The 48,288-nt window shown below is 30.1% G+C and carries 50 protein-coding genes, 1 tRNA gene and 1 pseudogene; 13 read left to right on the forward strand and 39 right to left on the reverse strand.

Translation table 11 applies throughout. The annotated features are described in order from the left end of the window. Positions 1–135: 135 nt before the first annotated feature. The 3 genes from ACJDU8_RS18825 to ACJDU8_RS18835 all read right to left on the reverse strand — a co-directional run bounded on the left by ACJDU8_RS18825 (position 136) and on the right by ACJDU8_RS18835 (position 1,417). Positions 136–348, reverse strand: a complete 213-nt coding sequence (locus ACJDU8_RS18825) for a DNA-binding protein (RefSeq protein WP_406793709.1) — start codon at positions 346–348, stop codon at positions 136–138. Between the two features lie 387 nt (positions 349–735). After that, positions 736–975 carry a hypothetical protein gene (locus tag ACJDU8_RS18830; protein ID WP_406793710.1) on the reverse strand — a complete coding sequence of 80 codons (240 nt, stop codon included), beginning with the start codon at positions 973–975 and terminating at the stop codon, positions 736–738. A 250-nt stretch (positions 976–1,225) separates the two neighbouring features. Then, positions 1,226–1,417 (reverse strand): helix-turn-helix transcriptional regulator, encoded by a 192-nt coding sequence (locus tag ACJDU8_RS18835; protein WP_406793711.1) that lies wholly within the window; start codon positions 1,415–1,417, stop codon positions 1,226–1,228. A 147-nt stretch (positions 1,418–1,564) separates the two neighbouring features. Here ACJDU8_RS18835 and ACJDU8_RS18840 point away from each other — a divergent pair, with 147 nt between their 5' ends. The 3 genes and pseudogenes from ACJDU8_RS18840 (at position 1,565) to ACJDU8_RS26035 (ending at position 4,333) form a co-directional block, all read left to right on the forward strand. Further along, positions 1,565–2,149, forward strand: coding sequence for a helix-turn-helix domain-containing protein (locus ACJDU8_RS18840; protein WP_406793712.1), 585 nt, complete (start codon positions 1,565–1,567; stop codon positions 2,147–2,149). Between the two features lie 343 nt (positions 2,150–2,492). Beyond that, positions 2,493–3,068 carry a Uma2 family endonuclease gene (locus tag ACJDU8_RS18845; RefSeq protein ID WP_406793713.1) on the forward strand — a complete coding sequence of 192 codons (576 nt, stop codon included), beginning with the start codon at positions 2,493–2,495 and terminating at the stop codon, positions 3,066–3,068. A gap of 93 nt (positions 3,069–3,161) precedes the next feature. After that, positions 3,162–4,333: pseudogene (locus tag ACJDU8_RS26035) on the forward strand (tyrosine-type recombinase/integrase). A 565-nt stretch (positions 4,334–4,898) separates the two neighbouring features. Here the strand turns inward: ACJDU8_RS26035 and ACJDU8_RS18860 are convergent. From ACJDU8_RS18860 to ACJDU8_RS18875, 4 genes are all read right to left on the reverse strand, one after another. Then, positions 4,899–5,249, reverse strand: a complete 351-nt coding sequence (locus ACJDU8_RS18860) for a hypothetical protein (RefSeq protein ID WP_406793715.1) — start codon at positions 5,247–5,249, stop codon at positions 4,899–4,901. 2 nt (positions 5,250–5,251) lie between these two features. Beyond that, positions 5,252–6,652 (reverse strand): hypothetical protein, encoded by a 1,401-nt coding sequence (locus ACJDU8_RS18865; protein ID WP_406793716.1) that lies wholly within the window; start codon positions 6,650–6,652, stop codon positions 5,252–5,254. A 399-nt stretch (positions 6,653–7,051) separates the two neighbouring features. Then, positions 7,052–7,348, reverse strand: coding sequence for a sigma factor-like helix-turn-helix DNA-binding protein (locus tag ACJDU8_RS18870; RefSeq protein ID WP_406793760.1), 297 nt, complete (start codon positions 7,346–7,348; stop codon positions 7,052–7,054). A 57-nt stretch (positions 7,349–7,405) separates the two neighbouring features. Continuing rightward, entirely contained in the window at positions 7,406–7,591 is a 186-nt protein-coding gene (locus ACJDU8_RS18875) for a hypothetical protein (RefSeq protein ID WP_406793717.1), read from the reverse strand. Between the two features lie 320 nt (positions 7,592–7,911). On the opposite strand from ACJDU8_RS18875, the gene ACJDU8_RS18880 reads away from it, so the two are divergent. Next, positions 7,912–9,486: a potassium channel family protein gene (locus ACJDU8_RS18880; RefSeq protein WP_406793718.1), complete on the forward strand. Its 1,575-nt coding sequence runs from the start codon at positions 7,912–7,914 to the stop codon at positions 9,484–9,486. A 155-nt stretch (positions 9,487–9,641) separates the two neighbouring features. On the opposite strand, the gene ACJDU8_RS18885 is transcribed toward ACJDU8_RS18880, so the two are convergent. After that, positions 9,642–10,853 (reverse strand): competence protein CoiA family protein, encoded by a 1,212-nt coding sequence (locus ACJDU8_RS18885; RefSeq protein WP_406793719.1) that lies wholly within the window; start codon positions 10,851–10,853, stop codon positions 9,642–9,644. Between the two features lie 207 nt (positions 10,854–11,060). Further along, positions 11,061–11,294 (reverse strand): hypothetical protein, encoded by a 234-nt coding sequence (locus tag ACJDU8_RS18890; protein ID WP_406793720.1) that lies wholly within the window; start codon positions 11,292–11,294, stop codon positions 11,061–11,063. Between the two features lie 878 nt (positions 11,295–12,172). Between ACJDU8_RS18890 and ACJDU8_RS18895 the strand changes: the two genes are divergently transcribed. Then, entirely contained in the window at positions 12,173–16,735 is a 4,563-nt protein-coding gene (locus tag ACJDU8_RS18895; RefSeq protein ID WP_406793721.1) for an ATP-binding protein, read from the forward strand. A gap of 334 nt (positions 16,736–17,069) precedes the next feature. Here the strand turns inward: ACJDU8_RS18895 and ACJDU8_RS18900 are convergent, their stop codons facing one another. From ACJDU8_RS18900 to ACJDU8_RS18965, 14 genes are all read right to left on the reverse strand, one after another. Next, a complete protein-coding gene (locus tag ACJDU8_RS18900; RefSeq protein ID WP_406793722.1) occupies positions 17,070–17,855 on the reverse strand; it encodes a sigma-70 family RNA polymerase sigma factor in 786 nt (261 codons plus the stop codon). A 125-nt stretch (positions 17,856–17,980) separates the two neighbouring features. After that, on the reverse strand, positions 17,981–18,454 hold the full coding sequence (locus tag ACJDU8_RS18905; protein WP_406793723.1) for a transposase: 474 nt from the start codon (positions 18,452–18,454) through the stop codon (positions 17,981–17,983). Between the two features lie 272 nt (positions 18,455–18,726). Further along, positions 18,727–19,065, reverse strand: a complete 339-nt coding sequence (locus tag ACJDU8_RS18910; protein ID WP_406793724.1) for a hypothetical protein — start codon at positions 19,063–19,065, stop codon at positions 18,727–18,729. A gap of 12 nt (positions 19,066–19,077) precedes the next feature. Beyond that, positions 19,078–19,287, reverse strand: coding sequence for a hypothetical protein (locus tag ACJDU8_RS18915; protein ID WP_406793725.1), 210 nt, complete (start codon positions 19,285–19,287; stop codon positions 19,078–19,080). Between the two features lie 109 nt (positions 19,288–19,396). Further along, positions 19,397–19,528, reverse strand: a complete 132-nt coding sequence (locus ACJDU8_RS18920; protein ID WP_406793726.1) for a hypothetical protein — start codon at positions 19,526–19,528, stop codon at positions 19,397–19,399. Between the two features lie 3 nt (positions 19,529–19,531). Further along, positions 19,532–19,774, reverse strand: a complete 243-nt coding sequence (locus tag ACJDU8_RS18925; RefSeq protein WP_406793727.1) for a hypothetical protein — start codon at positions 19,772–19,774, stop codon at positions 19,532–19,534. 17 nt (positions 19,775–19,791) lie between these two features. Beyond that, complete coding sequence (locus ACJDU8_RS18930) at positions 19,792–20,064, reverse strand: hypothetical protein (RefSeq protein WP_406793728.1); 273 nt, start codon at positions 20,062–20,064, stop codon at positions 19,792–19,794. Between the two features lie 12 nt (positions 20,065–20,076). Beyond that, complete coding sequence (locus tag ACJDU8_RS18935) at positions 20,077–20,367, reverse strand: hypothetical protein (RefSeq protein WP_406793729.1); 291 nt, start codon at positions 20,365–20,367, stop codon at positions 20,077–20,079. Positions 20,368–20,541: 174 nt separating this feature from the next. After that, a complete protein-coding gene (locus tag ACJDU8_RS18940; protein WP_406793730.1) occupies positions 20,542–20,991 on the reverse strand; it encodes a hypothetical protein in 450 nt (149 codons plus the stop codon). Positions 20,992–21,399: 408 nt separating this feature from the next. Next, on the reverse strand, positions 21,400–23,577 hold the full coding sequence (locus ACJDU8_RS18945; protein ID WP_406793731.1) for a phage/plasmid primase, P4 family: 2,178 nt from the start codon (positions 23,575–23,577) through the stop codon (positions 21,400–21,402). Positions 23,578–23,602: 25 nt separating this feature from the next. Then, positions 23,603–23,818, reverse strand: a complete 216-nt coding sequence (locus tag ACJDU8_RS18950; protein WP_406793732.1) for a DNA-binding protein — start codon at positions 23,816–23,818, stop codon at positions 23,603–23,605. Beyond that, the gene (locus ACJDU8_RS18955; RefSeq protein WP_406793733.1) at positions 23,818–23,991 is read right to left on the reverse strand and encodes a hypothetical protein; all 174 of its coding nucleotides are present in this window, start codon (positions 23,989–23,991) and stop codon (positions 23,818–23,820) included. Before ACJDU8_RS18955 ends, ACJDU8_RS18950 begins: the two co-directional genes overlap by 1 nt. A 95-nt stretch (positions 23,992–24,086) precedes the next feature. Beyond that, positions 24,087–24,776, reverse strand: a complete 690-nt coding sequence (locus ACJDU8_RS18960; RefSeq protein WP_406793734.1) for a BRO family protein — start codon at positions 24,774–24,776, stop codon at positions 24,087–24,089. Positions 24,777–24,810: 34 nt separating this feature from the next. Then, the gene (locus tag ACJDU8_RS18965) at positions 24,811–25,014 is read right to left on the reverse strand and encodes a helix-turn-helix domain-containing protein (RefSeq protein ID WP_406793735.1); all 204 of its coding nucleotides are present in this window, start codon (positions 25,012–25,014) and stop codon (positions 24,811–24,813) included. A gap of 142 nt (positions 25,015–25,156) precedes the next feature. Between ACJDU8_RS18965 and ACJDU8_RS18970 the strand changes: the two genes are divergently transcribed. The 5 genes from ACJDU8_RS18970 (at position 25,157) to ACJDU8_RS18990 (ending at position 30,961) form a co-directional block, all read left to right on the forward strand. Then, positions 25,157–26,074, forward strand: coding sequence for a helix-turn-helix domain-containing protein (locus ACJDU8_RS18970; protein ID WP_406793736.1), 918 nt, complete (start codon positions 25,157–25,159; stop codon positions 26,072–26,074). A gap of 116 nt (positions 26,075–26,190) precedes the next feature. Next, positions 26,191–26,643, forward strand: a complete 453-nt coding sequence (locus ACJDU8_RS18975) for a Uma2 family endonuclease (RefSeq protein WP_406793737.1) — start codon at positions 26,191–26,193, stop codon at positions 26,641–26,643. A gap of 126 nt (positions 26,644–26,769) precedes the next feature. Further along, positions 26,770–27,345 (forward strand): Uma2 family endonuclease, encoded by a 576-nt coding sequence (locus tag ACJDU8_RS18980; RefSeq protein ID WP_406793738.1) that lies wholly within the window; start codon positions 26,770–26,772, stop codon positions 27,343–27,345. 47 nt (positions 27,346–27,392) lie between these two features. Beyond that, on the forward strand, positions 27,393–28,583 hold the full coding sequence (locus ACJDU8_RS18985; RefSeq protein WP_406793739.1) for a tyrosine-type recombinase/integrase: 1,191 nt from the start codon (positions 27,393–27,395) through the stop codon (positions 28,581–28,583). Between the two features lie 884 nt (positions 28,584–29,467). After that, positions 29,468–30,961 (forward strand): PIN-like domain-containing protein, encoded by a 1,494-nt coding sequence (locus ACJDU8_RS18990; protein ID WP_406793740.1) that lies wholly within the window; start codon positions 29,468–29,470, stop codon positions 30,959–30,961. Between the two features lie 348 nt (positions 30,962–31,309). On the opposite strand, the gene ACJDU8_RS18995 is transcribed toward ACJDU8_RS18990, so the two are convergent. From ACJDU8_RS18995 to ACJDU8_RS19030, 8 genes are all read right to left on the reverse strand, one after another. Next, positions 31,310–31,386, reverse strand: a tRNA-Arg gene (locus tag ACJDU8_RS18995). A 186-nt stretch (positions 31,387–31,572) separates the two neighbouring features. Next, entirely contained in the window at positions 31,573–33,213 is a 1,641-nt protein-coding gene (locus ACJDU8_RS19000; protein ID WP_406793741.1) for a peptide ABC transporter substrate-binding protein, read from the reverse strand. A 112-nt stretch (positions 33,214–33,325) separates the two neighbouring features. Then, a complete protein-coding gene (locus ACJDU8_RS19005) occupies positions 33,326–34,309 on the reverse strand; it encodes an ABC transporter ATP-binding protein (protein ID WP_406793742.1) in 984 nt (327 codons plus the stop codon). Beyond that, complete coding sequence (locus ACJDU8_RS19010) at positions 34,299–35,315, reverse strand: ABC transporter ATP-binding protein (protein WP_406793743.1); 1,017 nt, start codon at positions 35,313–35,315, stop codon at positions 34,299–34,301. Before ACJDU8_RS19010 ends, ACJDU8_RS19005 begins: the two co-directional genes overlap by 11 nt. A gap of 18 nt (positions 35,316–35,333) precedes the next feature. Then, positions 35,334–36,248, reverse strand: a complete 915-nt coding sequence (locus tag ACJDU8_RS19015; RefSeq protein ID WP_406793744.1) for an ABC transporter permease — start codon at positions 36,246–36,248, stop codon at positions 35,334–35,336. Between the two features lie 11 nt (positions 36,249–36,259). Continuing rightward, positions 36,260–37,183: an ABC transporter permease gene (locus ACJDU8_RS19020; RefSeq protein WP_406793745.1), complete on the reverse strand. Its 924-nt coding sequence runs from the start codon at positions 37,181–37,183 to the stop codon at positions 36,260–36,262. A gap of 283 nt (positions 37,184–37,466) precedes the next feature. After that, entirely contained in the window at positions 37,467–39,212 is a 1,746-nt protein-coding gene (locus ACJDU8_RS19025; RefSeq protein ID WP_406793746.1) for a PocR ligand-binding domain-containing protein, read from the reverse strand. Positions 39,213–39,584: 372 nt separating this feature from the next. After that, entirely contained in the window at positions 39,585–39,746 is a 162-nt protein-coding gene (locus ACJDU8_RS19030; protein WP_406793747.1) for a Spo0E family sporulation regulatory protein-aspartic acid phosphatase, read from the reverse strand. 472 nt (positions 39,747–40,218) lie between these two features. Between ACJDU8_RS19030 and ACJDU8_RS19035 the strand changes: the two genes are divergently transcribed. The 3 genes from ACJDU8_RS19035 (at position 40,219) to ACJDU8_RS19045 (ending at position 43,167) form a co-directional block, all read left to right on the forward strand. After that, complete coding sequence (locus ACJDU8_RS19035) at positions 40,219–41,430, forward strand: EAL and HDOD domain-containing protein (RefSeq protein ID WP_406793748.1); 1,212 nt, start codon at positions 40,219–40,221, stop codon at positions 41,428–41,430. Positions 41,431–41,762: 332 nt separating this feature from the next. Next, positions 41,763–42,311, forward strand: a complete 549-nt coding sequence (locus tag ACJDU8_RS19040; protein WP_406793749.1) for an NADH peroxidase — start codon at positions 41,763–41,765, stop codon at positions 42,309–42,311. A gap of 166 nt (positions 42,312–42,477) precedes the next feature. After that, positions 42,478–43,167, forward strand: coding sequence for a flavin reductase (locus tag ACJDU8_RS19045; RefSeq protein WP_406793750.1), 690 nt, complete (start codon positions 42,478–42,480; stop codon positions 43,165–43,167). A gap of 126 nt (positions 43,168–43,293) precedes the next feature. Here the strand turns inward: ACJDU8_RS19045 and ACJDU8_RS19050 are convergent, their stop codons facing one another. From ACJDU8_RS19050 to ACJDU8_RS19085, 8 genes are all read right to left on the reverse strand, one after another. After that, complete coding sequence (locus ACJDU8_RS19050; RefSeq protein ID WP_406793751.1) at positions 43,294–44,172, reverse strand: MBL fold metallo-hydrolase; 879 nt, start codon at positions 44,170–44,172, stop codon at positions 43,294–43,296. A gap of 46 nt (positions 44,173–44,218) precedes the next feature. Beyond that, positions 44,219–44,791, reverse strand: coding sequence for a class I SAM-dependent methyltransferase (locus tag ACJDU8_RS19055; protein WP_406793752.1), 573 nt, complete (start codon positions 44,789–44,791; stop codon positions 44,219–44,221). Next, a complete protein-coding gene (locus ACJDU8_RS19060; RefSeq protein ID WP_406793753.1) occupies positions 44,788–45,180 on the reverse strand; it encodes an iron-sulfur cluster assembly scaffold protein in 393 nt (130 codons plus the stop codon). Before ACJDU8_RS19060 ends, ACJDU8_RS19055 begins: the two co-directional genes overlap by 4 nt. 22 nt (positions 45,181–45,202) lie before the next feature. Then, positions 45,203–45,661: a DUF134 domain-containing protein gene (locus ACJDU8_RS19065; RefSeq protein WP_406793754.1), complete on the reverse strand. Its 459-nt coding sequence runs from the start codon at positions 45,659–45,661 to the stop codon at positions 45,203–45,205. Next, positions 45,631–46,104, reverse strand: a complete 474-nt coding sequence (locus ACJDU8_RS19070; RefSeq protein ID WP_406793755.1) for a Fur family transcriptional regulator — start codon at positions 46,102–46,104, stop codon at positions 45,631–45,633. Before ACJDU8_RS19070 ends, ACJDU8_RS19065 begins: the two co-directional genes overlap by 31 nt. Before the next feature lie 16 nt (positions 46,105–46,120). After that, positions 46,121–46,477: a NifB/NifX family molybdenum-iron cluster-binding protein gene (locus tag ACJDU8_RS19075; RefSeq protein WP_406793756.1), complete on the reverse strand. Its 357-nt coding sequence runs from the start codon at positions 46,475–46,477 to the stop codon at positions 46,121–46,123. 112 nt (positions 46,478–46,589) lie between these two features. Further along, entirely contained in the window at positions 46,590–47,438 is an 849-nt protein-coding gene (locus ACJDU8_RS19080; RefSeq protein WP_406793757.1) for an ATP-binding protein, read from the reverse strand. Continuing rightward, positions 47,429–48,259: an ATP-binding protein gene (locus tag ACJDU8_RS19085; protein WP_406793758.1), complete on the reverse strand. Its 831-nt coding sequence runs from the start codon at positions 48,257–48,259 to the stop codon at positions 47,429–47,431. Before ACJDU8_RS19085 ends, ACJDU8_RS19080 begins: the two co-directional genes overlap by 10 nt. Between the last annotated feature and the right edge of the window lie 29 nt (positions 48,260–48,288).

The following is a 48,288-nucleotide window of genomic DNA, read 5'->3' on the forward strand; positions in this document are numbered from 1 at the left end:
TTCTCGCAATAACAATTCTAATTTCTGAATTTAATCAGCTAATTAGGCTAATCTTTTCAATTAGCAACAAGTCGCACATCTATTGCAGTAAATCCCATACCTAGCACCTACTTTTTGGTTTTCCGTATATTTGCATTAAATTTGTTTCCCCTTTAAACTCTCGATCCACGAATCTACTTGACTACGTATAAGTAGTATTTTTCGCCCATTAAACAAAACTGGTGCATCAAACCGATGACAGAGGTTGTATGCTTTATTTCTACCAAGTGAATATTCCTGACAAAACTCTGATATAGTCATAATTTTCTTAACATTAGGTTTGCTATTTAATATTTTATAATTCTCCACAAGATCACCCCTTTTTATTTGCTTTTATAATTTATTATTTTTTACAATCACCATTATACAGCCATTTGAGGAATATTTTTTTCAAAGTTTTTTCAAAATAATTCATAAATTTTTTGTCTGAAACTTGTTGAAAATTTAAATATACTCATAAATAACTTATCTTTGTGACTGTTGAAATCATACTTACCAACTTTTATACGTGATACTTGGTTGTCTTCGAACTGAAAATGATTTATAATAACATTACCATCATAGGGTATATCAAATATAATAGAATCCTTAACATCTATATCCTGTAATTTTAGATTATGCTTTTTGTTCAACTTTATAAAACATATACTTAATTAACATCTTTATTAGCATAAAACTCTTTGTTTTATGTAAGAATTATATAGCTTGTATCTTCAACTGTTGAATTTGAGTATTAGCTCTGTGTTTCCTGTAGGTTTTTAATTCTTTGTACCATCTAAACAATCTTAGATTTTTTCTGCTTGCTGGATTTATGTTTTTTCCGGTAATTCTTGCTTTAAAAATTTTAGCTATTATATCAATATCTTTTTCTAAAAAATAGAATTCCATATCATCAGCTGTACTGCAATCTTTTATAATTGAAATACCCTTGCTCATTAAACTCTTTATTATTTTATTTGATTGATTTTTACCTTCTCTGTAGTAGACTAAGGTATTGTTATTATAACGATAACTCCAAAATCTTTTGAATCACCTTTATATGCTAAAATTAGTTGCTGTACTGCATGATGTGTTTGTTTTCTGTATTTAACAATTGTTTCAGATGTAGTAAAGGTTTTTTATATACACTGTTTAATTCTAAAAATACTAACTTTTTTATAATACATAATCCCATTTCGTCTTTATACTAATTAAAGAATAGCTCTTCCACTGGTGTGTCAAGTTCTTTACTTATTGCCTTCATTACTGCAATACTTAGATTTTTAGCTTTTCCTCTTTCTAAGGCTGATAGAGAATATCTTGAAATTCCAACCTTTTCGGCTAGCTCATATTGCTTAATTCCTTTTTTTATCCTTACTATTTTCACATTTAATGACATTTTATTCACCTCTTATCATCACATTTGTGAATGTAATTGTATGATACCACACATTTGTGATTTATACAATATTTTTTATGAATAAATTCACTTTTGTGATGATTCTATGTTTTTTCTATGGTAATATAAGAATAAAGGAGGTTTATTATGAATTCGAAAAATACTAAATCAATAGGTGAACAAATTAAAATGCTTCGTAAATCCGCAGGATTTACACAAGAACAACTCGCTGCAAAAACAAATATTTCACTAAGTGCAATTGGTAAATATGAAGTTGGTGAAAGAATCCCTAAATATGAAACATTAGGGAAATTAGCTACAGCTCTTGGTGTAACTATTAACGAATTAGTTGAATCCCAACAAACAACATCTGAACTAAACTGCATGGATAAGGCATATAAGGCTTTGGCAAACAATTTAGATTTTAACTATGAACTGTATAGAGAAAAAATAGGTGTATCTTTAGACAAAATGTCTAATGTACTTAATATTCCTAAAGAATCCCTTGAAAATGTTGAAAAGAAAAAAAGCTCTGATGAAAAATTAATTGTTGAATATAGAATATATTTACTAGAGATTTATGATTTAAAAGAATTCATGAATCGTGAAATTAACGAATTGATCTTTAGTGATTATTCAAATATCGACATATTGAAGCTAACAAACCTTACAATTTTTCAAAGAATGGATCTTATAAAAAATATAGCTTCTACCATAAGGGATTTCTTGTAGAAACATTCTAAATTCGCAAACACTTGAGAATTTCATTATACAAGAAAGTATTTTGAACCGTCATCTTTTCGGTCTTGCTTAAGCTTTTTCTTTTAAATAGATTACAAATGGTGGGTAACGAAATGTGAGGTACCTCATCCACAAAACTAATAAATAATCAGATAATTAATAGTAACCAAATTATTAATGCCAATGATTTACTTGAAATAAAAAACTAAGCTTAAATTTAAAATCCGTTCTAAATATAATTAAGAGTAGTTACTATAGATTATTCAAAGTAACTACACTAATAAAACCAAATGAGCGGTTATTATAAATTATTTCAGAAGGAAGGTAAAATTCAATGGATAACACAGCTAAAAACAAAATCTATACTTATGCTGACTACATAAATTACCCTGAAGGTGCAAGAATAGAGCTTATAGATGGTACAATATACGATATGTCCCCAGCACCATCAAGAATACATCAGAAGCTAATTGTCGAACTGTCAACTATATTTAATAACCATATAAAATCTAATAGTGGACCATGTGAAGTATATGTATCACCATTTGATGTGTTTCTAACGGAGGATAAAAGTCTTGATAACTGTAAGAATATTGTCCAGCCTGATATATCAGTAATCTGTGATAAAAATAAATTAAATGATAAGGGTTGTATTGGTGCTCCTGATTTAATATTAGAGATAGTATCACCCTTTAACCCATCTAATGACTATGTAAGGAAATTAGGGCTGTATGAACACTTTGGAGTAAGAGAATATTGGATTGTAAATCCAATGGAGAAAACAATTGTTGTTTATAGGCTTGATGATACCATGCATTATTCCGCTCCTAAATTTTACGCATTTACAGATACAATAAAAGTTGGGATATATTACAATTTAGAAATTAATTTTAATAAATTTGATGTGTAGGTACTTTGCAATATTATATAGTAACCACTAATTTAAGCTTCTAGTGTACGAATTTCGCACATTACAATCTAAAATAAAAAGAAAGGTGATATTATGGCAACAAAAACCAATGTAATTAAAAATGGTAAAAAGTATTATAGAGTATATCTTGACCTCGGAAGAGATTCAAACGGGAAAAGAATACGAAAAGAATTCTATGGCAAATCTAAAAAAGATGCTGAGGATAAATTAGAAAAATATAAGAATGGTTTGAATAGTGGTTTAACCGCTGACCACGACAAACTCACATTGGGTAATGTATGTAAGCTATGGTTATTTGAAAAAGTTAAAAATACAGTTAAACCTTCTACATTTGAAAGATACGAGGGTGTTTTTAGATTATATGTAAAATCCTCACCGCTATATCCTATAAAATTAAAAGACCTTAAAGGACTTGATATACAGCGTTATTATAATACTCTTATGGATAGCGGTAAAAGTACAAATATAATTAAAAACTTAGATAAGTTGCTCAAATCATTCTTGAATTACTGTGTTGATGAGGGATATATAGTAAGAAATTATTGTATGGGAAAATCAATAACTATTCCTGAAAAAAATTCAGTAAATGAAAATAAAAAAGATGATGTAACAGTATTTACAATAGACCAACAAAACCAATTTATAAATGCAGTAGAAAATCATAGATTAAGAGCTCTATTTCTTTTAGGCTTAGGCATGGACTTCGTGAAGGGGAGATAATAGGCTTAAAATGGAGTGATATAAGCTATAACGAATGCACTGTATCAGTTAAAAGAGCTATAAAAGGTGTCACCCTTATTGAAGGTAATAAAAGAAAATATCAACTTATAGAGCAAACCCCTAAAACTAAAAACAGCATAAGAACTATTCCTTTTCCTGAAAATCTAGTACCTATATTAAAAAAACATGAATTTCAACAAAAAAAGGAACAAATTAAAGCTGGTTCACTGTATACAAAAAACAATTATGTATTTTGTACTGAACTAGGTTTACCTATAGACCCACGCAATCTAAGAAGGACCTACGAAAGAGTATTAAAAAATAACAATATATCATACAAAAAATTTCATAGCTTAAGACATACTTTTGCTACACGTCTATTTGAAAACAATGTACGTTTAAAAACAGTTCAAATTTTATTAGGCCATAGTAATATAAATATTACTGGAGATATTTACACTCATGTTATGCCGCCTGAAAAAATCAAAGCAATTGACAAAATAAATTCCATATTTAATGTTTAATAATGTTTCATCTGAAATTTTGGAGGGAAAAGTTAGTTTAAGGGCAAAATAATAACCGCTGAAACTTAGTGTTTTCAACGGTTTCTGGTGCACCAGAGAGGATTCGAACCCCCGGCACGCTGGAACGACGATAGTATATTTCATACTTTTTGTATATTCTCTTAATCCCTTATATATCAACATTTATTTCGCATTTAATGTATTTTGATATTATCTAAAATATATGTTTTTTATCTCCGGTTGTGTTACGGTTGTGTTACACATATAATATATCATGGCTATAATAAAAAATAAAATATGTTCTTTGTAAAAATATCTGTACTGAACTCCTCAAACCGCTGATATAAAGAGAAAGTACAGATATTTTATCCGTACTTTTCATCTGTACCATCTGTACCCTGTTTTTATAATCTTTAAATAAGTCATGCCTTGTAAATAAAAAACGGAAATTATGCTCCACTCCTTATTATATTTTTATCCTTACATATACATTTTTTACCCTTATATTTATTATAAATCAATTAGATTAATCATTTTCAGATAAAAGCTTATATAAACTAATGAATTACCTTAAAAATTCTATTTCAACATTATCAGATTGGATTTCAATAACTTTTACATCTATTCCATATAATGCTAGTTTTAGCTTGTTTCCGTTTTTCGTGTGTATTATTTCTGCTTCAAGTATTTCATTATCTTCAAAAGTCTTATAATCAGTATCAAATTCATATTTTCTAACTCTATCAAATATTAATTTACATGAAAGCATTTCTGGCTCATTTTCTTTATATGATTTTTGTCTCCAATTACATAACTCAATACCTATAATCAATCTTTTTTTATCGGCATCAAATTGTATGTCTTCAACAAGACTATCATGTAAATCATAGTCTTCTAACAATTTATGTAATTTCATTCTTATTCCTCCCTCGGTAATATATGTGATCTATCTGAACCCCTAGGTGCCGGTTCTCCATTAATGTCAAGGTAACGATCAATTTTTCCTGTACTATTGGGATTTTCTACATGATAATGGTCTTTACCTTGAAAGCCACTTGCTCCAGGTTTCGCAGGATCAAATCTAACCCTTAATCCTGTATTAGGATCCAAATACTCTCTACTATTTGTATTAGTTTTCATTCCTTCTGGAGTTACATCTTCCCAACCTTTTCCCAATAAATCCTCACCTTTTGGCGGCAAATTTTTTATAGCATCTTCAATAGCTTGTTCATTTGCTGTTTTAGTTTGTTCTACATCTTCTTCTTCAATTTCTTGTTCAGTCTCTGGTTCTATTGTTTGATCATCTTGTACACTTAAAGTTATTGTACTATCTTGTGTTTTAACCTTCCATCCATCCTCAATTTGTGAAACTGTTCCTCCTAATTTACTTACGATAGTATTTACTGCATCTTGTACTGTTTGAGTTACTGTATTAGTTCCATCACCAGTAGTACCAGTAGAAGTAGAATCAAGAGAAACAGGAGAACTTAAAATATTACTTCCAGAAGAAACATTACCAGCACTATCTAAAGTACCTATATTTCCAGAACTATCTATAGCCTTACCAACAAAATCACTAGTAGAACTAACAACAGAAGGATTTAAGGATATAGATTGGTCCGGTAAGGAATTGAAATTATTGCCAGAGCCAGGGGGGACAGTAACAGCAATATCACTAGCAGGAGTAAAAGTCCAATATCCTGTATAAGAAATAGTACCAGAAGTATCCGTACAATTAATAAAAGCAACATCTAAAGAAGAAACAAAACCACAGCTAACAGAAAGAGAAGAAGGAAAAGCAGTATACCAAAGATTATTAAGAGTAACATAATAATGTCCAGAAACATCTTTAGACTGAGCAAGAATAGAACCAGTAGACTTACCAAAAGAAGTAAACGTAAATGTAGCAGTACCAGTAAGACCATCAGCATAATAATAATTATAACCAGAAGATGCAGAAGCAGATTCTTGTAGAGAACCTACACCAGAAGAAGAAATAGAATCTAAAAAACTTTTAGTAGCACTTTTCAAACCATCCGTAATAGTTAAAACACCACCTTGAACCAACTGAGAAACTGGAACACCGCCGTTCTGAAGATAATTGTAATAACGATTAGACACATACTCATAGGCAGCAACAGAGCCAAAAGTAACTCCAGCAGCAATAAGAGCAACACCTAAAACAGGAGGACAAGCACCCATCTCGACAGCAGTAGCAACCACAAGGCTAGAAGCGTCAGCACGAACGGTACAAACAGGAACTAAAGAATGAAAAACTAAAAATATAGAAATTAATATTGCAAAAAATCTCTTAGACATAAAAGACACCTATCACTTTTCATTATTAGTAAAAGTTAACTTTTCCAATAACTATTTTAAATAAATTGATTAATATTTTCAACATAAATCATACTACATATATCCTCAAGAATACATAAATAAGTAAAATTATTTTTCAAAAGATATATTATATTTAAAATATAGATTTAAAAGCTCTAAGATGAGCATTTAAGGTAGTTTAGACATTCATTACCTAAGTTCAATAAATACATCTTAAAATACTTTTTTGTTTATAGGGGTAGCCTCATCTGTACTTTTATAACATACGTTTGTATTATAACTAAAGTATACTGGCCCGTTAAGACCACTAATATACTAATTGTGTAAAATAAAACTTAAAACAAATTTACTATTCTAAGCTTTATTTATATATTCAAATCATCTTTTATAATCTTTTCTACAAAAAACAATATTCACCAACTCTTTTATAATATTAGATTTTATTTGCATAATATAACCTACACTTAAATCCATTTCCATAGCTATATCTTTATAACTAATCCTGTTAAAGTATTTCATCTGAATTATTTTAAGCTCTCTATCTGTTAATCCTGAAAGTATATTGTTTACCTTTTTGACTTCAAACTGTTTCTGCTTCTTTATCTGGTTAAGCCTTTCTATTTCTTTTAAATCGGGGCTATCACTAGAATTTACATCTTCTATATCAAGGTCTATATTTTAAATATTTAATAAAAATCCATTGCTTTTATCAGTAATATCCTGTCTGTTGTTTTAGTACTCTTTAAAATATTCAGATTCTATACCCGCTCTTAAAATTCCTCTCATAACTTCCACTACAGTTTTATCCTCTTCTACAGCTTTTCTTTTCATGGCTTTAACTAAATCTTTAGGTAGGGCGTATGTATGCTTTTCCAATTCTTCCTTAGCTCTTGGCCTGCCTATTTGTTTACCTGACATAATATCAGCCTCCTTCTAAATATTATATCATACTTTAATAAATACTAAATATAAATATATATTAAACTTTAAGCAATATAACTTCGTTAAATGACAGTTTAGCGAACTTATGATTAAATATAATTCGTTGACCACTCATTTCACTAGATTTATAGCACAAACCTCCGTCAAATTTATCTTAGATAATAAAATTAAAAATAAAATAACCAAGTGCTAAGAACCACAGAAAACTTCTAGTAATGTGAAAATACAAAAATCATGTTACAATTTCTATATTAGTAAATATAAACCTTTATTATACATTCGTGGGGTGATGATAGATGAGGTATGATGTAAAAATACATAAGGATAAGCCGTTCATTAAAACAATAGAGGTTGGAGAAGGTATTAAGAGATCGATAAGCTGTAAAAGTTCTGTGAAGATTAAGTTTTACAATGATGATGGAAGTGTTAGTATTGTAAAAAGGTATGGTTATATTACAGCAGACAAAGTAACTGAAGACATAAGAACTGAAAAAGATATAATACTAGATGGGTGTTATGTGAAGGATTTAGTATTGAGTGGCCTTAATATAACGACTTTATTCTCAAGTCAGTACACTTTTTTCGATGGTACGATAGATTTTAGTGAAGCAGCATTCAACAAAGAAGCAAACTTTGCTTATGCGACATTCAGTGAAGAAGTAGACTTTAACCGAGCAAGCTTTAACGAAGATGAGTACTTTAGTTGCGTAACGTTCAGTAAAAAAGCAGATTTTAGTCAGGTGAATTTTAGTGCAAATGCATACTTTGCTTTCGCAAAATTCAACGGAGAAGCATGCTTTTATCAAGCAAAATTTGGTGAAGAAACAAGCTTTTTTGGCTCAATATTTAGTGAACAAGTGAGTTTTGGTGCAACAAAATTCAGTGAAGAGATGAACTTTGCCAAAGTAACATTCAGTAAAGAAACAAACTTTATGTCCACAACATTCAGAGGAAAAGCAGACTTTAGTTCAGCAATATTTAATGGAAAAATAGACCTTATTTTCGCAGTATTTAGTAAACAAGCGAACTTTGTGTTCACAACATTCAGCGAAAGAGCAGACTTTGGCGGGGCAACATTTAGTGAAGAAATATATTTCAACGATTCATCAATTAAAGAACAAATAATTTTTGATAGCGTTGTTTTTAGCACACGTGTTGATATGAAATTTAATCAATGCCATTCATTAGTAATGAAAAATTGTAGTATAGAAAAAACATTAGATTTAGGAAGTGCTAGATTCAATTCGCTTTGTTTTGAGAATACGAAAAACCTTGGGCAAATTTTTATTGATTGGGAAAGGAATAATATAAAAGAGGCAATATGTAAGTATGCGAAAGAACATAAACTATATCATCATACAGTTGCAAAACAATTTCTTATGTTTAAAGAAAACTTTAATAGATTAGGCCAATATGATGATGAAGATTCAGCTTATGTTGAATACAAGAGGGGTAGAGCTAAATCGGAATTCTTTAACGAAAATGGCCTGAACAAGGGTTTCAAAAGGATAATACACAAACACATTGTTTATCCTTTTAAATGGTTTGTTTTTGATTATATCGGATCATATGCTACAGCTCCACTGCGAATATTTAAAGCTTTGTGCTTAAATATCATTTGTTTTGCCGTTATATATCTCTTATTAGGGGTCCACATAGAAAAATTAGAAAAGGGGATATTAGGAAATGGAATATTAGCACGATTTTTAGAAGTGCTTTATTTTAGTGCAATTACATCCTTTACAGTAGGATATGGAGACATTTCTCCAGAAAGATTCTTAGTTGCAGGACTGGCGTGTGTGGAATCATTTATAGGGGTATTTTTAATGTCCTATTTTACAGTTGCTTTTGCCAGGAAGATTTTAAGATGACATTATATAACTTTTTTCTATGACTTTAGAGAGTGTACATAAGCGAACCATAGAGCTAGCAAACTTAACCCTATGGTTTTAAGCATTTTATGGACTCAAAATCAAATATATCTGTCATCTTTAAGAAGTACACAAACTTTGGATAGGGAATGTACCTAATAAAGTCCTGATAATTTCATTACTTCATCATATACTTTCTTAGCGTTTATATTACCTTTATTAATCTCTTCTTCAAATATCTTTTTAATAGTGCTATATTCCGATGATCCACATCTTTTTAGAATTCTAACCAAATTTTCTATTCCATATCTGTACCTACGTATCGCCTTATTTACTTTATCTTTATAATAATAATCATTTTTTGTATAGTTATAATAGTTTTTTTTAGGAGCCGGTTTGTTACTACTGTAGACATAAGATTTTCTACTATAACCTATATCACTCCAAGCGTCCGTCCTCTCATAAATATCTTCATCTTCTTTAACTAATTGTTTCAATCGTTCTTGCTCTTCTTTATACCTTCTTTTTTGTTCCTCATTTCTCTTTCTCTCTCTTTTTTCTAACTCTTTTCTAAGTCTCTCTTTCTCCTTTTCATGCAAACAGGTTTGTACAAATTTATTTCTAACTGCCTTAAACTCTCTATCATACTCACACTCTACAGTTCCGTCTGGCAAAATCTTTATGTCATTTATATCGTATACCTTGTGAAATATCCTATCCATTACTACCTCACCAGTTACATCATCTACAACAGTCATTTTAGAAGCTATGAGAAGTTCTCTTCTATCAACATCCAATGCAAGTAACTTATTGTTATTGTCGTTAAGAAAAAGTCTATGCTGGAACACAAATTCATATTCTCTAAGAATGTTCTCAAACTCCTCTCTACTTCCTCTGGCAATCCATAAATCTCTTACATTGATACTTTTATAAAAACTTCTTTTTTCTTCCAAGTAAGCAAGACTATTGAGTTCCCTTTGAAATTCAATAACTAACTCCTGAGCATCACCAAAGTTAAAATATAAGTCAGCCCATTTTCCATTTGAAAACCTATATCTCATTTCTGCATAAACATCAGGATAAGCTTTTAACATTAAATTCATTAATAATTTTTTACCTTGTATATGTTCTTCTGATTCCATGGAATATGAACACCCTCCACCTAATATACTGCTTTTATGTGAAAAATGTGGAATTTTTACCTTTCCAAATTTAAATGTTATATCCCCGCCACAATCTTCACATTTTAATTGCCCTTGCTCACTCGCTCTTCTTAGCATTCTCTCATATTCAGCATCCATAACTCCATTTTCATCCATTATTTTAAAGGCGTATACTGCTTCTTCATTTAATCTGCATTTTTGCATATTTTCACCTCATTTGTTCCTAGTATTTCACACAGCCTTTTTATAATTTTGTAATTTTATTATAGGCTTAATGTATTTTCATTATTGGTTATTGAGAGCTTATTCTTAAATAAATTTTAATCTCATAAAATTATAATATTTTCCATCATTTTATAGAATTAATAACCTATTTTCGATTCTTAAATGGGCCCACTTTCGTCAAATATGCTAAGCTTTAGCTAACTCCTCAAACTTAACTTTAGTCCCGGAACTATGGCAAGTAGTTATAACATCAAATTGAATTTTAGTTCCCTCTGTTATATTAAGTCTTTTCTTTGCTATCAATTCAGAATTTACTCCTGTTGTATCATAAAACCCTGATGATAAAGTTCCTGCAATTCCTCTCCAATCACATTCTTTTTTACATACTAGGCACATATGCCTCCCAAATAAATCTATCATCAACATCATCTCCTTCATTTAGCACTTCTACAAAAGGAGGCAATATCCTCTAACTTTCATTCGCTATTATTCTGCTTATTTTTTAAAAATGCTTAGAATTAATATTTCACCGAAATAAACCCTAACTTAATTTTTGCGTTGCTCTAAGGTTTATTTTATGTCTAACAGTTAACATTTAAAAACTACTCAACAAAGCTAACATTTTTAATATCTGCCATATAGAAATTCATATAATGAGAAAAAGAAAAGATGTACACTTTTGTTCAATTGTATTTTGATATTTACCGCATGTCCAATATCCTTTAGGTATCCATAGGGTAGTCTTAAGAGTATTTTATACTAACTAGTTTTAAATATAGCCTTAAAAGTATTTATAAATGTCTTAAGTATCTTATAAAACAAATTATTTAAAACGTTAAATACAGCTTCTAATCAATTATGTAAAGCTATCGTTCATCTCATAAATAATAAGGTTGTTGTTAAATTTATTACCGTCTGGCAGTGGATAATATCCGCACTTTTAAAACATAATTAGTATAAGAAATAATAGCGGATTTTTATATTACTATGAAGGCTTGGCTCAAAAATTGACAATGGAATTAATTATTAGATGTAATGTATAGTATAATATAGATCGATATGGTATTGTTTTGAAGAATCATACAAAAATGATGTAAAATATATACGGTAATGCGAATTTAATGATTAATATGTTTTGAAATAATATGAAAATCACATTTTCATAAAAATATGATCTTGTAACCTGTAATGTAAAGTCCTAACTTGTATTTAATTATATTGTATATATAAAAAATAGCTGTAATTAGGATACATGAAAATGATTATTATATAGTTTAATGAAAGGAGTTATTTCAGATATGCCGTATGAAAAAGGTGGACGTGCTGATAAAAGTGGAAATGAATATGAAAGGAGATGGGTTATATATCAAATACTGAGAGTCATAGAAGAAGAATTGGTTAGTGTAGAATTGGAATCAATAGGCGAAGATGAAAAAGGAATTGATATATGGGTTACATCTCCTGATGGTAGTCGTGAGGGACAGCAATGTAAAGGTAGAAATGCTAGTAAAGAAGAATGGGATATTAGTTCATTAAAATCAAAAAAAATAATTAAAAATTGGAAAAAACAATTAGATAGATGTAGTAGTAATAAAGTGGCATTGGTGTCACCTTTATCGTGTCAGATGTTGGAGGATTTAATTAAGCGCGCCAAAAATACAAATAGTGTTCCAAAAGATTTTTTAAATTATCAAATTAAAAAATCTAGTAAAGAGTTTATCAATTTTTTTTATGGCTGCTGTAGCGAATTTAATTTAGATTCTGAAGTTGACATGGACTTATGTAAAATAATTAATTATCTGTCAAGAATATCTTATCATCAGGTGCCAGATTCTTTTCAAAAAGAGATTGTCTTAAATAAAATACAGTATTTATTTATTGAAGATAAAAATAATATATATAATTGTTTAGAAAACTTGGTGGCCGAAGGTGAATATTTAGGTAAAACTATTACTAATAGCTTTCTGCGTGGATATTTAAAGGAGAATAAAATTCTATTTAGAGCTCTTGCTTTAGATACAAAGGTAGCCTCACGAATTGAAGAATTAAATGATGAATATAAAAAAATATTTGTACCAATCAATGGAGAACTATTATTTAGAAATGAGTTTAAATTATGTACTGATAATATAAAAGATGGGAAATCAATTATCATTCACGGGAAAGCTGGGAGTGGTAAAAGTGGTTGTACTCAGGCAATTATATCATTTTGTGAAAGTGACCAAATTCCATATATAGCTATAACATTAGATAAGAGGATACCTAATGGAAGTGCTGAAAAATGGGGAAAAGATTTAGGATTGCCAGCTTCAATATCACATTCTTTACATAGTGTTGCTAAAAATGAGAATGCAGTAATAATACTTGATCAGTTGGACGCATTAAGATGGACACAAGCACATTCAAGAGATGCATTAATTATATGTTCGGAAATAATAAGGCAAGTGACAAATCTTAATTTGGAACGGAATAGAAAAATATCAGTGGTTTTAGTATGTAGAACATATGACCTTGAAAATGATAACAATATTAAGTCGCTTTTTAAAAAGACTAGTGAAGAAGAAAAATCTGTGGAATGGTTAAAGATATTAGTTAAAGAATTTGATGAAAATACTGTTAAAAATATTGTTGGAAAGGACTATGACAAACTATCAAAAAAGCTAAAATATGTATTAAGAATTCCAAGCAATCTTTATATCTGGCAACACTTAGATAGAAAAAAAGCTTATGATGAATTTTCCACAGCTAATGAGTTACTTTGTGAATGGTGGAGCCAATTATTAGATAGATGTGAGGATAATGAAATTGATGAGCAAAGTGTTTGGAATGCAAAAGAGAGTATTGTTGATAGACTTGATAAATGCGGAATGATGTATACTAATCGCAAATTATTGAATGTTACACCGAGGAGTTTGAAATATTTAGCATCTAATGGTTTTTTAACATTGATTGGTAACAATGTTTCCTTTGCTCATCAAAGTATTTTAGATTATTTTTTGGTAGATAAGATGCTTCACAAATATGATGATGGTGAAAATATTATAAATATTATTGGAACTAAAAAAAACCAAATACCTGGAAAGAGATATCAGATCCAGATGCTACTTCAAAATATTGAAGAGTATTATCCTAATGACTTTGTTAATGTTGGAAAGCAAATGTTGGAATGTTCCGATGTGAGATTTTATGTTAAGTATGTATTTTTAGAAGTGTTAGGACAATGCACATCAATAAATTCGAGTATAAAAGATTTTGTCATGGAATACTTAGAAAAAGAGGAATTTGCAAATCATATTATCGATAATGTAATTGTTGGACATGCAGTCTTCGTGGAATTTTTGCTTAAGAGTGGAATTTTAGATAAGTGGATGCAGGATGATACGAAAAAAAATGTTGCGATTAATTTAATGATAAGTTTACACCCACAATATAGTAATAATGATGTGAAATTCATTAAAAAATATGCATTTATATCTAAAGAAAATACCGAAAAATTGTTCAGATGTTTCAGTTTTAATATACAAGAAGATACTGATGAGATGTTTGAATTGAGAATGGAATTTTATGAACGTTATCCACAAATGGTAGGTTCTTATATTAACTTCAAAGAAATGTTTCGAAAGTGTGAATTAAGAACTACTAGGGTTTTTGAATTATTATTAAAGTATAAAATTAAAAGTAATAGTAGGAGTGTCTACAATTATGGAGAAAAATTAACAGATGAAAACAATGAAGTACTGAAAGAAAATGGTGAAATAGTCGTAGATAAATTGTTGCCTTATATACCACAGGAAAGAGAATATTATAATATTTATTTAGAATGGGATGGAAGATACGCTCATAATAGTGGGTTAGAAAGAGCATGTGTTGAAATAATAAAAAAAGCGAATGCTGCATTAATTAATAAAAATCCAGAAGCCTTTATAGAGAGGCATAAAAAATTTATGGGCAAGGGATATGTGGTATTTAGCGAAATAATATTAACTGCACTAGCACAACTGCCGAGTGAGTTTAGTGATATGGTTGTAAGCTATATTGCCGCTAATTTAAATGAAAATATTTTTGATAAAACAAGTAGTAGTAAAGATGAACTTGCTTTAGTTAAAGATGTACTAAGGAAACATACATTATGCTGCAGTAAATATGTATTTTTATTACTTGAAAATACAATTATTTGTTATATTGATCCTAGAGCAAAGGAATGGTATACAAGGCGAATAGAGTACAATAAAAATAATAAAAATGGAGATAGAGTGTATTGGAGTTTTTGGGGAGATATGCAAATGGCATTGCTGTCATGCTTACCTTTGGATAGAATGTCTGAACAAGCAAAAGGATTATTAAAGGTACTCAATCGGCGTTTTGAGAATGTACCAAATATATATACTCATTTTGATTGTCGCAGTGGACCGGTCAGTTCTTCTGTAGCAGGAAAAAGATTGGGAAATCGTCAGTGGTTACAAATATTGACTAATAATAAATTGAAGAAGAGAAATGTTTCACGTTGGAGTAAGATAAAAGGTAGATTTATTGAAAACTCTATTGAAGAGTTTTCTACAAGCTTTCGTGAGGCAGTTTCTTCTGAACCTGAAAGATTTATTAAACTGCTTCTGAATTGTGATAAATATATAAGTGAAATTTATATTGATTCATTATTTGTAGGAGTAGCATTTAGTAATCAGTTAAATGATGTTTCAACTGATCTATTAGAAAAAATGATTTTAAAGTATAGCTATAATTATGATTCATTTAGGGCTAGTTATATATGTGATATTATTGAGAAAAAAGAAGGGAATCATTGGTCTCAAAATATAATTGATATATTAAATGATATTGCTATTAATCATTGCAATCCCAATAGTGAAAAACTTGATGTAACATCTATTAAATATAAGGAAATGAAGTCTTTTGACATGCTCCAAAGTAATGCTTTTAATTGTGTAAGAGGTAATGCAGCTATGGCTATTGGAAATTTATTATGGAGTAATAAAGAACTATATGTTCAGTTTAAAGAGACCGTATTGAAATTATGTAATGATATAAATCCAGCGATTAGGTTAGCAAATTTGTATTCATTGTCTCCTATATATAATATAGATAGAGATTGGGCGACTGAAAGAATTCTTAACATATTTGAAGAAGATTATAGAATGGCTGGATATCATGACTCAAAACAATTATTTTTTCTCATGTATCCTAAGTTTAGGGAATGTGTTTTAAAAGTTATCTTAAGGTGTTATTTTTCAGACGATAAAGATATGATAAAAGTAGGTGCACATAGTTTGGCTGAAATGTATATTCGAAACGGAGAATTTCAAGATGAAATATTTGATGTTGAAAATATGAATGAAACTCAAATAGAAAGTATTATTGAAATGGCAGTACTTTATTTCAATACAAAAGAATATAATGATTTAGCAAAAACCTTGATTAAAAAATATAAATTTAGTAAATTTGATTTGGAGTTTTCAATATCTAAAGTTTTTTATAATAATTTGATTGATTTAGAAAGAGATAAAGACTTTTTAATTGAAATAATGAAATCTAATATGGGCAAAAGAATAATTTATGCTTTTGCACACTATTTAGAAGAAAATTCCAAGTCGGTTATTGAGTATAAAGATATTATCTTCTCTATAAGCTATAATTTAATTGAAAATCATGTAGAAAATTCAGGTGATTATTGGGGAATAGGTGGTGAATTATCCAAACTAATTATAGGTTTATATGATGAGGTATCTCAAGCATCAGATGAAAATCTAAAGTATATTTTGCAGCAGTGTCTAGATATTTGGGATTTAATGTTCGAAAAACGAATTGGTTCAGCTAGAGTGTTGAGCTGGCAGATATTAGATAGGTAAAGATATAATAAGCAATTAAAATTATATTAAAACATGGGAAAGTTGCAAAATGTATAAATAAGTATTTGTTTATTGCAGATGCTTATTTATTTTTATAAAAGTGGACATTCTTAACGGTACTAAAATTATGGCTAATTTACTGGAAACGTACTATCCTTTTTTACATTTATTAAGAATTTTTCTACAGGACACCCTTTAATAGTAGTACTCCACCTAAAACCAGTATTTTCAAGGCTCATTATTCAATGATTTATGTAAGGGGAAATAAAAAAATGTCATGTTTCTTTACTATCCAGATGCCTAAAAACTATCACTTTAGGTGAACTTCTCTTGTTTAGTCATTATCATATAAATATCTATTAGCAAAACTCATACTTTCTATAGTCCAATGAATACTATGACTTGATTCCTCTCTTTTTTGAATATATAGTTCTTTTGCCTTCCTTACTCCCCATGGCGACTTTCTCATTTTTTCAAGGGCTGTACGTTCAATATTATTAATGGTAACTTTAGTAACATTATGCATCTCCCCAAGCTGCTGACAGGTCATACATTCACAATTATCCCAACCATACCTTAATTTCAATATTTCTCTTTCTCTCAAAGTATTATATTTATTCATGGTTTCTTCAAGTTCCTTATGTAACTGCTGATTATATATTTTTTCTTCAACGTTCTCAAAACTATAGTCTACACCTTCTATACAGTCCATAAGCTCAATATCCTCATCACCGGAAGCAGGAGTATTAAGGCTTATTTCTTCATTGGTGTTTTTAGTTTTTATAAACCCATTGATTTTTTGATATATCCAGTAAACAGCATAGGTACTAAATTTACATGGTCTTTCAATATCAAACTTATACTTGTCAGCCGCAGCAATTAATCCAATAAACCCTTCCTGCTCCAAATCCTCTCTATCTATAGAATTGGTTTTTTCGGTATAGAACCTATTGGCAAGTTTATATACTAAGCCTTTATTAAGCTCTACGAGCTCATTTAATGCATGTTTATTCCCACCTTGATATAATTTCACCAACTCTTCATTTTGGAGCAGTTTGGGATTCCCCAGAGTTTGTCCGCCAATTATAAATCCTTTATTTGTGATCTCCAATTTTTTCAAAGTTGTAGTATACTCAATACCGACAAGCTTGTCGATACTATCAAAGTCATTTACGATCGTCCTAGTTTGTCCGTATGTAGCAAATTCAACACCTTTTGTAAATTTATCAAAATAAATTTTCTCATTTAAAAGAAATCTTCAAGCTTTTTTATACCTATATTTCCAGTATGCTCTATGTCTTGCTTATCTCTCCACTTATCAGGTTTTCTATTTTTCAGCCAAAATATTAGAGCTGTAGTATCCGGAGCAAATTCTTTTTTAACTTCTTTTGTTATCACCATATCATAAGTGGGAAAGCCGTGTATATCAGTTAATACCTTTCCGTTTTTATCTTTTCTTATTACTCTTTCTGTAGTAACTTCTGTATATGAATATCCTAAAGCTCTTTTTAAAAGTGAATTTTCCACCTCAAAGTCAATTACCTCCTTGCCTCTTTTTAAGGCCTCGGAAAACTCGGAATACCTCTTTTTATATTCATATAATGTAGCAGCATGAATACCTAAATTCTTTGCTATTTGTTCATCAGTGAGTCCATCTCTTGCCCAACCTTCAACTAATATTAATTTATCCTTTACAGTATCCCATTTTGATTTTCTCATGAACTCATCACCTGCCTTCAGTATTAATCCTCAGTATTCAATCTAATAGTCTACCGCGAACGAACTAAAAATAAAAAGCATGGAAAGCAATCCCATAATGGATTCATTAATCTTCCCATACCTAAATATCAGCTTCTACACATGGAATGCAAGCTACTTTCAATACTTACTTTTAACTATATTATATCATAAACTGTTCCTATAAACCTACTAATATCAATACTTTAATCATTATTTAAGTATATAATAATTTAGGAAACCGTTTCTTAAATTCATTCTTTTGAGCGCCTTACAAGTCTTATAAAATTTACCCATTGGCGGGCTGTTAATTTTCTACTTTTAGCGGTATCACATATATACCTGGCTATAATTTTTATGTCTTCCTCATTTTCAAGCCTTCCTAGTTCAATTAGAATAGTTTCCTTCATTGTATGGTTATCACGATCTACAAGAAACTTTACATCTTCCATTTTTTCAACTACTTCATAAGCTGTAACTTCATAATGTTTATTTAATATACCTCTTCTAGTCCTTATATCAGGATATATCATTTGGTACCTTTTAAAAAGGCTATCACTAATCTTACATGGACGGCCTACTTTATTACCCATTATAACATCATCCTATCTATGCTTATATTTAACTTTTCCCATTCTACGTCTTTTTCTTTCCTTACTTTTACCTATCATAACTCCATAATTAAAACAATTTATAACTAAAGAAGAAACTCCAAAATGTTCTGGCTGCGATTTCTGAATTATAGCAACTAAATCACCAATGTACTCGAAATAATATTCTTGTTTACTTATTATCTTTTCATATTTTTTATTCAATTTAATAACCTCCCTTGACATACTACTTATTTAGGAAGTAAACTTTATTTGTGTGTGATAAGGCTTACTTCCTTTGGTAAGCAGATTACTATTTATCTAACAGGTCCATTCATATATATTTATATGGACCTTCTTTTTTATATATTTTCGGTTCTTTCTCAAATCTAAAAGCACTTTTTATAAGTAATAATAACTTGTCCTTTTCCTGCTCTGTAGAATGTGAAGCTTTTAATTTAATCACAGTTCATAACCCCTGCATATCTAATTCTATTTTTCTTTTTTGAAACTTAATATTTCTTAACCCTCTGCCAGTAATAAATCTATGAAATTCTAAGCTCCTATTGTTACCTGATAAATTCTTATTTATAAATATAACCATAGTTCCATACTTTTTTAATCTAAATCCTGATAGAGAGCCTAGTTCATCTTCTAGAAGTATAATTCTTTTACCCTTGTATCTAAAAGATTTACATGTAATTTTTTTCACCAATAACCCCTCCTGATTTATGATTCTCCATCCATGTATTTATCCATAGCATTGAATATCTCTTTGATAATCCTGATTTTAGTCTCCGGTGTGACAAGATCCTGTTCCCTATTTACAACTTCCCTAATCCATTCTAAGATTAAATGATTAATAAAAACTAAAAGTCTCACGCCTTCTTTTGACATTCCAGAAGTAGCTTTATATATGTCAATTTCACTAAAAGATATTATCTTTTCAACGAATGCCTGGTCAACTGTATCTTTTATCATTTCATTACTAATTGCTTTCATGAAAACACTCCTTTACTCGCTTCCCTTATCTTCAATAACCTTAACTTTATGGATAGTATCATGTGATACTCCAGCTATTTGTGCTAGTTCTTTTTTGGTGTCTATAGCAGGGTTGTCAGATTTCTGACAAGGTCGAGGATTTTTACCCCCCGTTGATGTTTTTAGATTCTCCTTAGCCCTCTCCGCAATAACAGGTTCCAATTTCAATGCAAGTTTTGCCCTCTCATACAAAGGTAAATTTCTCCTGACAAACTGATTCCTGATTATCCACTCCATGGCTTCATCTCTGTTTTCAAAATCCATTTCTTTTACAAGGATGACCCAACTTGGGAACCCCTTTTGTAAGGATGTCGCAAGTTACTACATCCTTTAAAAATTATGATGGCCTAAGTTAGACCCCCACTGTTAACAGTTACTTCTGAATTAATTTACCTTGTTTTTTATAAGGGGGCTACAAATTACTGCTCCTTTAAGCTCTTATAGAGCAACTTCACACATATTTACCCCATACACATTACAGAATTTATCCATTACCTTTTCAGGTATTGGAGTAAACTCCATAGCTCTTGAACATGCATCTTCAAGTAAAGAAATACTTCCATGCGGCACTTCTACTTTTTCACCTTTCTCATGACATTGGAGGGCATAGAATAAAAATCTATCCATATAATGCCCTAAACTATTAGAAATCTTCAAGTATGTTTCTCTCAAATTCTTATTTACCAAAGGGTTGTCTTTTAATGAATATAATTCTTCTGCTAAAAACTCGCCTAATAAAATCAGTATTTGAAAGTACTGGTTTGGATTAAGTGGCTTTCCTATTTCAAATTCATCATATAAACCTTTCATCCAGCTTCTTTTTAATTCAGTTACAGGCTTATCTGTGCTTACTACCATAGTTCCCATTAATTCATACACTTCTAACATAATTTATACAGCTCCTTATTTTTTATTGTGATGATAATAATTCCGATAGGCTTCTCTTAATAACCACAAGTGGTAATACGTGATTATTCTTTCAGTCATTTTTTTATAGTACATTTTTTGCATTATATTACAATTTGAAAAATCCCCAAAATCCCCAAAATCCCTAAATCAATCCCCCTAATGAAGCCTTATATATCAAGGCTTTCCGCAGTTTTGGGGAATAAGGGGAAACTTTTTAGTATTTATATATAAATAAATTTAATAATCTGATATACATATATTTATTATTTAATTATTTTCAAGTAAATATATATTCCCCAAAATCCCCAAACGCTTGTCAGCCACTGATATTACTTGATTAGAACGGGGGAAACATTTGGGGATTCGCTTTCCCCAAAATCCCCAAAATTATTTTCTTAAAACCCTTTCATAATAATAATCACCATGAGATTTTATAAGTGAAATGCCATGTTTCAATGCCCTTGCAGGTATATTCTTTTTCTCTAATGGAGTAATATTATTTTCCATAGTCCATGCTACATACTCACTTTCAAAAATAGTCTTTCGTGTTCTATCTTTTTTGTTATTAGTTATGATGTAATTTTCAGATATAAACTTATATAAACTATCATTAGCACATCTATATTCTTCAAGTGCTTTATCACAAGCAAAACTGTGGGTAAATTTATAATTGCTATCAATAAGTCTGTATAGGCCTTCTAATGCCCACAAGAATATCCCACCTGCTTCAACCTTAAATTTTTCTAGTATGTTTGCCACCCTTTTTTCTTCAGGAATTACATTGTCACATGGTATTATTATGAATCTTTCAAAGATATGATTTCCTTTATCACCTTTAAAATAGGGCAGGTCATTACAGCCAAAAGTTAAAGTACCGTTAAATTTATAAGGAAATGCCTGTTTTCCTTTTATTTCACATCTTATAAATCCCGCGCCTGTGATACTTTTAAATACACTACTGTCATCAATGTTTGTAGATTTTTGGTCATCAATAATAATTGCCTTGGCACCGTAAATATCACCTGTAGCAAATGTTTTTGAAAAATCCTGAATAGGTACAGTGCATATGTTAGCATCACCAATCAAATAGATAAGCATATTATTATATTGCGTTTTTCCGGTATTTCCTACAGTACCCCATAATGATAAACATTTTTTTGTTAGTGAGCCTTCAATATTAGATATTGTTAAGCCAAACCACTCCTGTAATATACTCATGACCTCTTTGTCATTGTTTGCTAGTGTACTGATGAATTCCAGCCATTCATTAGGTTTTCCAGCATTGCAATTATAACTGCAATTTAATTGTATTGTGCTTTTTATACTGGGAGTATGTTTTTCTAAACGCTTTAAGGGTATATTATATAGTCCATTTTTTACATTTATATAATCAGGGCACATATTCAAATCATCAAATCTTATACTTGCTTTATCTGTTATAAGCTCCTTATAAGTTTCTTCCCATTGATTAGGTTTTCTTATTTCCACAGGGATAAAAGATTTTATTTTTCCTTTAAATTCATTTACAGACATTCTTCTATAACATCCATTCTCATACCAATAAAGAAAATCATTGTCAAATCCCTGTTTTCTTACAATCATGTAATTATAATTTTCTCTTATATAATCAGCTAATAATCCAGTATTTACACACCTTTTACCTCTGTTATTTACATAAATAAAACTTTGCGTAACCTCCTGTTCAGATAAAGTTCTTTCTAAATATTCCTGATACGTTTCTCTACAATCCCTTATGGCGTTATTTATAGTCCAATTCCTATAATCATTCCGCTCCCATTTTTCCCTATATAATTTGCTTCTTCTGAAAGCTTCATCCATGAGGTAAGGATCTTTATTCATCCAAAATGCTAAATAATTACATAATCCTTGGTCTGCTTCTGACTGACTATTATAAAGGTTCTGCCAGTTCCCTTTATAAAGAGACTCTATTTTGAATCCGCTTTTACTAACAAAAGCTTTATCCAATAATTCATTAATATTAATTCCTTCTCTATTTGTAGATGATGGCTTTACTAAAGTTTTAGAAACATTCGTATACTTGTTATAAAGCTCATTTAAAAGCTCTTGAGCACTTACTATACTATTTTCATTTATTCTATTACCAGTCATAGTAAAATATCTTTCCTGGCTATATATCTCTATTTCTTTTCTATTTATACCCTTAGGAATGCTACCTTTAACAATAATATGGATACCTATTCCGCTTTGAGATACTTCTGCATAACTACTAGCTCTATTTATTATTTCTTTGGCAAACTGATTTATTTTACCGTCTGTAATGCATTCATCTAAATCAATACCTGCATATTCGGAATTTGAAAACATAAATCCTATACCAGAATATTGGCCTTTATTATATGCTTGTAAAACATTGTCAAAGCCAGCCCATGTGCCAGGATTAGTGCTACTTGCCATTTTTCCATCAATTCGATAAGGAATTTTTGTAGTTTTTCCTTTTCTAGTTTCTAGCTTCCATAATACCCAATTAGGATATTCTCTAAGTTCTTTTGGTATATTGTCAAAGTTATAATTTATGTTCTGCATTATGTTATCACCACACTTTATTGCATTAAAATCTTTCGCCTATATGTTTCAAAAACCAATCATCAACTTTAGACCTTATAATCAATGCTTTTCTGCCACAAAATACTACAGGAAAATCCTTGGCGTGAATTACCTGATATGCTTTGCTTTGACCAAACTGATATTCTTCCATAAATTCAGCAACAGTCATAGTCTTTTTCTTATCATGTTTCATGCTCTCTGTGGTTTTATAATCTTCCATTAGTCTGAATCCCCCTTATTCAAGAGAATGTTTCTTTGCTCCAACACTTTAGCAAGTGCCATCTCATGTATCGCCTTATCTTTAGCATTATCCTTTGGTATAATTGCCCTTAGAGCTTTTATAGACCTTTCTATTTTCTTTAAATCATTCGGTGGTGGTATGAATTTCAACACCTTCTCCCCCTCCTTTTCTTTATGTATCCACATAAAGCTTCCCACTAGCACCCTTCAATTTGACTTGTACCGAAAATTTATCCAGTCAATTTAAGCTATGCAGATATTTGAGCAGTATATTTTTTAGTCAGTAAATCCTTTATATCTTGATAGGAATATCCATAGCCAATAAAAATAGATATTTCACCTTCAATATTCTTAACTTCTTCAAGTTCATTTGTTGTAAAACAATTCCTTAAATCATCATTTTTAGTTATGCTAAATTTCTCTCTAAGCTGTCGGGCATTTTTGTTAAAAACTATTTTATAAATTAAATCAGTAAATTGCTTGTACTTAAATTTCTTGTTAGGTCTGTCTGGTAGTTTTTCTATAGCATCAGTCAAAGCTTTTCTAGTTATCTTTCCAGCTTCGCGCTTTATTAAATGCTCCAAGTTATTCTTATCCATTTTTCTAATCTTCTCGATTACATCCCAAACCCAGTCCATGAAATCATCTGCTTTAGGCTGATGGCTCCATCTACATATTTCATAAACACCTTTGGGATTATGAAGGTATGTCATATAAAGTTTGTCATCAGTACCAGTCAGTTTGACTTGTACTGAAAATTTATCCAGTCTTTCTTTATGCCTTTCATGAAGTTTCTGAATTGATTCTTGTGGATATGCATATTCAAGGGCTTCGCCTACTTGTATTCTGGTCATTAGAATATCATCCTGAATATTCCTATAGAAATCGCATTTTGTATTACCAAAGTTGTCAGACTGTAAAAAGATTAATTTATTCATGCTTATACCTCCTTACCATCTTCACCATTGAAGGTTACTCAATATCAACAATCTGCTCTACTTCAACATTTAAAGCTCTTGCCAATTTTCCTATAGTTTTAGGTGTCGCTTTTCTTTGTTTATTTAAAATTTTTCCTAGCGTTCCTTTACCGATATCTGACTTATCAGTTAATTCTGTAGTGGTTAAACAAGCCTTTGCCTGGGCTAGTCTTAATTTCTCAATATTAAGTCTCAGCATGTATATTACCCCCTTCTGGTACCCGTATTGTACTCATGATTATATTTTAACACCCAATATGTACCTTAGTCAAGCACATATACTATACTTTTTATTTATAAAAATACCCAATATGTGCTATAATATGAGTGGAGGTGTTATTTTGAATAAAATTTTAGGCTCAAAAATTAAGAGATTTAGGCAGAAAAAGGATATCTCTCGAGAAAATTTATCAAATATATTAGGAATATCAATTCATACATTGTCTAAATATGAACAAGGTCAGAGAGAACCAAGTATAGAGACCCTAAAAAAAATAGCAGAAGCTCTCAATGTGCCTGTTGCTGAGTTAATAGGAAATGGCGAAATATTTGGCAGAAGGTTAACTAAATTGATAAAAGATAGAAATATAAATGGAGATGATTTAGCTAAATCGTTAGGAATTTCAATAGAAGAAATCTTAGAATTTGAAAGTGGAAAAGAACCAGATATCACTACAGTAAATAGAATAGCGATGTTTTTTGATGTTACAACGGATTACCTAATTGGTAAGAGCAATTTTGAAAACCGAACCGATGAAAATTTAATAGAATTTGCTAAGAATAGAATTAAATTAGGATGTTTTAATACTCCTAGAGAAACAGATATAATGCAGAAATATCACACTGAAGTAAAAAAAATAATAGATGAACATACCTCTAAATTGAATGAAACTTTAACTAGTTATTATCAAGCACACACAAAGGTTAATCGTGATGAGATATTTGGAGTTTTAATAGATGTTATTTCTAACTTAATTCACTTTACAGACTTTATTGTGAAACTATCAAAGGATAGAAATTTTAAATATTCTGTAGGATATAGTTTAATGGGAGAAGATATACAAAATGGTATTATAAATCCAGATGAGAACGGTAAAGAACTTTTTAGGTTTTTTGAAAAAATAGACGCTATACCACATATTAGTGAAAAGATTTCTTCAATGTTAAGAGAACTTGAAAATGAATATAGTAGAAGATTGTATAATAATGCAAGCATATTTCTTACATACCAAGAATACCAAAGACTCCATAAAAAGTAATATTAAAATTCCTTAATACCATAACTAAAAGTAGTTACTATGGAATCATTTAAAGCAACTACACTATAAAATCAAATAAGCTGTTATTATAAATTATTTTAGAAGGAGGAATAAATGTGATACCTGGATCTAAAAAGTATACTTATGATGAGTTTTTACAGTTAACCAAAGATACGGAAAGAGCTGAATTTATAGATGGCGAAATATATATGATTGCATCACCAACACCTGAGCATCAAAGAATATCAGGAAATATATTTTTTGAACTGAAAAATTATTTTAAAAATAAAGGATGCGAACCTTTCGCCGCTCCTTTGGATATAGTTTTAGAAAACGATAGAGGAGATAAAACCGACATAGTTCAACCGGACTTAGTGGTAATTTGTGATAAATCAAAGTTTACAAGTAGCAATTACAAAGGTATTCCCACTTTGATAATCGAAATTCTTTCTCCTTCAACCGCTGCAAAAGATACTATTAAAAAGATGGATTTATACATGAAGTTTAAATTAGCTGAATACTGGATTGTACGGCCTAAAAGTAAGACAGTTGATAATATACGTGTATGATGAGAATTTAAGAGCTTATACGGAACCTATGGCCTATTCAAAGGATGATGTGGTTAAGTCCAGTATATTTAAAGATTTATCTATTAAACTGGAAAATATATTCTAGTAAAGGGGAGGTAAAATTCAATGGATAATACAGCTAAAAACAAAACCTACACTTACGCTGACTACATGAATTACTCTGAAAATGAACGTATTGAGCTTATAGAAGGTAAAATATACGCTATGTCTCCAGCTCCATCAAGAATACATCAAGAATTAATTTCTGAATTAATAACTATATTTAATAATTACATTAAATCCAACAACGGTAACTGCAAGGTATATCCTTCACCTTTTGATGTATTTCTTACTAATGGTGAAGACCTTGATAACTGTAAGAATATTGTCCAGCCTGATATATCGGTAATATGCGATAGGAATAAATTGAATGATAAGGGCTGTATTGGTGCCCCTGATATGATAATAGAGATAGTATCACCTTATAATCCATCTAATGACTATGTAAGAAAATTAGGACTGTATGAACACTCTGGAGTAAAAGAATATTGGATAGTAAATCCTATGAATAAATCCATGTTAGTTTATAGACTTGATGATACAACTCACTATGCCGCTCCTGAAACTTATAATTTCACGGATACAATAAGAGTTGGTATATATGATAGTTTAGAAATCAATTTTAATACTCTAGATGTGTAGTTACTTTGTAATATCTTATAGCAATACAATAAAAGGATGGTGATATTATGCCAACTAAAAAAGCAAATGGTGAAGGGTCTATTCAAAAGTATTATAAAAACGGTGAGTTTAAAGGATGGAGATGTACTATTACGATTGGCCGGGATGATATGGGAAAACTTAAAAGGAAGTCCTTCTACGGTAAAACAAAACTTGATACCATAAAAAAGAAAGATGAATATGTAAATAAATCCGCTGCAGGACTTTTACCTTCTGATGAAAAAGTAACCTTACAACAATGGATTAAAACATGGTTATATGAATATAGGATTAATGATTTAAGGCCTTCTACGCTTGACCGCTACTGTGGAGTGTTTAAGAATTATATATTAAACTCTCAAATAGGTATGAAAAGGCTTAAGGATTTAAAGACTGCAAACTTACAGGCATTTTATAATTCACTTATAAGTGATGAGAACAAAAGCCCTAATATAATTAAAACCATAAATAAATTACTAAAAACAGGATTAAACCAAGCTGTAAAAGAACACTATATAATATTTAACCCATGTGACAATGTTACTCTTCCAAAACTCCCACCTAAGAAAGAAATACAAATATTCACCGTTGAAGAGGAAATAGCTTTTATAAAATCCTTAGTTAACCACAGAAATAGAGCCTTATTTATATTAGTTCTTGGGACTGGATTGAGGATTGGTGAAGTAGTCGCTCTCAAATGGTCTGATATAGATTTTAAAAATTATGAGCTTAAAGTCCAAAGGACATTTAAGAGAGTTCATTTGATAAATAATGAATCATCTTCCCATAAAACCGCAATAATAGAACAGCAACCTAAAACAGTAAACAGTATCAGAACTGTAAGTATACCCTCAAATATTATAGAAGAATTAAAAAGACATAAAACAAGACAGCTTGAAGAAAAATTAAAAGCTGGTGAAACCTATATAGATAATAACCTGGTATTTCCCAATGAGATAGGAGAGCCCACAGATACAAGAAATCTAACCAGGAGTTATGCCAGGGCCTTAAAGAAATCCAACATAACTTATAAAAATTTTCATGCCATGAGACACACCTTTGCCACCAGATTATTTGAAAGGAAAGTAGAGCTACCTGCAGTTCAAAAGCTTCTAGGTCATAGCAGCATAAAAATTACAAGTGATATCTATACCCATGTATTACCTGATGTAAAAGTGAAAGCGGTTGATACATTAAACGATTTATTTGCAGATTTGTAAAAGGGGCTGTTCAGCATATGAAATTTGAACGACGTAACTATTGAATATTAAGATAAGGACAATGTTCTTTGAGAATTGAATAATATGATGCAAAAAAAACAAAAAATATGCTATAATTTCCATGTAGTACAAGCTGCGAAATGATTATCTAAAAGAAGAGGTCGATACTGTTATATACGTAGCAGACTACATTATGCAAGTCAATATGGTGAGATGTGCATAGCTCTTCCAAGGTCTAAGGGCCTGGAGAGTTTGATGATAAATATGTTATTAGAACAGCTGAGATCCTATAATGTCTGAGAAATCAGTATGCGAAATCAGGGGAGGGAAGGGGGTAGCACAATATAGCTTCAAGTAAGCTTAAAGTTATGCAGACAGGAGAGCTGAAGAACATGCTTAATGAGCTCTTGAAATACAATATAATTTAGAAAAAGCTAGACTATATGGAAAGATACTAGAGCTTGGTAGATTTTCAAAACAAAATAGAGTAAATCGTAGCTTAGATAACTAGAAATTTTCTACTTTATTAGATTTAGATTCCATTGTAGCGAATATGGAAAGAAAGGATTCTTTCGATGTAAAGTCAAGACTAGTAGGAAGAAATTCAGAAGTAAAATTAAGACAATGAAACAATGGATTAAGAATAATAGGATAATACAAGAGGTATGAAAAGCCGTATGCCTAAAAAGGGTACGTATGGTTTTGTAGAGGAGCATAGGCAGTGATACCTATGTTTACTCTGGAGTTAAATTGGAATCATTTAAAGAAAAGCATTAGTATTTAAAAACAATGGATGTTATTTCACTCATATAGGCAGTTCGATATTTTAGATATTGAAGCAATGTATAAGTCAAGCTACTTATTTTGAAAGGATGGGTATCACGATGCAACTAGAAAAGTATGAATTAGATAAAAAAAAAGAAGAAGAATTATTTAAAGATGCAGTTATTATATTTGATACATCTGCATTGCTGGATTTATACTATTATTCTGAAAAAGCACGAAAACGTATTGTGGATAATATTCTTGGGAAAATAAAAAAAAGAGTTTGGATTCCTGCACAAGTTGAATTCGAATTTTCTAAAAACAGAGAAAAAGTTATTCGTAAGCCAGTTCAAACGTATAAAGATTTATTAACTATACGTAGAGTTGATAGAAGCAGTGAAGATAATCTAACCAATAAAGATGATAAAAACAATAATGATAATAAAAATAATAATGATAGCGGATATATGGAAAAATTAGAAAAACTGATTAATGAAATTAAGAATCAAAAAATGAAAGAAATTATAGGACAGATAAATGCACTTACCGAAAGGACAACGGATAAAAAAGTAAATAAACATCCTATTTTGGAAAAAGATTTATTTTCAAACATTAAAGCTAAAATTGAAGAATTAGAAAAAGATATTAGCGGATTAGTTGGTGAATTTAAAACATTTAAAGAGGATTTTTCTAAAAGTATTAATGAACGCATCGCTGGGATCAATAAAGATGCTGAAATTGATTCTTTATTTAATAAAATAGAAGAGCTTTTTAAGATTGGAGAAGAATTTTCGTATGATGAAACTATTGAAATTATAAAAGAGGGTGAAATACGATATAGAAATTCAATTCCCCCAGGATATAAAGATTTAAAGGATAAGATAGGATTTCAAATGTATGGAGATTTAATATGCTGGAAACAAATTTTAAAATACATGAAAGATATTAATAAACCAGCAATTTTAGTTACAAATGATGTAAAAGAGGATTGGTTCGATAAGTCTGATAATATAAAAAAGCCTAGATATGAATTGATTAAAGAGTTTTGGAGCCAAACAAATAATCAATTTTGGATGTATGAAATGTCAACTTTCCTATTTAAAATTGAATCAACTTTGGGTATAAAACTTGAACGTTTTGTGAAGGATGAAATAAATTCAACTATGGATTTAAAATTCATAAATAGTATAAAACCCAAAGTTATTAGAGAGGTGTGCAGATATGCAAAAAATAGGAGTGACTTGCATAATAAGTATGGAATTGCTCAAATTAACTCTGGAAATGCTGAAGAATTAGAGCGCTTTTGGGAATATTATAAAACTGGAAAAGGTAAACTTATAAAGGAAGCGGAAAAAGAATTAAGAGATTACTTACATGAATTAGATTTTGAAACAATCAAAATAATACAAACAATTATGTATTTAGGCAGAGATGGAGATTATAATGAAGAAGATAGAGTTGACGAAAGGTATTCAAAATTCAGACAAGATTTAGATGAATTGGGTTGGAGTAAAAAAGATATAGAAATTAACCAGATGGTAAATAAAATACCTTTAGATAAGTATTTAATTAAAGGGTTAAAAATATTAGGCATTGAATTTGAAGAAAGTTAAATCTTTAAGTGCTGCATTTAACCGATAAAGAAATCGAACAATTTTATAAAAGTACCGTATTATTCAACTTGAATTTTATGGTACTTTTACGTCATAATTCAAGTGTTTTACGTTATAACACACAAAATTATTTTCATATAATTTTTGCAGATACTAGCAATTTTTAAGTAATTTAGCTTTATTTTAAAACTATGTTATTTACCCTATAATCTCATAGGGTAGTTTTTATTTATTTCTTTTTATTGTGTTACCAATCGTGTTGTTTTTATAAAACCTCTGTGGGTTGTGTTACGGTTGTGTTATTTTGCATTAAAAAAGACCCTTACACATAAGTAAAAGCCTTGATATTGGTGCACCAGAGAGGATTCGAACCCCCGGCACGCTGGTTCGTAGCCAACTGCTCTATCCAACTGAGCTACTGATGCATATTACCAACATTATATTAACACAAATAACATTTAAAATCAATTTAATGTTTAATAATTTCCAAAAATTAAGATCCGGCTAATATAAACCATACACTTATCAATAATAAAAAAATAGCAGCTCAACCTAAATCGAATGCTGCTATCTTAACATACAGTTTAAAAATCAATTATTATGTTTTTGTATTATTTTTCAAGACTAGCATTTCTAAAAATAAAGAATCCTAAATTTGATATATGAACACCTTTAAGTTTTGGATTCATGCAAACAACTTCAGTATAGTAGTAAATTGGGATTATAGGTAAATCAACCATCAGTTGATCCTCTGCCTGATGCATTAATTCAGCTCTTTTAGCTTTGTCAGGTTCGCCTTTAGCCTGAGCTATCAATTGATCATATTTAGTATTTGAATATCCTGCATTATCATTGCCATTTCCAGTTGTAAACATATCAAGGAAGGTCATAGCATCATTATAATCAGCTATCCATCCATCTCTGGCTAATATAAACTGGTGATTTTGAAGTTGAGTTAAATGAACCTTCCTCTCAACATTTTTAAGGGTAACATTTATTCCCAAATTCTTTTTCCACATATCCTGAATTGCCTGGGCTACATTCTGATGATTCTGCATTGTATTATATAGTATTTCTAATTGAGGAAATCCTTTTCCCCCAGGATAACCAGCTTCAGCTAAAAGTTTTTTAGCTTGTGCTACATCTGCAGTTTTAGGCAAATATTCTTTATTGGTAAATTGTTTGCCATTTGAATCACTAGTACCTATAGGTACAAATGAAGTAGCAGGATTTTCACCGCCTTTTGTAACTTTTTCTACTAGGGCAGTTCTATCTATGGACAAATTCAATGCTTTTCTAACTCTTACATCACTTAAAGCCTTAGCTGATGCTGGATTAATATTTTTAGCCTGCGGTGACACATTTATATCGTAGTAATAAACTGCCAAATAAGGATAAGCTTTTGCAGTACCATCTTTTAATAAATTAGGAATTTCAGCAGTAGGTGGTTTATCGATTAAATCTAAATCCCCTGTTTTAAATGCTGCATAGTAACTGCTTTCATTTTCTAGAGTTTTAAATTCAATTCTATCTATTTTTATATCTTTAGCATCCCAATAATTAGAATTTTTTTCAAAATTTAAGCTGTCCTTTGCTTTGTATTCAACCATCTTGTAAGGTCCATTCGATATATAAGTATCTGCTTTTGTGGCCCAGGAAGTTGGATTCTTTTCAACTACATCTTTTCTTACAGGAGCATAAGTAGGAAGAGATGTAAGTGACAGAAAGTAAGGAATAGGATTTTCGAGGGTAGCTACTAGAGTATAGTCATCCTTAGCTTGAACTCCTACTTGGTCTGCTGTAGCTTTGCCAGTATTATAAGCTTCTCCATTTTTTAGATAAAATAGCTGATATGCATATTGAGAAGCAGATTTTGAATCTAAAGCTCTTTTCCATGCATATTCAAAGTCTTTTGCAGTAACTGTTTTTCCATCAGACCATTTTGCATTTTTCCTTAAGTGAAAAGTGTAAGTAAGCCCATCAGTGGATACATCCCATTTTTCTGCCACACCAGGTACAGGTTTCTCATTATTGTCTATATTCGTCAAACCTTCAAAGGCATTGACGATTACCTGAGCTCCTTCAATTGAATTGTTTAAACCGGGGTCAATGCTTCTAGGCTCAGCAGCTATATTTACTTTTATAGTACTTTTGCTGCTTGCATTATTGGAATTTCCACAACCTGTGAATAAAGTTCCTACAAAAACAAGTGACATTGCAAGTGAAAAAATTTTCAATTTTGTTTTCACCATAATAGTAGACCTCCTATTAAATTTAATTTTAAAAATTTATTATAAATATTTATATACCTTAAATTTATTTTAAGAATCCAAAGAATATAATTTATATAAAAATTAAGTAGTATTATTTGTTACACAAATGACATGATACCCAGTGTCCATTAGCCACCTGCTTTAATTCTGGTTCTTCTTCAGCACACACCTTCATGGCATATTTACATCTATCTTTAAATCTGCATCCTGGCGCAGGATCAATTGGAGAAGGCGTTTCACCTTCCAGCATTATCCTCTTACTTTTAGCTGAAATATCAGGATCTGGGATTGGTATTGCAGATAATAGTGCTTTAGTATAAGGATGAACAGGATAGCTATATAACTCATTGCTTTCAGCCATCTCCATCATTTTTCCAAGATACATTACTCCAATTTTGGTAGATATATGCTTTACCATGGATAAATCATGGGCTATAAACAAATAAGTAAGGCCTAAGTCATCTTGAAGATCTTCCAGCATATTTACTACCTGTGCCTGAATTGATACATCTAGGGCAGATATGGGTTCATCACATATTATAAATTCAGGTTCTACTGCAAGAGCCCTTGCTATTCCTATTCTCTGCCTTTGGCCACCTGAAAACTCATGAGGATATCTGCTTATATGATCTTTATTTAAGCCTACTTTATTTAGAAGGTATTGAATTCTGTCTTTTCTTTCTCTTCCATTCATTAAATTATGTATGTCTATAGATTCGCCTATTATATCTCCTACTGTCATCCTTGAATTTAGTGATGCATAAGGATCCTGAAATATCATCTGCATCTTTTTTCTATAAGGTAGCATTTTACTAGAAGAAAATCCTGATATATCTACACCATCGTATATAATTTGCCCATCCGTTGGTTCATATAATTTGATTACAGTTCTTCCTATAGTAGTTTTACCACATCCGGACTCTCCCACTAATCCTAAAGTTTCACCTTTATCTATTGAAAAAGATATATTATCTACAGCTTTAACATTACTTAATACTTTTCCCAAAAAGGATTTTTTTACTGGAAAATATTTCTTTAAATTTTTAATTTCAACAAATGGTTTTTTAGCTGCCATTCTTCATACCTCCTATGGTAATATCTACTTTCGGTGCATCAGGATGATTGAGCCAACATGAAGTAAAGTGATCTTCACTAATTTTAAATGCCTGAGGCATTTGCTCTAAGCATATTTTCATTGCATGTTCACATCTCGGATAAAATGGACATCCCTTTGGAGGTTTCAGTAAATCCGGTGGAGTTCCTTCTATTGGTTTCAGTCTCTCTTTTATTTCTGCTTTAGGATTGGGTATACTTCTTAAAAGTCCCCAGGTGTAGGGGTGCTTTGAGTTATAAAAAATATCCCTTGTACTTCCCTTTTCAATAATCATTCCTCCATACATTACATTTATTCTACTACACAGATCAGCCACAATTCCCAGATCATGAGTTATTAAAATTATAGACATATTTATTTTAGATTTTAAATCCTTCATAAGTTCTATTATCTGTGCTTGTATGGTTACATCTAAAGCTGTGGTAGGTTCATCTGCAATTAAAAGCTTGGGATTACAGATAAGAGCCATAGCTATCATTGCTCTTTGTCTCATTCCACCTGAAAATTCATGAGGATATTGATTTATTCTTTTCTCTGCACTAGGTATTCCAACTAATTTTAGCATCTCAACAACTTTTTTATTGGCATCTTTTTTGTTGATACCTTTATGCTTTATTAAGGGTTCAGCCAATTGGTATCCTATTTTTAAAACTGGGTTCAAAGATGTCATAGGATCTTGAAATACCATTCCAATTTCGTTGCCTCTTATGTTTTCCATTTCCTTGTTATCTAATTTAGTTAGATTTTTATCTAAGAATTTTATACTATCTACTTGTATTTCACCATTATCCGGAAGAAGTTTCATAATTGACATCATGGTTACACTTTTTCCACTGCCAGATTCTCCAACTATTCCGAGAGCCTCACCTTTATCTAGATGAAAGGATACTCCTTGTACTGCTTTTACTTTTCCAAGATAAGTATGAAAAGATGTATATAGATTATTTATGTCAAGTAATTTATCCATTACTATAATCCCCCTTAATTATTTTTTCATTTTAGGATCTAGAGAATCTCTCAATCCATCACCTAATAAATTAAATGCCAGCATAGTTAAACATATAGCTATAGACGGAAAAAATAATTGCATAGGATATAATTGAAATCCATCTAGTGCATCGGAAGCTAACGTTCCCCAGGATGCCATAGGAGCAGATACCCCAAGGCCTATGAAGCTTAAAAATGATTCTGTAAATATAGCTTCTGGAATTGAAAGAGTTAAGGTTACAATTATTGGCCCCATACAGTTTGGAATGAGATGCTTAAAAATTATTCTAAAGGAGGATGCTCCTAGAGTTTTTGCAGCGAGTACAAATTCCTGTTGTTTAAGAGACATTATTTCTCCTCTTACTATTCTTGCCATGGTGAGCCAGAATGCCACAGCCAGGGCTATTATTATACTTTTAAGACCAGCACCAAATACTACCATGAAAAGTATGACATAAATTGTCATAGGTATAGAATAGAGAATGTCTACTATCCTCATCATTATATTATCTATTTTTCCACCAAAATAACCTGCTATTCCACCATATAATATTCCAATTACTATATTTAATAAGCTTGCAACATAGCCTACTGTAAGTGAAATTCTTGCACCATACAGTATTCTTATAAATACATCTCTTCCAAATTTATCTGTTCCAAACCAGTGGGTACCACTTGGCGGTAAATTGGCCATATTCAAATCCTGGCTGTAATAATTATATTTAGAAAACATTGGCCCAAATATAGCTAAAAAAGTAATAAATATTACAAACATTAAACCCACCACAGCCAATTTATTGTCTTTTAATCTTCTCCATACATCCTGCCAATAAGATATATTGGGTCTTACTATAGATTCGGATTCTTTTTGTTGTTTTGAAACCTTTTGAAATACATCTTTTGGTAATTGCATCTTTTAACCTCCTAAGATTGAAGTTTTATTCTAGGATCTATAATTACATACAATATATCTACAATTAGATTGCACATTATTAAAAATGCACTATAAAATATAGTAACACCCAATATGGTAGTATAATCTCTATTATATATGCTCTGAACAAATTCTCTTCCAAGGCCTGGTATACCAAATAAATTTTCTACTACAAAACTTCCGGTAAGTATGCCTGCAAACAAAGGCCCTATATATGTAACTATAGGTATAAGTGAATTTCTTAGGGCATGTTTATATATTATTTTTATTTCAGATAAACCTTTTGCCTTAGCCACCCTTATATAATCCTGTCTTATTACTTCTAATAAACTTGACCTTGATAATCTAGCTATAAATGACATAGAATATGCACCTAGGGCAACAGATGGAAGTATATAGCTTGTAGGAGTATCCAATCCCACAGCAGGAAACCAACCTAATTTAACTGCGAAAAAATAAATAAAAAACGTTGCCATAACAAAATTAGGAACAGTTACTCCTAAAGTGGATACAAACATTGATAGACTGTCCTGCCACTTACCTTGGTGTAATGCAGCTATTGTGCCCATAAATATACCTAATATTAAAGCAAAAGCTACAGCTAATAACCCTATTTTAGCAGATACAGGAAATGACTGAGATATTACTTCATTTACACTTTTTCCTTCATACCTCATAGATGGACCCATGTCACCATGTAATACTACATTACCTAAATAAGTAGTATATTGTTTACCAAGTGGCTTGTCCAATCCAAATTTTTGCTCTAAATTAGCTTTAATTTGAGGTGGAAGTTTCTTTTCATCATCAAAAGGCCCCCCTGGAATTGAATGCATTAATAAAAAAGTTATTGATAACACGACCCAAATTGTAATAACACTATATACTAGTCTTTTTAAAACATACTTCAGCATTTTTGACCTCCATTGTATATTAAAATTGCAAGTCCTCTACTATAAAAGTAATTTTAGTCTATATTATACATTCAATAGCTATATTTATAGATAAATGTTGTTTTGTAAAGAATAATGATATTATTATATATTTTACCATTTTAATTATCCACTTTCAACCTTTTTTGACATTTGATATTATTGGTACTGATATTTTATATATTTATTAATTTAGTAACCATTCAGGTAATAACAATGCCTAATTCTATTGCTACTATAGATCTAAATCTTTGTCAATTTCTAATCATTTATATATGTCAGAAAACTCTATATTTATCCTTTCAACAAAGTTATTTGCATAACCATTATTATATTGAATGTATTTTTCATTACCAACTAAATTTACAGTCCGTATAGGGATTCTTATTGTAAATTTAGTTCCTTTTTTATATTCACTCTCTACAGAAATATTACCACCCTGCATTTCAATAAGTGATTTAACAAGTGATAATCCTATACCACTTCCCTCATGGTTTCTTCTTATTGACTTATCTACCTGTCTAAATCTTTCAAATATCAAGTTTAACTTTTCCTTAGGTATACCAATGCCAGTGTCTTCAACAACAATAGTTATATAATCCTCCTCATCAATTACATTTACAAATATACTTCCACCTTTATCCGTGAATTTTATACAATTAGACAGCAGATTAAGTATAATTCTTTCAATTTTATCAGGATCACAAGCAATTATTTTTTCTTCCACATCAGTATCAAAAATAAGATTTAAATTGTTAGCAGCTACGTATTCTGCCGTTGATAAAGTAATTTCTTCTATGATATTAACTATGTTACAATTAATTAAATTAACCTCAAAAAGACCAGAGTCCACTTTAGTTACATCTATTAAGTTATTAATTAATCGCAGCAGTCGAAAACAATTTTGTTTTCCGGCATTTAGATAATTAATAACTTTTTTTCTATCTATTGATTTATCCTCATCTATTATGTATTTTCTTATCATTTGATTTGAACTTAAGATAATATTTAGAGGAGTTCTTAACTCATGAGAAATATTAGCAAAAAACTCAGTCCTTAGTTTTTCTAATTCAAGAGTCTGATTAAGCTTCAATAATTCTATCTGCTTTCTTTCAGTAATATCCCTTACTGCTACTACTATTCTCTCTTTACCATCAATAGTTGTAAGATGATGATTAGCTTCCGCCCAAGTTTCTTTGCCCTGTTTGTCTATAATAATATTCTCTAATATTAAAGGATTGCACTTTCTCATCTTTTTAATTAATTCCTCATTATTTGTTTCAATATGTGGAGAATTGTTAGAAATAAGATCTAATCTAGTCATATTCAATAGCTCTTTCTTTGAATAACCAAACATAACAATTGTAGTCTTATTTACATCAATTACTTTACTTTTAATGTCAAAGATAATTATGGCATCATTTACTGAATCCAAAATTGTCTTAAAATATTGCTGACTTTTTTCAAGTTCTTCTTGAGACCGTTTATACTTTAATAACCTATACCCACTTTCAGCTAGCATTGTAACAAAACCTGTGTAATACTCCACTATATACTTCACTTTATTTTTAGAGACTACTGGTACTTGACGAAAGGCAGCAATATATCCCTCTTCATCAAAACCTAGTTTTTGTGCCTGTTCACGAAAAAACTTCTCATCGATTACTTCATCTTCATAAAAAAACTGTCCAACAAAAACTGTGGCAACATGTTTATCTGAAATAATAACTGGCATTGCAATATCCCACATATTATTCTGGCATTTATAAGCAACATATGTGTTCTCTTTAAGATGATTCTTTATATAATTGTTACCTTTATTGCATCTTTCACAAGTAACCGGATTGGCCCTGTGATACTTTGTACAAATATCCTGCAACCCTACCGCAACATGAACTGTACCATCCTCATCAATAATAGAAAATTGAATGCCCGCATAAATGTAAAGGTTTTCTGACATGGTTTTCAATATATCCACATTTATTAACTCTGAAAATTTTAATTTTCCCATAATATCCCCCTAGAAATATATACTTTTTACCATTACTAAGAACAATTTACTTTCTATATAATTCTATATTAATACTAAAATGTATCAAAATAAAGCCAATATTGTTATTTTTCAGATTATTGGCTTTCAATTTTTTAAAATTACATTTATTTATCAAATGAAATAGTACTAGCTCTGTAAATCATAACTCCCCATTAGTTTAATTTTATTCATAAACACTCCTTTTCTTTCATAACAACAATAACCTGTTGTTAAAATAAAAAAATTCATCAAATATAAAAAAACAGGCTCATGGTAAATACTTATAAGCCTGTTTGCTTCACTCTCAAAATGATATTCTCTATATAATATAAAAAAACAAAACTCAAAAAATTAGGCACTACTTTCTAAAATGTTTGATAAATTAAGTTTGTAGTAGGAAACAATAAGTTTATCTAGCTGTTGGCTTGTCTCCAATATTTCCTCATTAGTAAATTTGTCTGAATCTAACATAGTATGTAAGTTATCTCTTACCTCTTCTAATATATTCTTCATATAACTTCCACCTTTACTAATTTAACATTCATTTAACATTATATTATAAAAATGAAAGTTATTCAAAATAATTTTGATAATTTATCAAAATACGCCATAAATTATTATGCTTTTTCTATTAAATAAAATTTACCAAAATAGAAAAATAATTTATAGTAATTATAGTAGATTTATATTTTGAATTATGAAGAACTCGATATTTGGCTAACAATATATATTTTTGTAAATGAATGTTTGAAATTGCAAATAAAAAATTGTTAAAATATATTATATTACGTGATATTATAAGGATTAATGGTACATTTAAATTTAAGTGGAGATGACTTATTATGAATTTTCTTAGAAAACCAAAGATAAAAACAATAAATATATAATAGCCTACAAAAAACTTTCTATAAAAGTCAGCTTCAACAATATAAAACTTTAAGAGAAAATATTACTAGACTTGTTGATACACGAAAACGGAGGCCTTATGGATATATTTATAGCAAGACAACCTATTTTTGATAGATTTAATAGAATTTATGGATATGAAATTTTGTTTAGAGATAATATTAGAGAAAATAAATGTAGTGAAAATGATGGGGATAACGCAACTATTGAGGTTATAAAAAATAGTTTTTTCTACATAGGTATGGATAAAATAGTCCAAAATAGAATGGCTTTTATTAACTTCACCGAAAACATTTTAACCTCAGAAGTATTTAAGCTAATTTCACCTGAAACTGTAGTAATTGAAATATTAGAAAATGTAAAACCATCACACAAAGTAATAAATGCATGTAAAATTTTAAAACGAATGGGATTTATACTTGCTTTAGATGATTTTATTCTTGATGAAGAACATAAAAAATTTATTAATTTTGTAGATATAATAAAAGTTGATTTTCGTATAACTCAAGGCTATGAACGAAAAAAAATAATTGATAATGTAAAATCTAAAAAAATAAAGTTTCTTGCGGAAAAGATTGAAACAATTAATGAATTTAATGAAGCTAAGCAGTATGGCTACGTATACTTTCAGGGCTATTATTTTAGTAAACCTATAATTATATCCGGTAAGAAAATACCCGAAAATAAAATTGTATATATAAAATTGCTAAAGGAAGTAAATTCAAAAGAAACATCTATGAAGAATATTGAAAATTTGATTAAAAATGATGTTTCACTTTCATATGATTTGTTAAAGATAATAAATTCTGCTCAATTTTGCTTAAAAAACCGGATAAAATCAATCAAACACGCTATTATTTATTTTGGAGAAAACAAAATAAAAGAATGGATAAATCTAATCTGTATAAAATCAATTACTAATGATAAACCCGAGATAGTTACCATTAATACACTAGTTAGAGCATATTTTGCAGAATCCATATTTATTAAATCAGGTTTATTAGAAAAGTCCTCTGATGCATTTCTAACAGGAATGTTTTCTTTAATAGATACTATACTTGAAAGACCATTAAAAGAAATATTAGAAGAACTATCTATATCCAGTGAGATTAAAAGTGCACTGCTTGGGGAAAAAAATAATTATTATAGTAAGGTATTAAAACTAATTGTTGCATATGAAAAAGAAAAATGGGATGAGGTAACACATTTGCAGTTAGATTTTCATCTAAAGTCTACAGATTTAATAAGTTCATACTTTGAATCTATCCATCAAGTAGGTTTATATTTATGATTATTTCATTTATATATATTTTCTCATCACATCCTGCTGCTGTTTATCAGCTTCACACACCCATACATAACTTCTCTTTTACTTCACCTACATTTACAACTTAATTAACAGACAATAAGCATAAATAATTAAAAGTTACTTATGCTTTTTATTCGTGTAAATATTATACCACACCAGGCTTTAAATAGTATTTAAAAGATATCATAGCAATAAAAATAATTAAAATTAAAAAAAGTTCTTGACATCTAACAATTATTATCCTATAATAATAATTGTTAAGAGATAAGCATAAAAATAATTACATAATATTAATATATAGGGAGGAATTTATAATGAAAAAATTTGTTTGTTCAGTCTGTGGTTATGTTCACGAAGGAGATACACCTCCAGCAAAATGTCCTGTTTGTGGTGCATCAGCAGATAAATTTATAGAAAAGAAAGACGCCGGAGCAATTAGCTGGGCGGATGAACATGTAATAGGCGTTGCTAAAGGTGTAGATCCAAAGGTAGTAGAAGAGTTAAGAGCTAACTTTACAGGAGAATGTTCAGAGGTTGGTATGTATTTAGCTATGAGCCGCCAGGCAGATAGGGAAGGATATCCTGAAGTTGCAGAGGCATATAAGAGAATAGCTTTTGAAGAAGCAGAACATGCAGCTAAGTTTGCTGAATTATTAGGAGAAGTGGTAGTGGCAGATACAAAGAAGAATTTGCAAGCAAGAGTAGACGCAGAAGAAGGTGCTTGTAAGGGCAAAAAAGATTTAGCAACTCTTGCTAAGAAATTAAACTATGATGCAATTCATGATACAGTACATGAAATGTGTAAAGATGAAGCAAGACATGGAAGTGCATTCCAAGGATTGTTAAATAGATATTTTAAATAAGAGCTAGCATGCTGTTCTGACAAATATCATATTTATTAAATAAATTATAATTCAAATAAAAATAGTAAACCTGTGTTTTTTAAATACAGAACAATACCGTTATAAATTAGTATATAAATGAGAGGAGGAAGTACTTACATTTGGTATATGTAAGTATAATAAATTTATGATTGATAATAAAGCATTTTACAAATTAAGTTATGGGTTATATGTTATAAGTTCTATTTCTGGAGGTAAAAAAAATGGTCAAATTGCAAATACAGTCTTTCAGATAACATCAGAGCCAGCCAGAATTGCAGTAAGTATTAATAAGCAAAATCTTACTCATGAGTATATACAAAATAGTAAACTCATAGGAGTATCAGCTTTATCAACAGAAACTCCTTTGGAATTTGTGGGTAAATTTGGTTTTAAATCAGGAAGAACTACTGACAAGTTTTCAGGTGTATCCTTTAAAACAGGTGAAAGTGGTGTTCCAATAGTTGTAGATAACACAGCTTCATATTTTGAATTAAAAGTTGAAAAAGAAATAGATATAGACACTCATACTATATTTATTGGGAAAGTATTAAATTCAGAATTGATTAAAGATATAGACCCAATGACATATGCATATTACCAGGATGTAAAACATGGTAAATCACCGCAAACTTCACCAACTCACATAGGAAATAAAAATAATCCTGTAAAAGATATGCCTAAATATCGCTGTTCAGTATGTGGATATATTTATGATCCAGCTGTAGGAGATCCTGATTCATATATTGAGCCTGGTACCTTATTCGAAAATGTGCCTAGTACATGGGAATGTCCAGCATGTGGTGTACCTAAAAGTAAGTTTAATCCATTAGTTTAAATATTAAAGGGAAATGGAATTTTTCATTTCCCTTTTCTCTGCAGCTATAACCTAGTCACTCATCTTATCTATTTTTACTTTACCTAATTCTTGGTTTTCAGCGGCAATTATATATATTATTATAGTTTAGCGAACTATGGAAGAACCTGTGGAATTTACAAAAAAATTTTCACAAAAGATTTTTAACTGAGAAATTGCAATATTCCCAGTACAGTGGGAAGCCCCTATTATTTTTATGTTCATTTTTTTTAATTCAACTATAGTTTTTTCAATTCTATCCATGGAAGCCTCCATTAGATGGGTACCTCCAATTACTCCAAATATATTTTTACCTGATTTAATTTTAATAGATTTTATTATATTTAGTACACCTGGATGAGAGCACCCTAAAAGTATCAAAAGTCCTTTTGAAGTATCTATTCCAATACATATTTCATCTTTAAAAGTGTCAATTTCAAAACTCTCTCCTGATTTTATTTTCATACTAGGATTTAGCTTTTCAAAGTTATAGTAGGATTTAAAATTTGTAAATATATATACACCTTCTACTATTTCTGTCTGATCTAAGGTTATATAGTCTACCTTAAATGAACTTTGTTTTAAAAATTCTTCATCAAAATTTACTCCTATATAATTAAAGCCTTCCATATCTTTAATACTCTGTGAATTCTTAAAGGTTTCAGAGTTATTTTTCTTAGTATGATAATATTTCTTTCCGTTTGAGAAAAAATATTGGCTTAATAATAATTTAGGTCTTATGGTAAAACTTTCAGAAAAACTTTTTAATCCATTACCATGATCATAGTGTGCATGGCTTATTACAATATAATTTGTTTTATTTAAATCTATACCTAAGTTTTCTGCGTTTTTTATAAAATTTCCACTTTGCCCTGTATCAAATAATATATTGAATTTTGAAGATTGTATAAAAAATGAAAGCCCATGTTCGCATATTAAATTTTTATTATCCCCCAGGGAATTCTCTATTAAAGTAATTATTTTCACAATATCGCTCCTTTATATTTAAAACATTCTTAACTTATAGACTAGATTATTTTTGTGCTATTAAACCATAAAAATTCGCCCCGATGTCTATAGTTGATATGTTTGAAAATCCAAGGACATCTAATACTTTTATTAAATCTGTTTTATCTAATCTATGTTCAATAGGAGGTCCAAACTCATTATTAATTTTCTGCCATTCAACAATAACAATTCTTCCTTTAGGAGAAATACCTTTTTTTATCTCACTTAAGAATGCTTTTTTATCTTCTATCTCATGGAGTACATTACTTATAAAAGCAATAGTTATTTCAGCATCTTCTAATTTAAAATCATTTTCTTTTATCAATAAAATTTTTATATTTGAAATATTATTTTGCTTTATTTTTATTTGAACTTCTTGAAGCATTTCCAGCAAAATATCTAACGCAAATATTTTACCACTATCTCCTACAATTTTAGATGCTGGAATTGTAAAATATCCAATTCCACAACCTATATCAGCCATCACGTCTCCTTGGTGTAATCCAAGTTTAATAAGCGTTTCTTCTGGAGGCAGCAGCTTCCTTCTTTTTGCATTATCAAGTTTATGTTTGTTTTTAACATCGAATTTGTGAATCATTGTTTATCTTCACCTGCCGAAACAAGATAATTTTCAATGGCACTTCTTAATGCCTTGACTCCAAGATTTGAGCAATGTTTCTTATTTTCAGGTAATCCTCCAAGTGCATTTATTATATCGTCTTCAGTAATTGATGATGCCTCCGTTAAAGTTTTTCCCTTTGCAAGTTCTGTGGTCATACTGCTTGTAGCTATTGATGCAGGACATCCATAAACTAGAAACCTAATATCCTCTATTAGGTTATCTTCTACCTTAATATATATATTTAAAGAATCTCCACAAGCTGGATCCCCAGCTTTTCCTTCACCATTTGAGTCATCTAATATCCCTACATTTCTAGGACACATAAAATGCTCAATAACAATATCCGTATATTCACTTGTAAACATATGTCACTTCCTTATCTTTATTCTATAAAGTATTATCATCTGTGTTGTCACCTTTACACCATTTTGCACAAAAATCTGCTTTCTTACTGCATATAACTCTTTGAGACCCACAAATGGGACAAATAAACCTATCCCGCTCATAGTTTATTTCATATATATTGCCACAATCAAAACATTTAAATTTACATAGAGTGGTTGTATAATTTCCTCCACTTATTCTTATAGCATTTCCCTGTGTCAAAGCCTCAGCTGTTTTCTTTCTTGCACTATCAATGATATTTTGAAAAGTTTGCCTTGATACCTGCATTCTTTCGGCACATTCTTCCTGATTTAATTCTTCGATATCTTTTAATCTCATGGCTTCAAGTTCTTCTACCTTTAAAACTGTTTCATTGACTTTACATTTAGCTTTTCCTAATGGTACAAAATAGGTATGTTTTGGAAAAAATTCTACTTTTCTAAACTTTGTTGGTCTTGCCATATTTTATCTCCCTTGCATTTACTACATATTCCACTTAGCATAATGTTTACATCATTTACCTCTAAATTATTTTCTTCTTCAACTTTTTTATTTAGTTTTATATATTCCAGACTTAAATCTACATTATCTATATCTATTATACTATTACACCTGGAACATTTAAAATGAATATGCAGAGGCTTTCCACTAAAAATTTTCATTTCATAGTAATTCATATCATTAATGTTTATCTTTTTTACTATATCTAAATCATTAAACATTTTCAAGCTTCTATATATTGTTGCAAGACCAATGTTGGTGCCCTTTATTCTTTCATAAATTTCATTTACAGATAAATGGGTATCAGCATTTATCATTTCCAAAAGTACTATTTTCTTTTGGGTTGTGAACTTATATCCTTCTTTTTTAATTAATTTCTCATATAAGGAAAGATCCCTATTCATTAAGTTTCCTTAAGTATTACTCATTACAGTGGCCCTCGTGGGCATGTTCGCTGCATACACTGCCTGTGGATTTAAGTTCACCTTTTATAAACTTGTCTACAGCACTGCTGCATAACCCTTCAGCTCCCACAACAACTTCTATTCCACTTTGGCTAAAAAGCTCTTGTGCCGCTGCCCCCATTCCTCCTGAGATTATTACATTTACACCAAGTTCTTTTAAAAATACTGGCAGATATCCTGGCCTATGTCCTGGGTTTGGTACAAATTCCTCATTTTTTACTTTTTCATTTTCTACTTGATAAATTGTAAATCCCTCACAGTGTCCAAAATGTCCACTTACATTTTTTTCTTCGCTTGCAACTGCTATTTTCATAATTATATCCTCCTAGATAATATGTTTTACTTTTATGGAATTAATCCCTATAATGCTTTTTCCATTTGCATCTTCGTCCTATTTTCAGCCATACTAGTATTTTAAAATTTCCTTAGTAAATAAGTTTTTTTATGTTAACCCACATTTCCTTAATGGCATTACACACCGTACTGTCTTTGTAATATATAATAGGTTTCAACTCATTTATAGATTTTATTGCGGTATCATCATAAGGAATTTTTCCTACTAGAACTAATTCTTTTTCTATTACAAATTCCCCTATTTCTTTAGCCATATCTTCATTTATATCATACTTATTTATACAGACCATAATAAGCAGTCCAAAGTTCATACATAATGCTGTTACTCTCATCAAATCTTCAAGTCCGGATTTGGTGGGTTCAGTAACAATTAAAACTGCATCGCTGCCAGTTATAGATGAAATAACAGGACACCCTATGCCTGGTGAAGCATCAATAATTGTTAATGCATCTTTTTCAGCAAATCTTTTTCCATTATTTCTGAGAAAAGTAATCAACTTACCTGAGCCATCACTTCCTATATCCATTTGTGCCCTAGAAATTATACCTTTATCCGATGTTGTAATAAAGGTCCCAGCTGCCTTATTTTCTACCAGTTTAATTGCTTTTTCAGGACATATTAAAGTACATGCCCCGCAACCTTCACAGGAAAAAGTATTTACAACACAATCTTTTATGGCATTAAATTTACATATAACTTCACATTTCCCACATTTAGTACAAAGATACTTGTTTATAACTGCTTTTTTACCACCGTAAAAGTCTCTTTTTTCTATATCTACACCTTCATAAAAAAGATATAAATTAGGGGCGTCTACATCACAATCTATTTTAACCACGCTTTTAGCAAGTTCTGATAGTGCTGTTGCAATTGTAGTCTTTCCGGTGCCCCCTTTCCCACTTAGTACCACTAATTCCACCTCAGCACCCCCAATGTATTTTCTGCCATATTATCAAATAGTTTTTTATATTCAGTATTATTATATAGAATATCTCCCCTGGAATAGATCTCAGCTATATTTTTACTATAATCAATACTGCCTATTAAAGGTATATTTTCTTCTTTACAGTACTCTCTTATTATGTTATCTTCACCATCATCCTTATTTATAACTATTCCAAAAGGAATATTAAATATTTTTACTAGTTCTACTGCCATTTTAAGGTCATGAAATCCAAATTCAGTTGGTTCTGTAACAAGCATTGCACCTTTTGCATATTTTATGGTGTTTACCACATTACAGGATGTACCAGGGCTGCAGTCAATTATATTTACTCCTTCTGGCACATTTTCTAAAAGCTGCTTTATTACAGGTACTGACATAGGTTCCCCTACATTAAGCACTCCCCTTATACACTTTATATTTTGTGTATAACCTTTTTCTATTCTACCACTCTCCCTATACCTATAACTCAATGCCTCCTGCTTGCACACAATTTTACAGGCCCCACAACTGTGACATAGTTTTTGAAATAATATAATGTCGTCTTTAACCTTTGCAAGGGCATTAAATTGACAGACTTCCACGCAGGAACCGCAGGAAATACATTTTTCATCATCTATACACGGATATTCTACTTTAACATGTTCTGTCTTTTCAATATATGGTTTTAAAAATAAAAATCCATTTGGTTCTTCTACATCACAATCTACATAATTAGCATTTAATGCAAGAGCAAGATTTGTAGATATTGTAGTTTTCCCCGTACCTCCTTTTCCACTTAATACTGCTATATTCAAGTTACTTCCTCCTCAAAATTCTATTTTAA

This window comes from Candidatus Clostridium eludens, from assembly GCF_045310515.1.
Classification (GTDB): domain Bacteria; phylum Bacillota; class Clostridia; order Clostridiales; family Clostridiaceae; genus Clostridium_B; species Clostridium_B eludens.

Excerpts from the sequence above, each read along its gene's own strand:
- ACJDU8_RS18890 (WP_406793720.1), bottom strand. The coding sequence starts at position 11,294 with ATGATAGATTTATTTGGGAGGCATATGTGCCTAGTATGTAAAAAAGAA.
- ACJDU8_RS18865 (WP_406793716.1), bottom strand. The coding sequence starts at position 6,652 with ATGTCTAAGAGATTTTTTGCAATATTAATTTCTATATTTTTAGTTTTT.
- ACJDU8_RS18875 (WP_406793717.1), bottom strand. The coding sequence starts at position 7,591 with ATGTCAGGTAAACAAATAGGCAGGCCAAGAGCTAAGGAAGAATTGGAA.
- ACJDU8_RS19040 (WP_406793749.1), top strand. The coding sequence starts at position 41,763 with ATGAAAAAATTTGTTTGTTCAGTCTGTGGTTATGTTCACGAAGGAGAT.
- ACJDU8_RS19045 (WP_406793750.1), top strand. The coding sequence starts at position 42,478 with ATGATTGATAATAAAGCATTTTACAAATTAAGTTATGGGTTATATGTT.
- ACJDU8_RS19020 (WP_406793745.1), bottom strand. The coding sequence starts at position 37,183 with ATGCTGAAGTATGTTTTAAAAAGACTAGTATATAGTGTTATTACAATT.
- ACJDU8_RS18940 (WP_406793730.1), bottom strand. The coding sequence starts at position 20,991 with ATGTTAGAAGTGTATGAATTAATGGGAACTATGGTAGTAAGCACAGAT.
- ACJDU8_RS19025 (WP_406793746.1), bottom strand. The coding sequence starts at position 39,212 with ATGGGAAAATTAAAATTTTCAGAGTTAATAAATGTGGATATATTGAAA.
- ACJDU8_RS19055 (WP_406793752.1), bottom strand. The coding sequence starts at position 44,791 with ATGATTCACAAATTCGATGTTAAAAACAAACATAAACTTGATAATGCA.
- ACJDU8_RS19035 (WP_406793748.1), top strand. The coding sequence starts at position 40,219 with ATGGATATATTTATAGCAAGACAACCTATTTTTGATAGATTTAATAGA.
- ACJDU8_RS18895 (WP_406793721.1), top strand. The coding sequence starts at position 12,173 with ATGCCGTATGAAAAAGGTGGACGTGCTGATAAAAGTGGAAATGAATAT.
- ACJDU8_RS18830 (WP_406793710.1), bottom strand. The coding sequence starts at position 975 with ATGAGCAAGGGTATTTCAATTATAAAAGATTGCAGTACAGCTGATGAT.
- ACJDU8_RS18910 (WP_406793724.1), bottom strand. The coding sequence starts at position 19,065 with ATGGGTAATAAAGTAGGCCGTCCATGTAAGATTAGTGATAGCCTTTTT.
- ACJDU8_RS18950 (WP_406793732.1), bottom strand. The coding sequence starts at position 23,818 with ATGGAAGATTATAAAACCACAGAGAGCATGAAACATGATAAGAAAAAG.
- ACJDU8_RS18880 (WP_406793718.1), top strand. The coding sequence starts at position 7,912 with ATGAGGTATGATGTAAAAATACATAAGGATAAGCCGTTCATTAAAACA.
- ACJDU8_RS18860 (WP_406793715.1), bottom strand. The coding sequence starts at position 5,249 with ATGAAATTACATAAATTGTTAGAAGACTATGATTTACATGATAGTCTT.
- ACJDU8_RS18935 (WP_406793729.1), bottom strand. The coding sequence starts at position 20,367 with ATGGATTTTGAAAACAGAGATGAAGCCATGGAGTGGATAATCAGGAAT.
- ACJDU8_RS19060 (WP_406793753.1), bottom strand. The coding sequence starts at position 45,180 with ATGTTTACAAGTGAATATACGGATATTGTTATTGAGCATTTTATGTGT.
- ACJDU8_RS18845 (WP_406793713.1), top strand. The coding sequence starts at position 2,493 with ATGGATAACACAGCTAAAAACAAAATCTATACTTATGCTGACTACATA.
- ACJDU8_RS19070 (WP_406793755.1), bottom strand. The coding sequence starts at position 46,104 with ATGAATAGGGATCTTTCCTTATATGAGAAATTAATTAAAAAAGAAGGA.
- ACJDU8_RS19065 (WP_406793754.1), bottom strand. The coding sequence starts at position 45,661 with ATGGCAAGACCAACAAAGTTTAGAAAAGTAGAATTTTTTCCAAAACAT.
- ACJDU8_RS18985 (WP_406793739.1), top strand. The coding sequence starts at position 27,393 with ATGCCAACTAAAAAAGCAAATGGTGAAGGGTCTATTCAAAAGTATTAT.
- ACJDU8_RS19005 (WP_406793742.1), bottom strand. The coding sequence starts at position 34,309 with ATGGCAGCTAAAAAACCATTTGTTGAAATTAAAAATTTAAAGAAATAT.
- ACJDU8_RS18965 (WP_406793735.1), bottom strand. The coding sequence starts at position 25,014 with ATGCTGAGACTTAATATTGAGAAATTAAGACTAGCCCAGGCAAAGGCT.
- ACJDU8_RS18840 (WP_406793712.1), top strand. The coding sequence starts at position 1,565 with ATGAATTCGAAAAATACTAAATCAATAGGTGAACAAATTAAAATGCTT.
- ACJDU8_RS18885 (WP_406793719.1), bottom strand. The coding sequence starts at position 10,853 with ATGCAAAAATGCAGATTAAATGAAGAAGCAGTATACGCCTTTAAAATA.
- ACJDU8_RS18990 (WP_406793740.1), top strand. The coding sequence starts at position 29,468 with ATGCAACTAGAAAAGTATGAATTAGATAAAAAAAAAGAAGAAGAATTA.
- ACJDU8_RS19015 (WP_406793744.1), bottom strand. The coding sequence starts at position 36,248 with ATGCAATTACCAAAAGATGTATTTCAAAAGGTTTCAAAACAACAAAAA.
- ACJDU8_RS18905 (WP_406793723.1), bottom strand. The coding sequence starts at position 18,454 with ATGAGAAAATCAAAATGGGATACTGTAAAGGATAAATTAATATTAGTT.
- ACJDU8_RS18835 (WP_406793711.1), bottom strand. The coding sequence starts at position 1,417 with ATGTCATTAAATGTGAAAATAGTAAGGATAAAAAAAGGAATTAAGCAA.
- ACJDU8_RS18960 (WP_406793734.1), bottom strand. The coding sequence starts at position 24,776 with ATGAATAAATTAATCTTTTTACAGTCTGACAACTTTGGTAATACAAAA.
- ACJDU8_RS19075 (WP_406793756.1), bottom strand. The coding sequence starts at position 46,477 with ATGAAAATAGCAGTTGCAAGCGAAGAAAAAAATGTAAGTGGACATTTT.
- ACJDU8_RS18980 (WP_406793738.1), top strand. The coding sequence starts at position 26,770 with ATGGATAATACAGCTAAAAACAAAACCTACACTTACGCTGACTACATG.
- ACJDU8_RS18945 (WP_406793731.1), bottom strand. The coding sequence starts at position 23,577 with ATGCAGAACATAAATTATAACTTTGACAATATACCAAAAGAACTTAGA.
- ACJDU8_RS19010 (WP_406793743.1), bottom strand. The coding sequence starts at position 35,315 with ATGGATAAATTACTTGACATAAATAATCTATATACATCTTTTCATACT.
- ACJDU8_RS19030 (WP_406793747.1), bottom strand. The coding sequence starts at position 39,746 with ATGAAGAATATATTAGAAGAGGTAAGAGATAACTTACATACTATGTTA.
- ACJDU8_RS19000 (WP_406793741.1), bottom strand. The coding sequence starts at position 33,213 with ATGGTGAAAACAAAATTGAAAATTTTTTCACTTGCAATGTCACTTGTT.
- ACJDU8_RS18930 (WP_406793728.1), bottom strand. The coding sequence starts at position 20,064 with ATGAAAGCAATTAGTAATGAAATGATAAAAGATACAGTTGACCAGGCA.